At 57.6% G+C, this 56,756-nt stretch carries 56 protein-coding genes and 1 pseudogene (2 of these 57 cut by a window edge); 34 read left to right on the top strand and 23 right to left on the bottom strand.

The genetic code is table 11. The features are described from left to right. Positions 1–234 carry the start of a hypothetical protein gene (locus IEX10_RS00485; protein ID WP_188669868.1) on the bottom strand. Its footprint begins 543 nt before the window's first position, so only the first 234 of its 777 coding nucleotides appear in the window; the start codon lies at positions 232–234; the stop codon falls past the left edge of the window. A 512-nt stretch (positions 235–746) separates the two neighbouring features. Between IEX10_RS00485 and IEX10_RS00490 the strand changes: the two genes are divergently transcribed. Next, entirely contained in the window at positions 747–1,751 is a 1,005-nt protein-coding gene (locus IEX10_RS00490) for a hypothetical protein (RefSeq protein WP_188669869.1), read from the top strand. 10 nt (positions 1,752–1,761) lie between these two features. On the opposite strand, the gene IEX10_RS00495 is transcribed toward IEX10_RS00490, so the two are convergent. From IEX10_RS00495 to IEX10_RS00510, 4 genes are read right to left on the bottom strand one after another with little or no spacing between them, the layout of a single operon-like run. Continuing rightward, positions 1,762–4,452 carry a sensor histidine kinase gene (locus IEX10_RS00495; protein ID WP_188669871.1) on the bottom strand — a complete coding sequence of 897 codons (2,691 nt, stop codon included), beginning with the start codon at positions 4,450–4,452 and terminating at the stop codon, positions 1,762–1,764. Then, positions 4,449–4,697, bottom strand: a complete 249-nt coding sequence (locus IEX10_RS00500) for a hypothetical protein (protein ID WP_229678380.1) — start codon at positions 4,695–4,697, stop codon at positions 4,449–4,451. The genes IEX10_RS00495 and IEX10_RS00500 overlap by 4 nt, the downstream gene beginning before the upstream one ends. A gap of 9 nt (positions 4,698–4,706) precedes the next feature. Beyond that, positions 4,707–5,072 (bottom strand): response regulator, encoded by a 366-nt coding sequence (locus IEX10_RS00505; protein WP_188669873.1) that lies wholly within the window; start codon positions 5,070–5,072, stop codon positions 4,707–4,709. A gap of 49 nt (positions 5,073–5,121) precedes the next feature. Then, on the bottom strand, positions 5,122–6,381 hold the full coding sequence (locus IEX10_RS00510) for a short-chain fatty acyl-CoA regulator family protein (protein WP_308420681.1): 1,260 nt from the start codon (positions 6,379–6,381) through the stop codon (positions 5,122–5,124). Between the two features lie 233 nt (positions 6,382–6,614). Between IEX10_RS00510 and IEX10_RS00515 the strand changes: the two genes are divergently transcribed. The 5 genes from IEX10_RS00515 to IEX10_RS00535 all read left to right on the top strand — a co-directional run bounded on the left by IEX10_RS00515 (position 6,615) and on the right by IEX10_RS00535 (position 11,822). Further along, positions 6,615–7,973: a substrate-binding protein gene (locus IEX10_RS00515; protein ID WP_188669877.1), complete on the top strand. Its 1,359-nt coding sequence runs from the start codon at positions 6,615–6,617 to the stop codon at positions 7,971–7,973. Positions 7,974–8,061: 88 nt separating this feature from the next. After that, positions 8,062–9,108, top strand: a complete 1,047-nt coding sequence (locus IEX10_RS00520) for a branched-chain amino acid ABC transporter permease (RefSeq protein ID WP_188669879.1) — start codon at positions 8,062–8,064, stop codon at positions 9,106–9,108. 3 nt (positions 9,109–9,111) lie between these two features. Continuing rightward, positions 9,112–10,299, top strand: coding sequence for a branched-chain amino acid ABC transporter permease (locus tag IEX10_RS00525; RefSeq protein WP_188669881.1), 1,188 nt, complete (start codon positions 9,112–9,114; stop codon positions 10,297–10,299). A gap of 14 nt (positions 10,300–10,313) precedes the next feature. After that, the gene (locus IEX10_RS00530) at positions 10,314–11,069 is read left to right on the top strand and encodes an ABC transporter ATP-binding protein (RefSeq protein WP_188669883.1); all 756 of its coding nucleotides are present in this window, start codon (positions 10,314–10,316) and stop codon (positions 11,067–11,069) included. 12 nt (positions 11,070–11,081) lie between these two features. Beyond that, positions 11,082–11,822: an ABC transporter ATP-binding protein gene (locus IEX10_RS00535; RefSeq protein ID WP_188669885.1), complete on the top strand. Its 741-nt coding sequence runs from the start codon at positions 11,082–11,084 to the stop codon at positions 11,820–11,822. Between the two features lie 81 nt (positions 11,823–11,903). Here IEX10_RS00535 and IEX10_RS00540 read toward each other — a convergent pair whose 3' ends face one another. The 14 genes from IEX10_RS00540 to IEX10_RS00605 all read right to left on the bottom strand — a co-directional run bounded on the left by IEX10_RS00540 (position 11,904) and on the right by IEX10_RS00605 (position 25,016). Then, positions 11,904–12,263 (bottom strand): hypothetical protein, encoded by a 360-nt coding sequence (locus IEX10_RS00540; protein WP_188669887.1) that lies wholly within the window; start codon positions 12,261–12,263, stop codon positions 11,904–11,906. Positions 12,264–12,330: 67 nt separating this feature from the next. Continuing rightward, positions 12,331–12,765: a universal stress protein gene (locus IEX10_RS00545; RefSeq protein ID WP_188669889.1), complete on the bottom strand. Its 435-nt coding sequence runs from the start codon at positions 12,763–12,765 to the stop codon at positions 12,331–12,333. Between the two features lie 151 nt (positions 12,766–12,916). After that, positions 12,917–13,318: a RidA family protein gene (locus IEX10_RS00550; RefSeq protein ID WP_188669891.1), complete on the bottom strand. Its 402-nt coding sequence runs from the start codon at positions 13,316–13,318 to the stop codon at positions 12,917–12,919. A gap of 27 nt (positions 13,319–13,345) precedes the next feature. Next, positions 13,346–14,035: an ABC transporter ATP-binding protein gene (locus tag IEX10_RS00555; RefSeq protein WP_188669893.1), complete on the bottom strand. Its 690-nt coding sequence runs from the start codon at positions 14,033–14,035 to the stop codon at positions 13,346–13,348. After that, complete coding sequence (locus IEX10_RS00560) at positions 14,032–14,790, bottom strand: ABC transporter ATP-binding protein (RefSeq protein ID WP_188669895.1); 759 nt, start codon at positions 14,788–14,790, stop codon at positions 14,032–14,034. The genes IEX10_RS00555 and IEX10_RS00560 overlap by 4 nt, the downstream gene beginning before the upstream one ends. Then, positions 14,783–15,766: a branched-chain amino acid ABC transporter permease gene (locus IEX10_RS00565; RefSeq protein ID WP_188669897.1), complete on the bottom strand. Its 984-nt coding sequence runs from the start codon at positions 15,764–15,766 to the stop codon at positions 14,783–14,785. The genes IEX10_RS00560 and IEX10_RS00565 overlap by 8 nt, the downstream gene beginning before the upstream one ends. Next, a complete protein-coding gene (locus IEX10_RS00570; RefSeq protein ID WP_188669898.1) occupies positions 15,763–16,683 on the bottom strand; it encodes a branched-chain amino acid ABC transporter permease in 921 nt (306 codons plus the stop codon). Before IEX10_RS00570 ends, IEX10_RS00565 begins: the two co-directional genes overlap by 4 nt. Before the next feature lie 57 nt (positions 16,684–16,740). Continuing rightward, positions 16,741–17,877 carry an ABC transporter substrate-binding protein gene (locus IEX10_RS00575; RefSeq protein WP_188669900.1) on the bottom strand — a complete coding sequence of 379 codons (1,137 nt, stop codon included), beginning with the start codon at positions 17,875–17,877 and terminating at the stop codon, positions 16,741–16,743. Between the two features lie 46 nt (positions 17,878–17,923). Continuing rightward, the gene (locus IEX10_RS00580; protein ID WP_188669902.1) at positions 17,924–19,546 is read right to left on the bottom strand and encodes an AMP-binding protein; all 1,623 of its coding nucleotides are present in this window, start codon (positions 19,544–19,546) and stop codon (positions 17,924–17,926) included. A gap of 14 nt (positions 19,547–19,560) precedes the next feature. After that, the gene (locus IEX10_RS00585) at positions 19,561–20,712 is read right to left on the bottom strand and encodes an acyl-CoA dehydrogenase family protein (RefSeq protein WP_188669904.1); all 1,152 of its coding nucleotides are present in this window, start codon (positions 20,710–20,712) and stop codon (positions 19,561–19,563) included. Further along, positions 20,712–21,512 (bottom strand): enoyl-CoA hydratase family protein, encoded by an 801-nt coding sequence (locus tag IEX10_RS00590; RefSeq protein ID WP_373287416.1) that lies wholly within the window; start codon positions 21,510–21,512, stop codon positions 20,712–20,714. The genes IEX10_RS00585 and IEX10_RS00590 overlap by 1 nt, the downstream gene beginning before the upstream one ends. 2 nt (positions 21,513–21,514) lie before the next feature. Continuing rightward, complete coding sequence (locus IEX10_RS00595) at positions 21,515–21,991, bottom strand: MarR family winged helix-turn-helix transcriptional regulator (protein WP_188669909.1); 477 nt, start codon at positions 21,989–21,991, stop codon at positions 21,515–21,517. Beyond that, entirely contained in the window at positions 21,988–22,725 is a 738-nt protein-coding gene (locus IEX10_RS00600; RefSeq protein WP_188669910.1) for an SDR family NAD(P)-dependent oxidoreductase, read from the bottom strand. The genes IEX10_RS00595 and IEX10_RS00600 overlap by 4 nt, the downstream gene beginning before the upstream one ends. After that, positions 22,722–25,016: a bifunctional salicylyl-CoA 5-hydroxylase/oxidoreductase gene (locus IEX10_RS00605; RefSeq protein WP_188669912.1), complete on the bottom strand. Its 2,295-nt coding sequence runs from the start codon at positions 25,014–25,016 to the stop codon at positions 22,722–22,724. The genes IEX10_RS00600 and IEX10_RS00605 overlap by 4 nt, the downstream gene beginning before the upstream one ends. Before the next feature lie 147 nt (positions 25,017–25,163). On the opposite strand from IEX10_RS00605, the gene IEX10_RS00610 reads away from it, so the two are divergent. Then, a complete protein-coding gene (locus IEX10_RS00610; RefSeq protein WP_188671538.1) occupies positions 25,164–25,682 on the top strand; it encodes an REP-associated tyrosine transposase in 519 nt (172 codons plus the stop codon). A 62-nt stretch (positions 25,683–25,744) separates the two neighbouring features. Here IEX10_RS00610 and ettA read toward each other — a convergent pair whose 3' ends face one another. Then, positions 25,745–27,400, bottom strand: a complete 1,656-nt coding sequence (gene ettA / locus IEX10_RS00615; RefSeq protein WP_188669914.1) for an energy-dependent translational throttle protein EttA — start codon at positions 27,398–27,400, stop codon at positions 25,745–25,747. Between the two features lie 190 nt (positions 27,401–27,590). Between ettA and IEX10_RS00620 the strand changes: the two genes are divergently transcribed. The 3 genes from IEX10_RS00620 to dacB all read left to right on the top strand — a co-directional run bounded on the left by IEX10_RS00620 (position 27,591) and on the right by dacB (position 30,238). After that, on the top strand, positions 27,591–28,013 hold the full coding sequence (locus IEX10_RS00620) for a hypothetical protein (protein ID WP_188669916.1): 423 nt from the start codon (positions 27,591–27,593) through the stop codon (positions 28,011–28,013). Continuing rightward, positions 27,974–28,663: a nicotinate-nucleotide adenylyltransferase gene (locus IEX10_RS00625; protein ID WP_188669918.1), complete on the top strand. Its 690-nt coding sequence runs from the start codon at positions 27,974–27,976 to the stop codon at positions 28,661–28,663. Before IEX10_RS00620 ends, IEX10_RS00625 begins: the two co-directional genes overlap by 40 nt. A 75-nt stretch (positions 28,664–28,738) precedes the next feature. Next, positions 28,739–30,238, top strand: a complete 1,500-nt coding sequence (dacB, locus tag IEX10_RS00630) for a D-alanyl-D-alanine carboxypeptidase/D-alanyl-D-alanine endopeptidase (RefSeq protein WP_188669921.1) — start codon at positions 28,739–28,741, stop codon at positions 30,236–30,238. A gap of 15 nt (positions 30,239–30,253) precedes the next feature. Here the strand turns inward: dacB and rsgA are convergent, their stop codons facing one another. After that, positions 30,254–31,306, bottom strand: coding sequence for a ribosome small subunit-dependent GTPase A (rsgA, locus tag IEX10_RS00635; RefSeq protein WP_188669923.1), 1,053 nt, complete (start codon positions 31,304–31,306; stop codon positions 30,254–30,256). A gap of 283 nt (positions 31,307–31,589) precedes the next feature. Between rsgA and hisD (IEX10_RS00640) the strand changes: the two genes are divergently transcribed. The 3 genes from hisD (IEX10_RS00640) to IEX10_RS00650 all read left to right on the top strand — a co-directional run bounded on the left by hisD (IEX10_RS00640) (position 31,590) and on the right by IEX10_RS00650 (position 34,184). Then, positions 31,590–32,897 carry a histidinol dehydrogenase gene (hisD, locus tag IEX10_RS00640; RefSeq protein WP_188669925.1) on the top strand — a complete coding sequence of 436 codons (1,308 nt, stop codon included), beginning with the start codon at positions 31,590–31,592 and terminating at the stop codon, positions 32,895–32,897. 2 nt (positions 32,898–32,899) lie between these two features. Further along, a complete protein-coding gene (locus IEX10_RS00645) occupies positions 32,900–33,886 on the top strand; it encodes a zinc-dependent alcohol dehydrogenase (RefSeq protein WP_188669927.1) in 987 nt (328 codons plus the stop codon). Positions 33,887–33,950: 64 nt separating this feature from the next. Next, complete coding sequence (locus IEX10_RS00650; RefSeq protein WP_188669929.1) at positions 33,951–34,184, top strand: hypothetical protein; 234 nt, start codon at positions 33,951–33,953, stop codon at positions 34,182–34,184. Between the two features lie 12 nt (positions 34,185–34,196). On the opposite strand, the gene IEX10_RS00655 is transcribed toward IEX10_RS00650, so the two are convergent. Next, positions 34,197–34,958, bottom strand: coding sequence for an IclR family transcriptional regulator (locus IEX10_RS00655; protein WP_188669931.1), 762 nt, complete (start codon positions 34,956–34,958; stop codon positions 34,197–34,199). 93 nt (positions 34,959–35,051) lie between these two features. On the opposite strand from IEX10_RS00655, the gene IEX10_RS00660 reads away from it, so the two are divergent. The 8 genes from IEX10_RS00660 (at position 35,052) to IEX10_RS00695 (ending at position 43,766) form a co-directional block, all read left to right on the top strand. Then, entirely contained in the window at positions 35,052–36,653 is a 1,602-nt protein-coding gene (locus IEX10_RS00660; RefSeq protein ID WP_188669933.1) for a GMC family oxidoreductase, read from the top strand. Next, positions 36,650–37,318, top strand: a complete 669-nt coding sequence (locus IEX10_RS00665) for a TerC family protein (protein WP_188669935.1) — start codon at positions 36,650–36,652, stop codon at positions 37,316–37,318. Before IEX10_RS00660 ends, IEX10_RS00665 begins: the two co-directional genes overlap by 4 nt. Positions 37,319–37,445: 127 nt before the next feature. Continuing rightward, entirely contained in the window at positions 37,446–38,552 is a 1,107-nt protein-coding gene (locus IEX10_RS00670; protein ID WP_188669937.1) for a TRAP transporter substrate-binding protein, read from the top strand. A gap of 96 nt (positions 38,553–38,648) precedes the next feature. After that, positions 38,649–40,904, top strand: coding sequence for a TRAP transporter large permease subunit (locus tag IEX10_RS00675; protein ID WP_188669939.1), 2,256 nt, complete (start codon positions 38,649–38,651; stop codon positions 40,902–40,904). A gap of 71 nt (positions 40,905–40,975) precedes the next feature. Further along, a complete protein-coding gene (locus tag IEX10_RS00680; protein ID WP_188669941.1) occupies positions 40,976–42,235 on the top strand; it encodes an aminotransferase class V-fold PLP-dependent enzyme in 1,260 nt (419 codons plus the stop codon). A 79-nt stretch (positions 42,236–42,314) separates the two neighbouring features. Then, positions 42,315–42,857, top strand: coding sequence for a VOC family protein (locus tag IEX10_RS00685; RefSeq protein ID WP_188669943.1), 543 nt, complete (start codon positions 42,315–42,317; stop codon positions 42,855–42,857). A 115-nt stretch (positions 42,858–42,972) separates the two neighbouring features. Further along, positions 42,973–43,257: a hypothetical protein gene (locus IEX10_RS00690; RefSeq protein WP_188669945.1), complete on the top strand. Its 285-nt coding sequence runs from the start codon at positions 42,973–42,975 to the stop codon at positions 43,255–43,257. A gap of 149 nt (positions 43,258–43,406) precedes the next feature. Then, on the top strand, positions 43,407–43,766 hold the full coding sequence (locus tag IEX10_RS00695; RefSeq protein WP_188669947.1) for a hypothetical protein: 360 nt from the start codon (positions 43,407–43,409) through the stop codon (positions 43,764–43,766). 58 nt (positions 43,767–43,824) lie between these two features. Here the strand turns inward: IEX10_RS00695 and IEX10_RS00700 are convergent, their stop codons facing one another. Further along, a complete protein-coding gene (locus IEX10_RS00700; protein ID WP_188669949.1) occupies positions 43,825–44,841 on the bottom strand; it encodes a LacI family DNA-binding transcriptional regulator in 1,017 nt (338 codons plus the stop codon). Positions 44,842–44,977: 136 nt separating this feature from the next. Between IEX10_RS00700 and IEX10_RS00705 the strand changes: the two genes are divergently transcribed. The 13 genes and pseudogenes from IEX10_RS00705 to argE all read left to right on the top strand — a co-directional run. Next, the gene (locus IEX10_RS00705; RefSeq protein WP_188669951.1) at positions 44,978–45,166 is read left to right on the top strand and encodes a hypothetical protein; all 189 of its coding nucleotides are present in this window, start codon (positions 44,978–44,980) and stop codon (positions 45,164–45,166) included. Between the two features lie 21 nt (positions 45,167–45,187). Further along, positions 45,188–46,339, top strand: coding sequence for a TRAP transporter substrate-binding protein (locus IEX10_RS00710; RefSeq protein WP_188669953.1), 1,152 nt, complete (start codon positions 45,188–45,190; stop codon positions 46,337–46,339). 110 nt (positions 46,340–46,449) lie between these two features. Beyond that, positions 46,450–46,962 carry a TRAP transporter small permease gene (locus IEX10_RS00715; RefSeq protein WP_188669955.1) on the top strand — a complete coding sequence of 171 codons (513 nt, stop codon included), beginning with the start codon at positions 46,450–46,452 and terminating at the stop codon, positions 46,960–46,962. A gap of 11 nt (positions 46,963–46,973) precedes the next feature. Beyond that, on the top strand, positions 46,974–48,302 hold the full coding sequence (locus IEX10_RS00720) for a TRAP transporter large permease (protein WP_188669957.1): 1,329 nt from the start codon (positions 46,974–46,976) through the stop codon (positions 48,300–48,302). A 12-nt stretch (positions 48,303–48,314) separates the two neighbouring features. Continuing rightward, the gene (hisD, locus tag IEX10_RS00725; RefSeq protein WP_188669959.1) at positions 48,315–49,622 is read left to right on the top strand and encodes a histidinol dehydrogenase; all 1,308 of its coding nucleotides are present in this window, start codon (positions 48,315–48,317) and stop codon (positions 49,620–49,622) included. 4 nt (positions 49,623–49,626) lie between these two features. After that, entirely contained in the window at positions 49,627–50,388 is a 762-nt protein-coding gene (locus tag IEX10_RS00730; protein WP_188669961.1) for an SDR family NAD(P)-dependent oxidoreductase, read from the top strand. Further along, on the top strand, positions 50,385–51,365 hold the full coding sequence (locus IEX10_RS00735; protein ID WP_188669963.1) for an alcohol dehydrogenase catalytic domain-containing protein: 981 nt from the start codon (positions 50,385–50,387) through the stop codon (positions 51,363–51,365). Before IEX10_RS00730 ends, IEX10_RS00735 begins: the two co-directional genes overlap by 4 nt. A 28-nt stretch (positions 51,366–51,393) precedes the next feature. After that, entirely contained in the window at positions 51,394–51,804 is a 411-nt protein-coding gene (locus IEX10_RS00740) for a universal stress protein (protein ID WP_188669965.1), read from the top strand. A gap of 48 nt (positions 51,805–51,852) precedes the next feature. Continuing rightward, positions 51,853–52,359, top strand: coding sequence for a sulfopyruvate decarboxylase subunit alpha (comD, locus tag IEX10_RS00745; protein WP_188669967.1), 507 nt, complete (start codon positions 51,853–51,855; stop codon positions 52,357–52,359). Further along, positions 52,356–52,910 (top strand): sulfopyruvate decarboxylase subunit beta, encoded by a 555-nt coding sequence (comE, locus tag IEX10_RS00750; RefSeq protein WP_188669969.1) that lies wholly within the window; start codon positions 52,356–52,358, stop codon positions 52,908–52,910. The genes comD and comE overlap by 4 nt, the downstream gene beginning before the upstream one ends. After that, positions 52,910–54,037, top strand: a complete 1,128-nt coding sequence (locus IEX10_RS00755) for an alpha-hydroxy acid oxidase (protein ID WP_188669971.1) — start codon at positions 52,910–52,912, stop codon at positions 54,035–54,037. Before comE ends, IEX10_RS00755 begins: the two co-directional genes overlap by 1 nt. 432 nt (positions 54,038–54,469) lie before the next feature. Beyond that, positions 54,470–55,503 (top strand): annotated as a pseudogene (locus IEX10_RS20145) (pyridoxal phosphate-dependent decarboxylase family protein). A 467-nt stretch (positions 55,504–55,970) separates the two neighbouring features. Continuing rightward, positions 55,971–56,756 carry the 5' portion of an acetylornithine deacetylase gene (gene argE, locus IEX10_RS00775; RefSeq protein WP_188669979.1) on the top strand. The gene runs 369 nt beyond the window's last position, so only the first 786 of its 1,155 coding nucleotides appear in the window; it begins with the start codon at positions 55,971–55,973; the stop codon falls past the right edge of the window.

Genomic DNA, 56,756 nt, shown 5'->3' on the forward strand with positions numbered 1-56,756 from the left:
CGGTCCCACCAGTGCCAGTGCCGCCTGTGCCGGTCCCGCCAGTACCCGTGCCACCTGTTCCGGTCCCACCAGTGCCAGTGCCGCCTGTACCGGTCCCACCAGTGCCAGTGCCGCCTGTACCGGTCCCACCAGTACCCGTGCCACCTGTACCGGTCCCACCAGTACCCGTGCCACCTGTACCGGTCCCACCAGTGCCCGTGCCACCTGTACCGGTCCCACCAGTACCCGTGCCACCTGTTCCGGTCCCGCCAGTACCCGTGCCGCCTGTTCCGGCAGTCGAATATGTGTCGTCTTTGGTTGCGTCCGTTACATCACTCATTACAAACTCCACTCATCATGCTGGTTCGACCGGTCCGTTTCCGGCGAAGAACGAAAATATCGATTAGAAGCAACGTATCCGAACAGATGGACTCTTGAGTTGCCGCAAATTCTCGTCCCCAGTTACACAGCACTTGGATCAAAACTCAAGGAAAACCGTCCAATTTTGCCCAATTTTGGACAAATTTTGCCATAATTCGATATTTTCTGCCTTTTTTGGGAACATTGCGGTTGAGGACGGTTCTTTGTCTCTCAATCGTGGACAATGGTTCTGATCCTCAAGCGCATAAGGCTATTGCAAAAAGCACACGTATGCTGCGATTCGCCGCTTTTGAGCCGCTTTGCATGCAAATGTGGCGGTATTTGCCACAATTTAGACTTAAACCGTCCCCATACAGCGCGGACAGAACTAATTCGACAGAGTCATTATGGTAGAGCAAATCTGGAACGGAGTTGACATCGCACAGCGGGCAGAACGCCTGTTTGAAAAGCGTGTCTTGAAGGTCATCGCGCCGGGGGGGCGCAAACGCGGGAGCATTCGGATCGTTTTCACCGATGAAACAATCATCGCCACGCGGCGCGACAGTCTGGAAGAAACCAAAGCCGAGGCGCATATTCTTGAGCAGCTGACGAAGCACACCACGTCCTGCGCAGGTTTCCTGGCGATGGACGGGGATGTGATGTTTCAGACGGATGTGGGTCAGCACCGCTTGGGGCAATACATACGTTTGCAGGATGTGTCCGATTGGGAAGATGTCGCGGTGAACAGCGTACGCTCTCTGTTTGATGTGCATGTGGCGGGCAATGCATCAACCCTGCCGCAGGATCTGAAATCGTGTTTCCTAAGCTCCAGATGGATCAAAATGTTTGTGAATGATCCGGCGCGGGTTGCGAAGAAACTGGGCCAGCCGATTCCTGAATATGATATGGATGCGCTGGCCGAGATCGTCAAAACACCAGAGCGGCGCTTTATCAAATGGGATTGCAGGGCAGGCAACGCGGCCACCGATGAAACCGGAAAAATCCGGTGGTTCGATTTTGAATATGCTGGCCTGCGTCATGGTGCCGAAGATTTCGCATGGCTGGTCGCGGATGAAAACTGGCCGCTTCAGGCGGATACGATGGTGTCGATCATAAAGCAGGAATACGGACGCGGTGAAGACCGCAGTTGGGAATCCTATCGTTCTTATCTAGAGGTCTTTGCAACGCTTCAGGCCATCAACCGTATTTTACAGGTTTTCCGCGGCGTGAAGCGCAAGGGCTGGATCAGCGAACAGCGGGCGCTGCATTATGATGACGTCGGAATTAACCCGCGCCTTGCGATCCACCTGTGTGAGAATGGCCGGATATTGGCAGACCGCAACACAGTGACACGCCCGATTGTTCCGGTGTTTGAAGCAGCGCGCAGGGCTTTTGCTGAGACGATGAACTAAGCTGGCAGCTTCAGGCGCTGACCGGCGTTTCTGCGGCCTGAAGCGGTAGGGTGATGCGAAACACTGCGCCCTTGCTGCTGCCTGCGTAAACCAGTGTTCCGCCAAGGTTTTTCACAATCTCGCGGCTGATGGGCAGGCCCAACCCTGCGCTGCCGGAGGTGAATTTCTTCGACAGCTTCGAGAACTTTTCGAATATCAGGTCGATGTCATCCTCGCTGATGCCCTTGCCGTTATCGGCCACGGTAATCACCAGCTTGCCCATGTGCAGCCCGCTTAGCACGCTGACTTCGGGCGGGGTTGTGCCGCAATGTTTCAGCGCGTTTGTCACCAGATTGATCAGCACTTGGGACAGCCGGTCGGGATCGGTGTAAAGCGTGACCTGTTCGGCTGTTGTATTGCGCCGGATCACAGCGCCCAGTTCGTTGGCCTGTGCTTGCGTGGTCGCAAGGGCGCGGTCGATGATGCTGTGCAAAGGGACGGTTTCAAGGTTCAACTGCACCCGCCCGTTTTCCATAAAGCTGAGGTCGAGAATATCGTCGAGCAACCGCGTCAACCGGATGCTCTCGCTGTGGATGATCGTTGCGAAATGGTTGAGCTGTTCGGGGTCCAGCGTATCGCCGTCCTGTAGGATTTCCGAAAATGTGCGGATCGAAGTCATCGGCGTGCGCAGTTCGTGGCTGACCTGACTGAGGAACGTATCCTTTTGCGCGCCAAGCTCTGTCAGTTTCGCATTGGCATTGCGCAGTTGAACGGCGGCTTGTTCCAGTTCTTTTGACTGGGTTTCAAGACGTGCGGAGTACTCCATGATCTGGGCGGTTTCATCAGCCACCGCAATCATGTCTTCAAAGGAAATCTCTGCCCCGCCTGTCACCTGCGCCATCATCGCATGGGCCGCCGCCGCCCCGACAGATCCTGCGATCTCGCGCTCCAGCGTGGCGATCAACTCGTTTGTGGCGTCCGGCAGGGGGGAGTCCTTTCCCTGATGCCGTGCCTGCGCTTTGAACAGGGTCATGGCTTCTTCGCGTCCCAAAATGCGCTGGGCGAGGACCAGCAGGTCTTCGATTGTGGTGTTGCGGGTGATGCCGCGCCGGGGGGAGACTTGCCCGAACACATTGATGAACTGGACCGATTGCAGCCGTTCTATGGCGCTGGGTGTGGTCAGCAGTGATACACTTATAAAGACCAGTGTGTTCAGCCCCAAGGACCAGAATACGGCGTGGACCAGTGGATCGGTTATGCCAACCCCCAGCAAGTTTTGCGGTGCCAGCCAGAGGATGCCGAAAGGGCCGCTTTGCAGCGTTTCCGGCCCCATCAGGGCTGCGCCGCCAAAGCTCGGGATGAACAGTGTATAGGCCCATATGAAAAAGCCGGTGCAAATGCTGGCGATGGCGGCGGGGCGGGTGGCGCTGTGCCAGAACAATCCGCCGAGCAGGGCGGGCAACACTTGCGCTACCCCCAGAAATGCGATCAAGCCGATAGAGGCCAGCGCCCCCGTTCCGCCGTTGAACTGAAAATAGACATAGCCGAGCGCCACAACCACCGCGATGCTGAGCCTGCGCGAGCGGAGCAGCAGATCACGCACGTCGTCACTCGCCGGATTGCGGCTGGCGTTCATCCGTAGCCAAAGCGGCAAGACGATATGGTTCGACATCATCGTAGACAACGCAATGGAGGCGACGATCACCATCGAAGTGGCAGAGGAAAACCCACCCAGAAACGCCAGTGTGGCCAGTGTTTGTTGGCCCTGATCCAAGGGCACTGTCAGAACAAACAGGTCGGGGTTGGCATCGGGGGCCAGAATGGACTGTCCGGCGATAGCGATGGGCAGAACGAACAGGCTCATTAAAAACAGATAAAGCGGGAAGGCCCAGCTTGCCGTGGCCAGATGCCGCTCGTTGGCGTTTTCCACGACGATCACCTGAAACATACGGGGCAGGCAGATGATGGCACAGGCGGACAGGAAATTCAGCGTTAACCAGCGGGTGTTAAAGACCTGACTGCTTTGCAACAATTCGGGGTCCATCCGTGCAAAAATATCCGCCGGACCGCTCGCCACGCCCCAAACGACGAAGATGCCCACCGAAAGCAGCGCTGCCAGCTTTACCACCGCTTCAACCGCGATGGCGGTGACAACGCCGTGGTGGCGCTCGTTCGCGTCCAGATTGCGGGTGCCAAAGATGATGGTGAAGACCGCAAGCCCCGCTGCCACATAAAATGCGGTCACCGTGGGGGAGGGCGCAGGCGCGCCGGTGGCTGTCGTGAACACCGCAAAGCTGAGCGTCATGGATTGCAGTTGCAGCGCGATATAGGGCGTGGTGCCCACCACCGCCAGCACCGTGACCAGCACCGCCAGCCCACCGCTTTTACCATAGCGGGAGGACAGTAGGTCGGCGATAGAGGTGATCCGCTGCACCCGCCCGATCCGCACCAGTTTATGCAACAGCCACCACCAGCCGACAAAAACCAGCGTTGGGCCAAGGTAGATCGCCACAAACTCCAGCCCGTTGCGCGCCGCCGAGCCGACAGCGCCGTAGAACGTCCATGCGGTGCAATAGACCGAAATCGACAGCGTGTAGATCAGCGGGGAACGCAGAATTGCAAACCGCCCCGTTTCGGCCCAGCGCTCCGCAGCATAGGCCACAGCGAACAGCCCAAGCACATAGAGCAGGCAGATTGAAACGAGAACATTAAAGCTGATCATTTGGAGACGTTGATCCGCAAGGCGCGCCGCCCCAAGAGTAGCGCCAGCAGGATCAGTCCGCCCCAGACGCTGAACACATAAACAAAGGGCGTAGGAAGGCCAAACAGACTGTCAGCGCGGGTGAAAACCGTCATGACCGGAGTAATCAGCAAAGCCACGCCGACCACGGGCAACAAGGTGGCGGCATCGCGGAACCGGCGGCCCGGTCGGCTGGGCAGAGTGGGGCGTTTGGAGGGGTCAGCCATCAGTCGGCATCACTCCAGCAGGGCTTTGATATTGGCGACGATCTCGCGGTTGGAGAAGGGTTTGGTCATAAACATCGACGCACCCGCTGCTTGCGCTGCGGCGCGGTCGCGGGACTGGCCCTTGGCGGTCAGCATCAAGACCGGCGTATCGGCCATGCCTTCGGTGCCGCGAATTTCATTGAGGATGTCAAAGCCGCTTTTGCCCGGCAGCATCACATCAAGAATTACCAGATCCGGCGTTAGCCGAGCGGCTGTTTCAGCGGCATTGCTACCATCCGCATGAGTGCTGACAGACAAGCCTTCCCGTGTGAGAAGAAAGCTCAGCGCCTCTACTATGTGGGGTTCGTCCTCGATCAATAACACCCGTTCGTGCATTACAGCCTCCCAACCGTTAGCTTGGTGAAACTACGGCAAGCGAGTGCTTTTACGCAAGGATGTAATCCACCCGCCGTGCATCGCAGTGTTTTCGCGGACAGACGCTGCAATGGAGCCCTGCCAGAACTGGCGCTGCCGGTGCTTGTGACATGACACGGTGGTCGGCGCTGAAAATCATGGTGGAGCGCAACAGTGCGGGTAGATCATAGCCTCCATTGCCAAGCGGTTCGGACAGTGCATAGGTCAACACACGGTCGCCCGAAGGCATTTCCAACGTAGCTCGCAAAACCTGTCCGGGTTGCGCAAAGGCGCGGTAGATCGGCCAAAGCGGACAAGCCGAGGAATAAAGTGGCAGCGCCAGTTCGGGGGTCGGTTTGCGCATCAAGACCGCGCCGGACATATCCACTTCGATCAGGCCGAACACCGGAAACCCCATGTCGGGGGGCATCTGCGCCATGCGAAACAGGATCGCCATGACGCTGGTATCATATTGCTGTGCAAGGGTGAGGGGATCAAACCCGTGTTTGGCGGCGGTGCTGGCAAAGGCTTCTGCGGGAAGGGCGCTTTGGATAGATTGGTAGCGCTCCAGCGTGCTGTGCAGAACCGGCGCATCATGGGGGCCGCATTTCAGTGCGGGTTGCGCATCGGGGGGTGGTACGTGGTCGTGGCTGGCCCAAAAATCATGCGCCACGGCGGTGGCTGGGCCGCTCGGGTCGGTCTCGCCGTCATGGTCAAAGAAATCCACCATCTTTTGCGCGGTTTCGGACAGGCGCTGGCTGTCACCGTGCAGATTGGCGAGAAAGCGGGCCTGCATATCCGCCGGAATATCCCCCGCAGTCGCCAGAATGCTGGCGGTGGAGCGGATCGCGGTGATGTTGGACAGGATTTGGTGCATGGTTTCGGACACAAACGGGTCATGGGCCATCTGGTCTGTCATCGCTGTCAACGTCTCGCGCTGTTCGCGGGAAACGCGGGACAGCTCGCTAAGCAGTTTTGCCCAGCCGGGGTAGCGCCCGACGAATTCTTCGATCCGGTCTACTTCGGGCTGGGCAGAACTGTGAGTTTTGGCCGTTTCGGTCAGCGCATTGATCAACGAGGCATCCGCCCCCTCAGTCAGTTCGGAGGGCTGCAATTCCAGTTCCCGCGCGATGGCCAACAAGGTGCGCCCCGCGATTCCCCGCCGGTTGTGTTCTATCAGGTTAAGGTAGCTCGCAGAGATCCCCACAGCACGGGCCAGCGCGGTTTGGGTCAGTTTGCGGGTCTGACGGCGTTCCCTGATACGGGTTCCGATAAGTGTGCGGGCCAGTATTTTTTTCCTTTGATTGCTTTACGTTGCGGGAAGTTTGGTCACTAAATTTACAAAATGCTGCGTTGCGTCGAGAAAAATTTTACAAAAAAATTCAACTAAAGCAACTGTTTATTGTATTTTTAACGGATCGAACGGAAAATGCCAGTGTCAATTATTTGACTAAGTGTCCGGGCGCGTGTCCATGGGAGGATGCACGGGTCGGTCAAAAAATTGAGTTCATTGGGAGGAAATCTATGACTCTGATTAAACCAACACGGCGTGGTGTCATTCAGGCTGGCGCTTTGGCGGGGGCCGGTATGGCAATGCCGACGATCCTGACAGCTGCAAGCCATGCAGGCTATCGCAATGCACCGCAGGGCGGTTCGGTAACGCTGGGCTTTAACGTGCCACAGTCCGGTCCTTATGCGGATGAAGGCGCGGACGAGCTGCGTGCCTATGAGCTGGCGGTCGAGCACCTGAATGGTGAAGGCGACGGCGGCATGATGAATACGTTCATGACCAACGGCAGCAAAGCTGCGCTGAAAGGCAACGGTATTCTGGGTAAGAAGGTGGAATTCGTCACCGGCGATACACAGACTAAATCCGATGCGGCGCGGGCTTCTGCGAAATCCATGATCGAAAAAGACGGCGCAATTATGATCACCGGCGGCTCGTCCTCTGGTGTTGCGATTGCGGTTCAAGGCCTGTGTCAGGAAGCTGGCGTGATCTTTATGGCGGGTCTGACCCACTCTAACGACACCACAGGTAAAGACAAAAAAGCCAACGGTTTCCGCCACTTCTTCAACGGTTACATGTCCGCCGCTGCGCTGGCACCTGTGCTTGAGAAAATGTACGGCAAAGACCGCAAGGCCTATCACCTGACAGCGGATTATACATGGGGCTGGACGCAACAGGAATCCATTGCTGCTGCAACCGAAGCCAAAGGCTGGGAAACGGTTAAAAACGTCCTGACACCGCTGGCGACGACCGACTTCTCGTCCTATGTGGCGCCTGTTCTGAACTCTGGCGCGGATGTGCTGGTTCTGAACCACTACGGCGGGAACATGGTGAACTCGCTGACCTCTGCTGTGCAGTTTGGTCTGCGCGACAAGCAGGTGAACGGCAAGAACTTTGAAATCGTCGTGCCTTTGTACTCTCGCCTGATGGCGCGTGGTGCGGGTGAAAACGTGAAAGGGATCTTCGGGTCTACAAACTGGCACTGGTCCCTTCAGGACGAAGCGTCCAAAGCGTTTGTTAAATCGTTCGGCACCAAATACGGCTTCCCGCCGTCCCAGGCAGCCCACACGGTTTACTGTCAGACCCTGCTTTATGCGAACGCCTGTGAAATGGCCGGCACGTTCAACCCGTGCGGCGTAGGCGAAGCCCTTGAGGGCTTGCAGTTTGACGGTCTGGGCAATGGCGCCACCGAATACCGCGCCGATGACCACCAGTGCTTCAAAGACGTTCTGGTTGTGAAGGGTAAAGACAACCCTACATCCGAGTTCGACCTTCTGGAAGTGGTTGAAGTCACCCCGCGTGCACAGGTGGAATACGCACCCGACCACGCCATGTTCGCCGGTGGCGATCTGGGCCAATGCAATCCGGGCGCGTAAGTGTAGCCTGATGCAAAACAGGACCACGGCAAGCCAATTGCCGTGGTTTTTCACGATACAACCCTCCATATAGAAGAAGGGCGGGACAATGGACGCAATCCTCCTGCAAATTCTGAACGGACTGGACAAAGGCTCCGCCTATGCGTTGATCGCCCTTGGCCTGACCTTGATTTTTGGTACTCTGGGCGTGGTCAACTTCGCTCACGGTGCCTTGTTCATGATCGGTGCGTTCTGCGCCGTCACCTTGCAAAAAATTCTCACGATCAGTTCCATTAGTATTGATCCGGAAAAGAAAGACTTTCTGGGCAATCCGATGGAGGTAAAGACCCCCTATGTGGAATCCTGGTTCGGAGAGGCCACCGGACAGTTGATTATCAACTGGTCCGTCCCGCTGGCCATTCTGTTCGCGATTCCGGTGATGCTGGCTGTCGGCTACATCATGGAGCGGGGTCTGATCAAACACTTCTACAAACGCCCCCATGCGGACCAGATTCTTGTGACCTTCGGTCTGGCGATCGTCATTCAGGAGATCGTGAAACACTATTATGGTGCCAACCCGATCCCGACGCCTGCACCCGACGCGCTGCGTGGTTCGTTTGATTTCGGCGTCTTGCTCGGCTTTGATCCAAATGCTGTGATCTATCCGCTGTGGCGTCTGGTCTATTTCGCCTTTTCCGCACTGGTGATCGGCGCTGTATTCGCCTTTTTGCAATTCACCACGTTTGGCATGGTGGTTCGGGCTGGCATGGCCGACCGCGAAACTGTGGGCTTGCTTGGCATCAACATCGACCGCCGCTTTACGCTGACCTTTGGTATTGCTGCGGCTGTGGCTGGTCTAGCGGGGGTGATGTACACGCCGATCAACAGTCCGAACTATCACATGGGTATGGACTTTCTGGTGCTGAGCTTTGTGGTTGTGGTCGTCGGCGGCATGGGCAGTCTGCCCGGTGCGGTGCTGGCAGGGTTCCTTCTGGGTATCCTCGAAAGCTTTGCCGCGATGAACGAGGTCAAAAGCTTCTTTGACGCGATCTACCTGCCGTCCATTGACCAGATCATCATCTACCTAGTTGCAATTATCGTTTTGTTGGCCCGCCCGCGCGGTCTGATGGGGCGCAAAGGCGTGATGGAGGAATAACCCATGCTCGGACTTACCAAAAGAGACACCGGCCTTTTCATCCTTGTGATCTGCGTTACAGCACTTGCGCCGTTTATCATGAACCCGTTTCCCGCAGACAGTGCGATGGCACAGTTCAACGCGGGCTATCCCGACCTGATGCAACGCTTTGTGATCTTTGGCATCTTTGCCATCGGATTTAACATCCTGTTCGGGTTGACCGGATACCTGTCCTTCGGCCACGCGGCCTTCCTGGGGGCGGGGTCCTATGCGGCGGTGTGGATGTTCAAACTGCTAAGCTACAATATTCTGCCAGCGATTGTGCTGTCGGTAATCGTGGCGGGGCTGTTCTCGGTCATCATCGGGTTTATCTCACTGCGCCGTTCGGGGATCTACTTTTCGATCCTCACACTGGCCTTTGCGCAGATGTCCTTTGCGATGGCCTATTCGGTGCTGACACCGCTGACAAACGGGGAAACCGGTTTGCAGGTCTATAACGACGATCCACAATGGCTGAAGGGCAATGGTCCGGATGCGACCCATTTCTTCGGGCTGGAGATGCGGTCTACCTTTGATCTGGACATCGGTGCATGGTCCTTTGCCTTTAACGTCGGCTATTATTTCTGTGCGGTGTTGATGCTGGTGGCGTTCTATCTGTCCATGCGCATCTTCCGTTCGCCTTTCGGGCTGATGCTGCGGGCGATCAAGACGAACCAGACACGGTTGAACTATACCGGATTGAATTCGCGCCCCTATACGCTCGCCGCTTTTGTGATCTCTGGCATGTATGCCGGTCTGGCGGGCGGGTTGATGGCCTCTATGGACCCTCTGGCCGGTGCTGAACGGATGCAATGGACCGCTTCGGGTGAGGTTGTGTTGATGACGATCCTTGGCGGAGCAGGCACGTTGCTTGGACCGCTGCTGGGTGCAGGTTTCATCAAGTACTTTGAAAACATCTTCTCCAAGATCAACGAGAGCGTGCTGCACGGTTGGTTCGGTTTCCTGCCGGACGGAATAGAAAACGGGCTGATCTGGGTGGCGGAACATTTCGTTGGCTCCGGCTGGCACCTGACACTCGGTCTGCTGTTCATGCTGATCGTGATCTTCCTGCCCGGTGGCCTGATGGAGGGCGCAACCCGCATCCGGAACCGCTTTGGCGGGGATAAGAACAAAAAAGACACCGAGGGCAAATACGCCCCGGCTGGCGAATAGGGAGGGGCGGTTTCATGGGAATTCTTGAAATCCAGAATGTGAACAAATCCTTTGGTGGTCTGAAAGCGTTGCAGAACGTCAATCTGAACATCGAGGAAGGCACAATCCACGCAATCATCGGCCCCAACGGTGCAGGCAAGTCTACGTTGCTGAACTGCTTTGTCGGCAAGCTGATGCCGGACACGGGCACTGTGACCTTCGACGGCCACTCTCTGCTGGGGAAAAAACCACATGAGATCAATCAGATCGGTGTAAGCCGTGTATTCCAGACGCCGGAAATCTTTTCTGACCTCAGCGTGTTCGAAAACGTGATGATCCCCTGTTTCGCCAAAAGGGACGGCGCGTTTGAATTGAACGCCCTGTCCCGCGTGCAAGGGCAAAGCGACATTCGTGACAAGGCTGAACAGATGTTGATCGACGTGAATATGATCGACAAGCGTGATATGATCGCTTCGTCCATGTCACGCGGGGACAAACGGCGGCTGGAGATGGCGATGTGTCTGGCGCAGGACCCAAAGCTGCTGCTGCTGGATGAACCCACAGCAGGCATGGCGCGGGCCGATACCAACAACACGATCGAGTTGCTGGCGCAAATACAGGACAAGCGGCATATCACGATGGCAGTAATTGAACACGACATGCATGTGGTCTTCTCGCTGGCGCAGAAGATTTCGGTGCTCGCACAGGGGACAGTGATTGTCGAAGACTTGCCCGAAAACATCAAAGGCCATCCGAAAGTTCAGGAAGCCTATCTTGGTACGGCGCATTAAGGGGTGCATGGAATGAACGAAAGAAACGCAAATCACGCTGCCACCGCGCCGGCTTATTTCTCGGCCTATGATATTCACGCCTATTACGGTGAAAGTTACATCGTGCAGGGGGTGTCGCTGAACATCCACGAGGGCGAAATCCTCGCACTTCTGGGGCGCAACGGGGCGGGGAAAACATCAACACTGCGCGCACTGGCACGGCTTGATGATCCGATGCTGACCCATGGGGAAATCTGGCTCGACCGCCAGCCGCTGCACCAGATGAAAGCATGGCAGGCGGCGCAGGCGGGGATCGGACTGGTCCCCGAGGACCGGCGGATTATCCAAGGGCTGACGGTGGAAGAGAACATCCAACTGGCCCAGATCGAAAAGCCGATTGGCTGGTCGATTGACCGCATCTACGATCTGTTTCCCCGTCTCGGAGAGCGGCGCAAGCAGGAAGGCACGACCCTGTCAGGGGGCGAGCAGCAGATGCTGGCAATCGGACGGGCGTTGGCGCGCGACATCAAGCTGTTGTTGCTGGATGAGCCCTATGAAGGGCTGGCGCCGGTGATTGTGCAAGAGATTGAAAAGACCCTGCATCACATCCGTGAACAGGGGATGACCACTGTTATCGTAGAGCAGAACGCGGTAGCCGCCCTCAACCTCGCGGATCGGGCGGTGATCCTTGATACGGGGCAGGTGGTGTTTGACGGCACCGCGAAAGAGGTGCTCGACAATGAACAACTGCGCCACGAATATCTGGCGATTTAAGCGGGGTGGTTTGGTTAACTTCAGAGGGCGGTCTATGTGGCCGCCCTATTTTTATGAGTATTTTGGGAACATTGAAGCGGTTTAGCGGCGCAATGCTGTGAAGAGAGTAGCACTGGTGAAAGCGCCCGTGGCGATCCAGCCGAAATACCATGCGGCCCCCGCAAATGCGTCTTCGCCGTAAGAGTTGGCAAAGGTGATCTGGCCGTATTTTGCAATGGCAAAGCTGAGGGCGAGCAGGATCAGGAAGGCGAAGATACCTTTGGTGCGCCTGTAGGGCAGCCAGCTTGCGCCGAACCCGAGTACCAGACCGATCGGGGCGCCGATCAGGATGGTTTGCACATCCCACCAGATGTGGGCTCCAAGCGCACGGGTGCCCCCAAGAAGTGCAAAGCCTACGGGAACGAGCACAGCAACAACAAGTGTAAGGATCAGGTTTTTCATTAGGTACAATTGCCGGAAGCCTGCGATCTGTCAGCAGGTTTCCGGCATTGTTACCGTGATTTGACAGTTATTTGACCGTCAGAACCGCGCAAGTGGCGTCATGGGTGATCTTGGAGGACGTGCTGCCAAGGAAGATGGCGGCAAGGTTTCCAAGGCCACGGCGGCCGCAGACGATCAGGTCGGCGTCTTTAGCGGTGGCGACAGACAGGACTTCGTCAGCGGGAATGCCGCTGCCGATATAAGTGCTTTTGGGTTCGGTGCCGTAGCTTTCACAGGCGGTCTTGGCCTCTGCCATAACGGTGCGGCCTGCCTCGGCGATCTGTTCGAAAGACGCTTCCAGCACGTAGGTTCCCGCCCCGACAGCAACAGCTGTGGTGTCCACTTGCGGGGTGTGGACAAGATGCAGTTCTGCGCCGTAGTGGCTGGCAATGTCACAAGCCGCTTTGATTGCGTGTTTGGATGGTTCGGACCCATCTACAGCAGCGACGATTGTGGTGAACATGGTTTTCTCCCGTTTTTGCGACGTGTCCATGATGCTATGAACGCGCAAAGGTTGCTTTGATACGGATCAATTTAAGCCGTTTTTTCCGAAATTCCACTGGGGCGTATTGACCGGAATTGAAATTAGCAGATGACAGGCGCGCCAGCAGCCGCTAGCGCGGCCCGAGATACGCCGTGGCTTCGATTTCCAGCAGGGCCTCGTCCTCGATCAAACCTGCCACGACCAGCATAGACATGGCCGGAAAATGCCGCCCGAGCACTTTGCGGTAGACCCCGCCGATTTCCGACTGGCGGGCCATATATTCTGTTTTGTCCAGAATGAACCACGTCAGGCGGGTGATGTCGCTGGACTTGCCGCCAGCTGCTTCGACCACATCAACGATGTTGCGCAGGGCCTGTTCCATCTGGCCGATAAAATCGTGGGTCTCGAACTTTTGGTCAGCCGTCCAGCCGATCTGGCCACCGATGTAAAGCGTGCCATCATCCCCGAGGATACCGTTGGCATACCCTTTGGCGGGGGCCCATCCTTCGGGTTGGATATTTGTCTGTGTCATTGTCTCTCTCCCTTCAGTGGGTCGTGTTCAGACGCCCAAGAATTGTTGTGTCACGTCTTCGTTCAGTTCTGCCATAGCGCCGGTCCAGACGGTTCTGCCCCTCTCAAGGATTGTTGCGCGATCAGCGACCTGAGACAGCTCTTTGAGCGATTTGTCCACCACCAGAATAGACAGGCCCGTGTCCCGCTTGAGGGTGGCGATGGCGTTCCAGATTTCCTGCCGGACCAGCGGGGCGAGCCCCTCTGTCGCTTCGTCAAGGATCAACAGGCGCGGGTTGGTCATCAGCGCGCGCCCGATCGCCAGCATTTGTTGTTCCCCCCCAGAAAGCGATGCCGCCGACTGGTCGCGGCGTTCCTCAAGGCGCGGGAACAGGGCTGCCACGCGGGCAAAGTCCCAGTGACCGGCACGCGCGGCAGCTGTCAGGTTTTCTTCAACGCTAAGGTTGGGGAAACAGCGGCGCCCTTCGGGGACCAGACCAAGTCCAAGGCGCGCGGCTTTAAACGCGGGCAAGCGGGTCAGGTCCGTTTCGTCAAAGGTGATCTGCCCTGCGCTGGTGGGCAGCAGACGGCAGATGGTTTTAACGGTGGTAGATTTCCCCATACCGTTGCGCCCCATCAGGGCCAGCACTTCACCCGGTGCAATCTCTAGCGAGACATCGAACAGGGCTTGGGTGGCACCATAAGAGGCGGCGATGTTGCGGATTGAAAGCAGGCTCATGCGTCTTCCCCCAAATAGGCGCGGCGGACTTCGGGGTGGGCGCGGATTTCAGCGACTGTTCCGGTGGCGATGATCTGGCCGTAGACCAGCACGCTGATCCGGTCGGCCAGTGCAAACACTGCGTCCATATCGTGTTCCACCATCAGGATCGGGGCCTGTTCGCGCAGACTGTCGAGAAAACCGGTAAGCGATTTGGACCCGCTCGCCCCGAGCCCCGCCATAGGTTCGTCCATCACAAAGGCTTTGGGATTAAGCGTGAGCGCCACGGCGACCTCTAGTTGGCGGCGTTGCCCGTGGGACAGTTCCGCCGTGCGGGTGCGGGCGTGGTCTTGCAGGCCCACACGTTCCAGCGCCTGTTCCGCGCTGTCCCGCAGGCTGGCATTGTTCAAAGCGGATTGGAACAGGCGGAACGGACGCCCCTGTGCGCCAAGTGCGCCAAGAACGGCGTTTTGCAAAACCGTATCCTCCATCGCAAGGGCAGAGACCTGAAAGGTCCGCCCAAGCCCCAACCGCGCCCGTTTCGCAGTGGGCAGGGCCGTCACATCTCGACCGTCCATATGGACCGAACCGCTGTCGGGTTTCAGACCTCCGGCGATCTGGGCGATCAGGGTAGATTTTCCCGCCCCGTTCGGACCGATCAGCGCGTGGATTTCCCCGGCCCGCAGGTTAAGCGTGATGTCCTGACTGGCCTTTAATGCGTTGAAGGATTTGCAGATGTTGCGTGTTTCCAGAACCGGCGTGTTGGGATCAGTCATGGGCTTGCTCCCGTCCGGCGAGTGTGCCGATCACTCCGCCCTTGGCGAACAGCACCACCAGTAGCAGCAGCAGACCGAGGTAGATGTGCCAGAACTCGCTCAGCCCGCCGAGGATGTGTTCAAGTATGATAAACAGCGCGGCCCCCGCGACAGGGCCGAACAGGCGCGCGGTGCCACCAAGGATGATGAATACCATGATCTCGCCGCTGGTTTGCCAGCTGAACATGGTGGGGCTGACAAAGCGATTCAGGTCGGCGAACAGCGCTCCGGCCAGTCCGGTAATCATGCCGGAAATCACAAAGGCCAGCAGGCGCAGGCGATAGGGTGACAGGCCGATGGTTTCCACCCGTTGGGGGGATTGTCGTGCGGCGTTCAGGGCAAGACCGAAGGGGGATTTTGCCAGACGCGCTGAAAACAGCAGGGCGGCGAGTAGCAGGACAAAGGTGATGGCGAAAAACTGGATCGGGTCGAGTGTATTTAGACCCGGAAACCCGTTGCGGACATAGACGGACAGGCCATCCTCGCCCCCGTAGGCGGCCCAGCTTATGGCAAAGTAATAAAGCATCTGACCGAATGCGAGTGTGATCATAATGAAGTAAACGCCAGAGGTTCGCAGACTGAGCGCGCCGATCAGCAGAGCGGCGATGCCCGACGCGACGACTGCCACCAGCCAGATTACCGGCATGGATTTGGTGCCTTCGATCAGCACGGGCCAGTCAGTGATGGCGGTATAGGTTTGGGCGTGGCTGGCGAGGATGCCCATCGCATAGCCGCCGATGCCAAAGAAGGCCGCGTGGCCAAGGCTGACCAACCCGCCAAGACCAAGGGCGATGTTCAGGCCGACCCCAGCCAGTGCAAGGATCGCGACTTTGGTGGCCAGTGTAATAATAAACGGCTCGTCCACAGCATAAGCCCACAGCGGTACGCCCAGCAGCGCCAGCGCCAGCGCGGTGTTTATCAGGGTTTCACGGCTCATGCTTTTGCTCCGTAGAGGCCCGAGGGTTTCACCACCAGAACGATGGCCATCAGGATGTAAATTGACATGGAAGCCAGCGCCGATCCGGTGGATGTGGCAGCGGCATTGTCCATGAACAGGCCGAAGAACAGGGGCAGCAGAAGCCCGCCCAACGTGTCTGTCAGCCCCACAAGGATCGCGCCCACCAGCGCGCCTTTGATGGAACCGATGCCACCGATGACGATGACAACGAAGGCAAGGATCAGGACCGGTTCGCCCATACCCACCTGTACCGATTGTATCGCACCGACCAGCGCGCCTGCCAGACCGGCAAGGGCAGCACCTAGGGCAAAGACGATGGTGTAAAGTTTGGAAATATCGACGCCAAGGGCGGCAATCATTTCCCGGTCGCTTTCGCCCGCACGGATCTGGATCCCCAGCCGCGTGCGTGAAATCAGTAGGAACAGGCCGAACGCAACAGCAAGTCCGATAGCGATCAGCGTTAGCCGATACAGCGAGTACTGGATTCCACCGGGCAGGGTGACAGGGCCGGAAAGCGCCTCGGGGATGTTCAGAAACAGCGGGAACGACCCAAACAGCCAGCGCGTACTTTCCGAGAAAATCAGGATCAGCGCGAATGTGGCGAGCACCTGATCCAGATGCTCACGGGCGTAAAGACGGCGGATCACAAGCACTTCGACCAGCGCACCTGCGGCAGCGGCTGCGGCGAGTGCAGCGATCAACGCCAGCACGAACGACCCGGTGGCGCCTGCCACGGCGGCGGCAGCGAAGGCACCGACCATAAATAACGACCCGTGTGCGAGGTTGATCAACCCCATCACGCCGAAGACGAGCGTCAGACCGGCAGCCATCAGGAATAGCATGATCCCGAACTGCAATCCGTTCAGAACCTGTTCAGCCAATAAAAGGAGGGACATAAAAAACGCCTTGCGCGAAGGGGCGGGCGCAGCCGGAACCGCGCCCGCCGGATTGGCTTACATTTTGCAGTCTTGGGCGTAGACGTCGCCGTGACCTTCAAGGGCGACACCAACGATTTTATTGGTGAAAACGTCGCCTTCTTTAATCACTTCACGCACATAGATGTCTTGAATCGGGTGGTTGTTGTTCCCGAATTTGAAGTCACCCCGCGTGCTGGCGAAATCAGCCTCTTTCAAGGCAGCGCGGAAGGCATCTGCGTCCTTAACGCTCGCCTTACCCATTGCGCTTAGCAGCAGGTTTGCGGTGTCAAAACCCTGACTGGCGTAAAGCGATGGCAGGCGGTCGTATTCGGCCTGAAAACTTTCTACGAACGCCTTGTTGGTGGCGTTGTCGATGTCCTTGCTCCACTGGGAGGTGTTGCGCACGCCGAGGGCGGCGTCGCCTACCGCTTGCAGGATGCCCTGATCAAAGCTGAAGGCAGGGCCGACCACGGGAAGGTCGATGCCACTGTCGGCGTATTGCTTCAGGAAGGAAATCCCCATGCCGCCCGGCAGAAAGAAGAACACGCTGTCTGCACCAGAAGCGCGGATTTGCGCAATCTCGGAGGCGTAATCGGTCTGGCCGAGTTTTGTCAGCAACTCACCGGAAAGTTCGCCTTTGTACTGGCCCTTAAAACCGGTCAGCGCATCGACACCAGCCGGATAGTTCGGCGCGAGGATGAAGGTGTTTTTGTAGCCTTCGGATGTTGCATGTGCGCCCGCAGCCTCGTGCAGGTTGTCGTTCTGCCATGCGACGTTGAAGTAGTTTTCGTGACAGCCCTTACCGGCCAGCGCGGATGGTCCCGCATTGGGCGACAGGTAAATTTTGCCTTGTGCGGTCGCGCTCGGGATCACGGCCATGGCGAGGTTGGACCAGATGATGCCAGTCATCACATCGACCTTTTCGGACTGGATCATTTTGTCGGCCAGCTGCACCGCAATATCCGGCTTGCGTTGGTCGTCTTCGATCACCACTTCGATGTCGGTGTTGCCGGACTGTTTCACAGCCAGCATAAAGCCGTCGCGCACGTCAATCCCGAGCCCTGCGCCGCCGCCGGACAGGGTTGTGATCATACCAACCTTAAGCGGTTCGGCCAGTCCGGCGGTGCCAAGTGCGGCCAGCGCGGTTGCGAGTGCCAGTGTTTTTATTTTCATTATAGTTCTCCCTTGTTGTCGGTTTTTTCTGTTGGTTGTCGATAGGTTATGAATCCACATCCTGCTTCAAAAGGAAACGCTGAATTTTCCCTGTCTGGGTTTTTGGCAAACCTTCTGTGAAGACAATTCGTCTGGGGTATTTGTAGGGCGCGATCTGCGCTTTGACGAAATCCTGTAAGGCTTTGGCGGTGGCGTCGTCTGCTGTGCCGGACTGCAAGACCACATGGGCCACTACGATTGTGCCCCGTTCGTCGTCCGGCGCGCCGATCACGGCACATTCCGCAACCTGTTCATGGGCGAGAAGTGCTGCCTCTACCTCGGGGCCGGCAATGTTATAGCCCGATGAAACGATCATGTCGTCGTTGCGGGCGGCAAAGTGTAATGCGCCGTTTTCATCCATGGAAAACGCATCGCCGGTGATGTTCCAGCCGTCTTTCACATATTTGGCCTGTCGGTCATCCGCGAGGTAACGGCACCCTGTTGGCCCCCGCACAGCGAGGCGGCCAACAGTGCCACGGGGCGCTTCGGCACCGGTCTCGTCGATGATCTTGGCTTCATAACCGCTGACCGGTTTGCCGGTGCAGGCGGGGGCGTGATCGTCAAAACGGTTGGTGACAAAAATATGCAGCATCTCCGTTGCGCCGATCCCGTCGAGCATGGGTTTGCCGGTTTTCTCCATCCACGCCTGATAGACCGGCGCGGGCAGGGTTTCCCCTGCAGATACGGCGGCCCGCAGGCTCGACAGATCGGCACCTTCATCCATCGCGGCCAGCATAGCGCGGTAAGCTGTCGGCGCGGTGAAACAGACGGTTGCGCGGTATTTCTCGATGATCTCGATCATATTGGGCGGGGAGGCTGTTTCCAGCAGGGTCGCTGCCGCACCGAACCGCAGCGGGAAAATCGCCAAACCGCCGAGCCCGAAAGTAAAGGCCAGCGGCGGGGAGCCGATGAACACATCTTCAGGCGTGACGTTCAGGACTTCTTTTGCATAACCGTCTGCGATGATCAGCAAATCGCGGTGAAAATGCATCGTTGCCTTTGGCGCGCCGGTTGTACCCGATGTGAAGCCAAGCAGCGCCACATCGTCCCGTCCGGTTTTCACAGCTTCAAATTGCACCGGTTTTTCCAGCGCCAACCTGTCCAGTTCGGCATCGTGGTTGGATGTGCCGTCAAAGCCGATGACATGGGTCAGGGTGGCGTTCCCCTTGGCGCAGGCGACCATTTCATCCATCAACCGCGTGTCGCACAGGGCGTGGGTGATCTCTGCCTTGTCTACGATCTTGACCAGCTCTGCGCTGCGCAGCATGGGCATGGTGTTAACCACCACCGCACCGGCCTTGGTTGCGGCCAGCCAGCAGGCCACCATCGCAGGATTATTGGCGGAACGGATCAGCACACGATTCCCCGGTTTGACGCCGAAATCTTCCACCAGAACATGGGCCAGACGGTTGGTCCAGTCGGTCAGTTCCTTATAGGTACGCCGCCGCCCGTTGCCGATCAGGGCCGTATGATCGCCGAACCCTTTGTCCACCATCGCATCAGTCAGCTCCACTGCGGCATTCAGGTGTTCGGGATAGTCAAACCCTTGCAGCAGGAAGTCGGGCCAAGTGTTCTTCGGGGGCAGATTGTCCCGTGTGAAACTGTCGGTATGTGCGCTTGGCCCTAGCATGTTTCCTGTCTCTCCTATGCGCCCAGAGTCTGGCGGGCGATGATGACTTTTTGAACGTCGGATGCACCTTCGTAGATCCGCAGTGCCCTGATTTCGCGGTAGAGCTTTTCCACCGTTTCACCGGAGCGAACCCCGTCGCCGCCATGAAGCTGCACCGCAGCGTCGATGACTTTTTGGGCCTGATCGGTGGAAAACAGCTTGGCCATCGCGGCTTCACGGGTGATGCGCGGGGCGCCGCTGTCCTTGGTCCATGCGGCGCGGTAGATCAGCAGGGCGCTGGCATCTACATCGACGGCCATATCCGCAATATGCCCCTGCACCAGTTGCAGATCGAACAGGGGCGCGCCCTGAACGTGTCGGCTGGTCACGCGAGCAAGGGATTCATCAAGCGCTCGGCGGGCAAACCCCAGTGCCGCCGCCGCCACGGTGGAGCGGAACACATCCAGCACCGACATGGCAATCTTAAAGCCCTCGCCGCTGTTGCCGATCATCGCTGACTTTGGAATCCGGCAATCGGTAAACCGCAGGGTGGCCAACGGATGGGGTGCGATGGTTTCCAACCGTTCAGCCACTTCAAATCCGGCGGTGTTGGCAGGTACGATGAACGCCGAAAGCCCCTTAGCACCCGGCGCATCGCCGGTGCGGGCGAACACTGTGTAGACATCCGCAATGCCGCCGTTGGAAATCCACGTTTTCTCGCCGTTCAAGACGTAGTCATCGCCGTCCAGCGTCGCCGTCATGCTGGAGCTGGCCACATCGGAGCCGGATTGGGGTTCGGTCAGGGCAAAGGCGGAGATCGCTTCGCCCTTGCGGGTTTTGCTTAGCCATTCGGATTTCTGAGCGTCAGACCCGAACAGGGAAATCGCGCCAGTGCCAAGCCCTTGCATCGCAAAGGCAAAATCCGCCAGCCCGTCATGGCGGGCAAGGGTTTCGCGGATCAGACAGAGCGTGCGGACGTCCAAAGGCGCATCCGTCTGCGGATCAACAGCCGAATGGGTCAGCCAGCCGCCTTTGCCCAGTGCCGCGACGATGGAACGACAGGCGTCGTCGGTGTCCGAATGATCAATAGCGGCCAGATGCTCTGTCGCCCATGCGTCCAGGTTGGCGGCCAAATTACGGTGGCGGTCTTCAAAGAAGGGCCAGTTCAAGAAGGTTTTGTCTGCCATCAGTTGCCCTCAAACACGGGTTTTTCCTTGGCAACAAAGGCGTTGAAGGCGCGTTCAAAATCGGCGGTCTGCATGCAGATGGCTTGCGCCTGTGCCTCGGCTTCAATCGCCTGTTCGATGGACATGGACCATTCCTGCGCCAGCATTGTTTTGGTCATCATGTTGCCGAAGTTCGGCCCCGCTGCGATCCGGCTCGCCATTTTTTCTGCGGCTGCGTCCAGTTCGTCAGCTGGAACAACCGAATTGTAAAAGCCCCAGTTGGCCCCTTCTTCCGCATTCATCGACCGCCCCGTGTAAAGCAGTTCTGCCGCTCGGCCCTGTCCAATAATGCGGGGCAGGATCGCACAAGCGCCCATGTCACACCCCGCCAGCCCAACACGGGTAAACAGGAAGGCGCATTTGGCTTCCGGTGTGGCAATCCGCAGGTCCGATGCCATGGCGATGATCGCACCAGCCCCTACGCAAACCCCGTCAATCGCCGCAATCACCGGCTTGCCGCAGTTCACAATCGCTTTGACCAGATCGCCGGTCATGCGGGTGAAAGCCAGCAGTTCCTTCATGCTCATCTTTGTCAGCGGGCCGATAATGTCATGCACATCACCACCGGACGAAAAATTACCGCCGTTCGAGGCAAAGACAACCGCGTTTACGTCATCCGCATAGACCAGATCGCGGAACCAGTCGCGCAGTTCGGCATAGCTGTCAAAGGTTAGCGGGTTCTTGCGTTCGGGCCGGTCCAGCGCGATTGTCGCGATACCATCCTCGATCTCGCATTTGAAATGTTTCACGTCAGTGCGCATGGTCATTGTTTCTTCTCCCGAAGGCTTGTTTCCAGTTGTTCCAGCCGGTTCCCGATATTGGCTGCGTCCTGCGCGCCAAATTCGCCAAGCATCTCGTTGATCCAGCTTTCATGAGCAGCGGCCTGTGCCGCAAATTCTTTTTCGCCGCGTTCTGTCAGGCGCACCTGCCACGCGCGGCGGTCGTTCGGTACGGCGACCCGCACCAGAAACCCGTCTTCTACCAGTCGATCCACGATGCCAGTGACGTTGCCGTTAGACACCCGCAAAACCTCGGAAAGCTGGCTCATCTTCAGCCCGTCGGAATAGCGCGACAGGGCGGCCATCACATCGAAACGGGGCAGGGTAGAGGCGAACTCTCGTCGCAGGTTGTCCCTGATCTGGCTTTCTATCGCGCGGCTGGCCTTAAGAAAGCGCAACCACAGGCGCAACCGTTCCTTAGAGGCCGGATCATCCGGTAAAATGGGGGAAGGCGCGCTCATATCTCGCCCCCCGACAGGCTGAGCGTGTGGCCATTTACGGAACGCGCCCCGTCCGAGCACAACCAAAGCGCCGTGCTCGCCACCTCATCGGTTTGGATAAAACGGCGTTGCGGATTGGTCTTTTGCAGAGATTTTATTGCTTGCTCGCGGGGCATTCCGGTTGTCTCCACGATGTTCTCTACGGAACGCTCCAGCAGCGGGGTTTCCACGAAACCGGGGCAGATCGCATTCACCGTGATCCCCGTTGCTGCCAGTTCCAGCGAAAGCGCGCGGGTCAGCCCCACCACCGCGTGTTTTGCAGCACAATAGCCCGCCACATAAGGATAGCCTTTCAACCCCGCCGTCGATGCAATGGCGATCATGCGCCCTTCGCCCGCGGCTTTCATATCGGGCAGAACCGCCTGCCACAGGTGAAACACGCCTGCCAGATTAACATCGGTCATGGCGTGTAAATCTGCGCTGGTCATCTTTGCAAAGGGTTTGCTGAGCGCGGCACCCGCATTGGCAATCGCAACCGTAACGGGGCCGTTTTCTTTGCGGGCGGCATTGATAGCGTCTTCTACCGAAGCAACGTCGGTCACATCGCAAATCTGATAGGGCAGGCCTTGCGCTTTTAACGGCGCTTCGCTGCGCCCGAGGATGGTGACTTTTGCACCCTTACTGGCAAAGGCTTGCGCGATTTCCGCGCCAACGCCCGTGCCGCCACCGGATATAACAACGTGCTGCTGGGTCATACCTTGCCCACCATTTCCGCCTGCCGGTCCGCCAGACGCCAGTGCTGGTCACGTCCTGCGTCATAGGGCTGTGGCCAGTTTTCCTGACGATCACCGATGTCTGTCGCAGCATGTAGCGTCCAGTAAGGGTCCGCGAGATGGGGCCGCGCGAGGCACACCAGATCGGCCCGTCCTGCCATCAGGATGGAATTGACGTGGTCGGGTTCATAAATGTTGCCCACGGCCATCGTTTTGATCCCCGCTTCGTTGCGGATGCGATCGGAAAACGGGGTCTGGAACATACGGCCATAGACCGGTTGCGCCTCGGTCGAGGTCTGACCGGCGGAGACGTCAATAATATCGGCGCCAGCGCCTTCAAACATCTGCGCGATCTGCACAGCCTCGTCAGGGGTGACGCCATCATCGCCTGCCCAATCGTTCGCCGAAATCCGCACCGCCATCGGTTTTTCCGCAGGCCAGACGGCCCGCATCGCCGCAAACACCTCAAGCGGGTAGCGCATCCGGTTTTCCAGCGACCCGCCGTATTCATCGGTTCGGATGTTGGACAGGGGCGAGATATAGGAAGAGATCAGATACCCGTGGGCCGCGTGCAGTTCGATCATGTCAAACCCCGCAGCCTGCGCCATTTCTGCCGCGGCAACGAACTGGTCCCGCACCATATCCATGTCTGCGCGGGTCATCGCCTGCGGCGTTGCATTTCCATCGGACCACGGAATGTCTGACGCGGACAGGACCGGCCAGTTGTCGCTTTCAAGCGGCTGATCCATGCCTTCCCAGCCCACGCGGGTCGATCCCTTGCGCCCCGAATGGCCGATCTGACAGCAGGTCTTCGCATCGGTCTCGCCGTGGATGAAATCATTCAGCCGTTGCCACGCGGCCTGATGCTCCGGCGCATAAAGACCTGGACAGCCCGGTGTAATCCGGCCCTCGGGCGACACGCAGGTCATCTCCGTATAAACCAGCCCCGCGCCGCCCTTGGCGCGTTCGCTGTAATGGATCAGGTGCCAGTCGGTCGGGCAGCCGTCCACGGCCTTATATTGCGCCATCGGTGACACAACGATGCGGTTTTTCAAGTGCATATCGCGCAGTTGGAACGGCGCGAACATCGGTGCACGGGGCGGGGTGGTCTCTGCGCCGCCTGCCTGTTTTTGGAACCATGCCTCGGCAGAGGCCAGCCAGTTTGGGTCCCGCTCGCGCAGGTTTTCATGGCTGATCCGTTGGGATCGGGTCAGCAAGGAATAGTTCAGCTGCACAGGGTCCAGATGCAGATAACGTTCCACATCCTCAAACCACTCAACCGAATTGCGGGCCGCAGATTGCAGGCGCAGCACTTCCAGCCTGCGCTGATCCTGATATTTATCAAAAGCGGCGTCGAGATCAAGTTCTCCGGTGATATATTCCGCCAGTTCTATCGCGCTTTCCAAGGCCAGCTTGGTGCCCGACCCGATGGAAAAATGCGCCGTGGCAGAGGCATCGCCCAGCAGGACGACATTCTCATGGCTCCAGTTTTCGCAGAGCACGCGGGGGAAGCGTATCCACGCCGAGCCGCGAATGTGGTTGGCGTTGGTCATCAACGCATGGCCGCCCAGATGGTCCTTGAAAATGTCCTCGCAGATTTTGATGCTGGCCTGCTGGTCGATGTCGCCAAACCCGTAGGCATCAAAAGTGTCCTGAGAACATTCAACGATAAAAGTCGCGGTGTCGTCGTTGAATTGATAGGCATGGGCCCAGACCCAGCCTTTGTCCGTTTCCTCAAAAATAAAGGTAAAGGCATCATCGAATTTCTGGTGAGTGCCGAGCCAGACAAACTGGCAGGTGCGCAGGTCGATATCTGGCTTGAACGTATCGGCAAACTCCATCCGCGTTTTGGAATTCAGCCCGTCAGCAGCCACAACCACATCATATTCGGACTGATAGGCGGCGGCGGATTTCACCTCGGTTTCAAATCGCAGGTCAACGCCAAGTGCGCGAGCCCGTTCCTGAAGGATCAGCAGCAGCCGCTGCCGCCCGATGCCGCAAAACCCGTGGCCGGTGGACAGCATCTTCTGCCCCTGATGGTGCACTGCGATATCGTCCCAATAGGCGAAATGCTTGCGAATTTCAGCGGCGGAATCCGGATCGTTCGCGTGCAGATTGTCGAGCGTTTCGTCCGACAAAACCACGCCCCAGCCGAAAGTGTCATCCAGCTTGTTGCGCTCCATCAGCACCACCTCTGCCAAAGGCTGGCGCAGCTTCATGGAAATCGCAAAATAGAGACCGGCGGGTCCACCACCCAAAACAGCTATACGCATCCGATATGTCGTCCTCTCTGAGGGTCAGCACCGAGGCGCTGGATACAGGAAGGCTAGGATGAGTCGCGATTTCGTTCAAGTAAAAATATTTTAAGGTTGAAGTAAGTGGGTGATAGGATGTTAACCATTTTGCGGTTTTGTATTCGCATGGTGAACTACCGAAGGCCTAAAATTGCCGGTGCGACTGTGTTTGTAACCGTTGTGCTCGCTCATCGTGGCGAGGATATTCTGGTGCGATACATTGATGTTTTGCGCGGTGCGGTTCGGCAGACACTCAGAGCGCAACCTTTTGGTATGGATGCCTTTGTTGTGCTACCGGATCACTTCCACTGTGTGATAACCCTGCCTGACGGAGATGCGGATTATGCGCGGCGGATTGGTGCGATTAAGGCGCGGTTTGTTATGGGGATTCGCAAGGTTGGGTATGTTCCGCCGCTGGATGTGCCGGTTGTATCGCGGGGGCGGTTTGCCGGGCTGAAGCCCGGTCTACGGCTTGAAAAGCGGGAGGTTGGGGTTTGGCAGCGGCGATTTTGGGAACATCACATCCGCGACGAGCGGGATTATCGTAACCACTTGCGGTATTGCTGGAACAATCCGGTCAAGCACGGGTACGTTACGCGGGCCAAGGATTGGCCGTCTTCGTCATACCACCGCGACAATGGGTAGGTCGGGCTTCAGCCCGACCAATAAACGCAAAATAGTGTCGGGCTGAAGCCCGACCTACGGTATTACCGTGTGAACTTCTTGTATTTCACGCGGGTTGGTTCCAGCGCATTTGGTCCCAAGCGGCGGATTTTGTCTTCTTCGTAATCCGCAAAGTTGCCTTCAAACCATTCCACGTGGGCCTCGCCCTCGAATGCCAGAATATGCGTACAGATCCGGTCAAGGAAGAAACGGTCGTGGGAAATCACCACCGCGCAGCCTGCGAAATCCACCAGCGCGTCTTCAAGGGCGCGCAGGGTTTCCACGTCAAGGTCGTTGGTCGGTTCGTCAAGCAGCAGCACGTTGCCGCCTTCGCGTAGCAGTTTGGCCAGATGCACGCGGTTGCGTTCCCCGCCTGACAGCAGGTTCATGGTCTTTTGCTGGTCGCCGCCTTTGAAGTTGAATGCCGAGCAATAGGCCCGCGCGTTCATTTCCGCGTCACCCAGTTTGATGATGTCCTGAGAATCCGAAATCTCGGCCCAGACGGTTTTTGTGTCGTCCAGATTGTCGCGGGACTGGTCAACGTAGGACAGTTTCACGGTGTCGCCGTAAGTGACCTCGCCGCTGTCGGGTTGTTCCTGACCAGTCAACATTTTGAACAGTGTGGATTTACCTGCACCGTTGGGGCCGATCACGCCCACAATGCCACCCGGTGGCAGGGAGAACGACAGGTTCTCTACAAGGAGTTTATCGCCGTAGGCTTTGGAGAGGTTCTCCACCTCGATCACTTTGCCACCCAAGCGCGGGCCGTTTGGAATGACAATCTGTGCGCGGCTGATTTTTTCGCGTTCTGACTGGTTCGCCAGATCGTTATAGGCGTTGATCCGTGCTTTTTGTTTGGCCTGACGCGCCTTGGCGCCTTGGCGAATCCACTCAAGTTCCCGCTCCAGTGTTTTCTGGCGGGTCTTGTCGTCTTTTGCTTCATGGGCCAGACGTTTGGCTTTTTGTTCCAACCAAGAGGAATAGTTGCCCTCATAGGGGATGCCGCGACCACGGTCGAGTTCGAGAATCCAGGAGGTAATATCGTCGAGGAAGTAGCGGTCGTGGGTGACGATCAGGATGGTGCCCTTGTAATCCATCAGGTGCTTTTGCAGCCAAGCGATTGTTTCGGCATCAAGGTGGTTGGTCGGTTCGTCAAGCAGCAGCATGTCTGGCGCTTCGAGCAGCAGTTTACACAAGGCCACGCGACGGGCTTCACCACCGGACAGGGAAGACACAGCAGCGTCATCAGGCGGACAGCGCAAGGCCTCCATCGCGATGTCGATGCTGGCGTCCAGATTCCACAGGTCCTGGGCGTCGATCTGGTCTTGCAACTCGCCCATACGCTCGGCTGTTTCATCCGAGTAGTTCATCGCCAGATCGTTGTATTCGTCCAGAATGGCCTTTTTGTCGGCCACTGCCAGCATCACGTTTTCACGCACGTTCAGGCTCTCGTCCAGCTTGGGTTCCTGTGGCAGATAGCCGACTTTGGCGCCTTCTGCGGACCAAGCCTCGCCGGTGAAATCCTTGTCGAGTCCGGCCATGATCTTCATCAGCGTGGATTTACCCGAGCCGTTGACGCCAACCACACCGATTTTTACACCGGGGAGGAAGGACAGGCGGATGTTCTCAAAGCATTTCTTGCCGCCCGGATAGGTTTTGGACACGCCGTCCATGTGGTAAACGTATTGGTAAGAAGCCATCTGATCGCCCTTGCTACTGGTATCTGTCGTTTCGGTGTTCTTATCGAAGCGGGGCTTAGGGGGCAATGGGCGGGGTCGTGCTTTGTGGGTGTCGTGCTTTGTGGTTGTCGCGTTTAAAGGGGGCGGCTTTGTCCGGCTTGCGTGCAGTTTCGCTGGAAACGGGCGGCGTTATCCCGTAACCACGCGGGCAATGTATATATTACAGCATCATATCGCGCGATCTGCGCTGGTTCTATTGGCGCTTTGTCTGTTGTCAGCGGCGGCGCAGGCACAAGAGCCGCGCCGCGTGGAAACGGCGATTTGGGATCGGGTGAACACAAAGGCAATTACGGGGGGCCGGATATTGTTTAAAGGGCAGGAGATGCTGTTGGAAAACCTGACGTGTCCGGATGTGGATAAAACCGCCGGTCGGGATGCCAAGGCTTTGATGAACACCTTCCTGCGCCGCGCGGGACATTTTGAATGCGACGTTGTGGAGTTGCCGGACAGCCGCCTGCGGGGGCGCTGCACGGTGGCAGAACGGCGCGGGCTGAAGGGCAGGAACCTTTCAACCGGTATGGTGCAAAGCGGGTTATGTCACGCAGGCGACCGCACGAAAGGTCAGAACACGTGACGAAACAGGCGCATTTTCCTTTGGCGACTGCTGGCCAGCGTATCGGGCTTCTTGGCGGTTCCTTTGATCCGCCCCATCAGGGACATTTGCACATCTCGCGCTGGGCGCTGAAGTCTTTCGGGCTGGACCGGGTGTGGTGGATGGTCAGTCCGGGCAATCCGTTAAAGGCGCGCGGCCCTGCGTCAATGGGGCGGCGGCTGGAAGCCTGTCGCGCCCTCGCGGATGATCCGCGCATGGTTGTCACGGATATAGAATCGCACCTTGGGACCCGCTACACGGCGGCCACGTTGCAAGCCCTGCTGCCCCGCTATCGCGGTGCGCGGTTTGTCTGGTTGATGGGCGCGGATAATCTGGCAGAGTTTCATCGCTGGAAGGATTGGGACTGGATCATGGAGGCCCTGCCCATTGGTGTGTTGGGTCGTCCCGGAGAGCAACTGGCCGCGGGGTGTTCTCCGGCTGCAAGGCGCTATCGCAATTACCGCCTGCAGGCCCGCCGCGCCGAAGCACTGCCGTTTCGGGAGGCGCCGTGTTGGTCCTTGCTGACCGGACCAATGGTGCGCCTGTCGAGCACGCAGATCCGTGCGCAGGGGGACTGGCCCACATCTGCAGGGGGCGTGCCAAGCTCTGGCAAAACATCGCCGGAAACCTAGGCCTCCACCTTGTCGGGGCGTGCCTGACGCCCTAAGCTTTGGGGTGAACAAGCCCAGATTAATGTGACCCCTTATATGTTGACCCGTCGTTTCTTTATTACTGCCATGCTGGCCTCCGCTGCGGTTCCTGCACTGGCCTCCGCTCCGCTGACATCTCCGCGTCCCCACCATCGCCCTTTGCGCGGTGCGCAAAAGGTTAAGGCGGCCAGCCCACGCGCTTCGATCGCCGATATTGTGCAAGGGGCCGGTCTGTCTGGCGAAGTCAGCATTTTAGTGTCTGACAGTCAGGGGCGGGTGCTCGAATCCTATACACCGGACAGGGACTTGCCACCGGCCAGTGTTACCAAATCTGTCACCGCCCTTTACGCCCTGCAACATCTGGGAGCAAACCACCGCTTTGCCACCAGCCTGATCACCACCGGTCCGGTGTCCGGTGGTATCGTTCAAGGGGATGTGATCCTTGCAGGGGGCGGTGATCCTCATCTTGATACGGACGGGCTGGCCAGTCTTGCGGACAAGTTGCGTGCGGCGGGTATTACCGGCGTGACGGGGCGCTTTCGCGTTTACAGTGGTGCTTTGCCCTATCAGCAGAGCATCGATCCACAGCAGCCCGATCACGTGGGATATAATCCGGCCGTGTCGGGGCTGAACCTGAACTTCAATCGCGTGTATTTCGAATGGAAACGGCAGGGCAACGGTTATGCCACCACGATGGATGCGCGCACCAACAAGTACCGCCCTGCGGTGCGCGGCATCCGTGTTGGGATTGTGAACCGGCAGGGGCCACTGTTTACCTATAAGAAGTCCACCAAGAACGAGGATTGGACCGTCATGCGCGGTGCTCTTGGCAAAGGCGGCGGGCGCTGGCTGCCTGTGCGGGAGATCGACGCCTATGTGGGTGAAGTGTTCCGCGGTCTGGCGGCGCAAAAAGGCGTGCGCCTTCCCGAAGCCACCTCGACCAACCGGCTGCAAAACGGCACTGTTGTCGCACAGGAAGTCAGCGCGCCGTTGCAGGCTCAGGTAAAGGGGATGCTGAAATATTCCACCAACCTCACCGCCGAGGTCACAGGTCTGGCCACCACACGCAAACGGGGGAGTGCCGTGCGCAATCTGGCCGGTTCCGCGCGGGAGATGAGTAGTTGGGTTGAGAAGGCCTACGGGGTGAATGGGGTGAAGTTTGTGGATCACTCCGGTTTGGGGGATGATTCACGGGTGAACGCACAACAGATGGTGCAAATTTTGGCTCGGTCGGGCTGGAACGGGCCGCTGCGTCCGTTGCTTAAGGAAATAAAACTGGTGAACTCCAAAGGTCGTTCCGCGCCGATTGACGGGGTCACGGTGCTGGCCAAAACCGGTACGCTGAACTTCGCCAGTGCGCTAGCTGGTTTCATTGATGCCCCCAACGGTCAAAAGCTGACCTTTGCGATCTTTACGGCGGATATGAAGCGGCGGTCCCAGATCAGCCGCGCCAATCGGGAACGGCCGGAGGGCGGACGGGCATGGCGTAAGCGGTCTAAGGGGATGCAGCAGAAACTGCTGCGGCACTGGGCGCTGGAATACGGGGTCGGATCGTAGGGGCAGGCGCGCGCGCTACTTGCGCTGTTTTTTCAGTTTTTTGGCCTGACGGATCACTTTGGCGAGTGCCTTGTCCGACGCATTGCGCTGGGCGAGCGCGGCCGTGTTGATCTGATCTTCTGTATGTAGCTTGCGCCAGCGGTCCAGTCGCGGGGCGTCGATTTCGCCGGTTTCAAGGGCGGCGCGAATGGCGCACCCCGGTTCGGTTTCATGGGCACAATCGCGGAATTTGCATTGCTGGGTCAGCGCGTGGATATCCGCAAATAAATCTGCGACACCCGAAGCAGCCTCGGTCAGTTGCAGCTCTCTCATGCCGGGCGTATCCAGCACCGCGCAGCCGTTGGGGATAAAATGTAGCTGCCGCTTGGTGGTGGTGTGACGTCCCTTCGCATCGTCTTCGCGGATCTCTTGCGTCTCAATGCGTAGCGTGCTCGACAGGGCATTCGTCAGGGTGGATTTTCCCACACCGGAAGAACCCAGAAACGCCACCGTTTGTCCCGCCTTACACCACGGCGCCAGCAATTGCGCCGGTTCTTCGCCCCGCGCATCAAGGGTCAGGACCGGCACCAGATCAGAAATGGCCCTGGCGCTGTCCACATATGTTTCCGGCGTGTCGCACAGGTCTGCTTTGGTCAGCACCAGCACCGGCGCAACCCCCGCTTCAAGGGTCAGCGCGATATAGCGTTCCAGCCGCGCCACGTTGAAATCCTGATTGCAAGACGTGACGATAAACGCCGTATCCAGATTGGCCGCAATCAACTGGGCAGAGCGGTCGTGCCCCGCTGCACGGCGCTTCACAAGGCTTTTACGGTCGAGAACCACGCTCGCGGTGGGCAGTTCGCTGTCAAACAACAGCCAGTCCCCGACGGTGGCTTCCGGTCCGGGCGGGATCAGCGCATCGATAGTTTCACCGCGCACCCGCAGCCCGTTGCGGTGGACTTCTGTGACGCGCACCGGCGGCGTCTTTTCCATTTCGTCGGTGTCGGTCTGCTGGGCAAAAAAGTTCTGCCAGCCGAGCCTCGTCAGGGTTAGGGTATCTAAAGTGTTCAGGGGATTATCCGGTGTCATTGGATGTGTTTCATGGTCTGGACCTGTTCGGAACTGCGCGGCAGCAGGGGCGGCGTCAGGTTCCCCATCTGGCAGAACATGAAATCTCCGTTGTTTGCTGGCTGGATTTTAGAAGGCCGCCACAGTTTAGGCAAGCCTGTTACAGTGGGGCCTTCTATGGAGGGATTGTGATGCGCCAAGGGAGGGGAAAGCCAGTTTCGGATTTCCCCAAACTCCGGCAAATTTCTTGATTTAATGTGGTGACTTGGTCAGACCTCTTAAAAAACATCAAGGGAGCCGGAACATGGCGCGTGTTTATTTGAAGAAAGCCGAAAAGACTGCTAAAACGGACAGTGCCTCTGTGCAGCACACGGTGCAAACGATCCTTGATGATATTGAACAGGGCGGCGAGGCAGCGGCCAAAAGCTATGCGCTGAAGTTCGACAAATATGACGGCCCGATGGTTCTGGATGCAGCGGCCATTGCCGCAGCGGCGGATAAAGTTCCGCAAAAGCTGAAAGCCGACATCGCCTTCGCCCATGAAAACATCCGCAAGTTTGCCGAAGCGCAAAGAGGTTCGATGCAGGATTTCGAAATGGAAGTGCGTCCCGGCCTGATCGAAGGCCAGCGGACGATTCCGGTTCGTGCGGCAGGCTGCTATGTGCCGGGCGGGCGTTACTCTCATATTGCCAGCGCGATGATGACTGTGACCACCGCCAAAGTGGCAGGGGTGCAGAATATTAGCGTGTGTTCGCCACCGCAGGGGGATGCAGGGATCGCGCCGGCGATTATCTATGCGGCCCATTTGTGCGGCGCTGATAATATCCTGTCTATGGGCGGCGTGCAGGGTGTTGCCGCCATGACCTTTGGTCTGTTCGATTTGCCCAAGGCGGATATTATCGTCGGGCCGGGGAACCAGTTCGTAGCCGAGGCAAAGCGCATTTTGTTCGGGCGTGTGGGCATCGACATGATCGCAGGACCAACGGACAGCCTAATCCTTGCTGATGGTGCGGCGGATGCGGAAATCGTGGCGGTGGATTTGGTCAGTCAGGCGGAGCACGGCTATAACTCTCCGGTCTGGCTGGTGACGGATGATGAAACACTGGCGAAAACCGTGATGGACCGCGTTCCAGAGCTGATCGCGAATTTGCCGGAACTCAACCGCGAAAACGCAACCGCTGCGTGGCGCGACTATGCCGAGGTGATCATCTGCGCCGACCGTGAAGAAATGGCGGCCACGTCGGATGACTATGCGCCGGAACATCTGACCGTGCAGGCGGCGGATCTTGATTGGTGGCTGGAGCGGTTGCAGTGTTATGGATCGCTGTTTCTGGGGGAGGAGACAACCGTGTCTTACGGGGATAAAGCGTCCGGTACAAACCACGTGCTGCCCACTTCGGGATCGGCGCGCTATACCGGCGGGCTTAGCGTCCACAAGTATATGAAAGTGGTCACATGGCAGCGCGCCACGCGGGACGGGGCCAAGCAGGTCGCCGAGGCCACAGCACGGATTTCACGGTTGGAAGGTATGGAAGGCCACGCCCGCGCCGCCGATGTGCGGTTGCACAAATACTACCCCGACGAGTCCTTTGATCTGAGCGGAACTGCCTGATCATGCGCGCCCTTGTCTATACCGGTCCTCAAACGCTGGAAATGCAGGACAGGACGGATTTGACTGCTACGGGCGATGACAACCTGATCCGCGTGGATGCGGTGGGGATTTGCGGCTCTGACATGCACGCCTATCTTGGCCACGATGAACGCCGTCCCGCGCCGCTGATCCTTGGGCATGAGGCCGCTGGATTGGTGCTTGAAGGGCCAATGGCCGGGCAAAGGGTTACAGTGAATCCGCTGGTCACTTGTGGGACCTGCGGGTTGTGCCAACAGCAGCGCGAGAACCTTTGCACCCACCGACAGATCATTTCTATGGCGCCGCGACAGGGGGCCTTTGCCCAGCAGCTTGTGATGCCGAGCCGGAACCTTGTGCCCGTGCCGGATGCCGTGTCCATCGATTACGCCGCCTTGGCGGAACCGCTGGCGGTGTGCTGGCACGGGGCGCGTTTGGGACAGGAGGCGCTGTTTGGCCCGCTTGATCAGGCACGCTGTCTCGTGCAGGGCGGCGGGGCAATCGGTGTCGGAACTGCCCTTGCGCTGCGGGCGATGGGCGCGAAGGACGTTACCATTGTCGAACCGAACCTGAAGCGCCACACTGTGTTGCAAAGTATCGGGGACTTCGCCGTGCTTGATCCTGCCGGTGTTTCTGGCGCGTTCGATCTGGTGGTGGATTGCGTCGGGATCAGCCACACCCGCCGCGCGGCCAGTGCACTGGTGCAGGCTGGAGGGGTGATCGTGCATATCGGTCTTGGCGATTCAGAACAGGGGCTCGACACCCGCCGCCTGACCTTGCAGGAGATTACCTTTATCGGCACCTACACCTATACCGCGCAGGATTTTCGCGACACGGCGCAGGGGATATACGACGGTATATTCGGTGCGTTGGACTGGGCCGAGCATCGCGCCTTGAAAGATGGCGCTGCGGCCTTTGCAGAGATACTGGACGGCAAGGTCGCCGCCCCCAAAGTCATCCTGCATCCCTATTAATATTGCGCAGCAGGAGCCTGACGGTTAAGCCTGCGGGTCTGACCGCAACCACAGGACATCCGCGATGAGCAAGCAACACTGGATCACGATTTTTGAAGTTGGCGGTTCGGTTCTGGCGATGGTTTATGCGCTGCTGATCGCCTCCAACACCGGAAACGAACTGCTCGGCTTTTCGCTTTTGCTGGTCTCGGCGCTGTTGTTTGCGGCGTGGGGCTATATTGATCGGCGCTGGGCGTTCTTTGCCTTGCAGTTCTTCTACGCCGCTTCGGCAATCATCGGTTTGGTCCGCTGGGCGTGACGCGCGGTTCGGTCATTCAAACAGGCTGTCGCGCAGTTTTTCCGCCCCGTCTTGAATAATCGTTTTCTGCGCAATCGCCTGTGCCACGGTCAACCGCTGGGACGGGCCGTGAAACGCCAGAGACGCAAGGTAACGCCCGGACGGGTCTGTCACGGGAACGGCCAGTGCGACCATGCCTTCCATGAATTCTCCATTGTCGATGGCAAAGCCCTGTTTGCGGATCTGGGCAAGCTCTTCCAGCAGGGCGGCGGGAGTCAAAATGGTCGCTTCGGTCAGGGGCTTCAGGTCCAGCGCCGCCACAAAGGCCCGCCGCGCAGCCGGAGCCATCGAGGCCATATAAGCCTTACCACTGGCAGTGCAGTGGAACGGCACATGAGAGCCGACAGGAAGCTGGATGCGAAGAGGCCAGTCAGTATCGACGCGGTCGAGATAATGCATCCCGCTTTCTTGTGGCACCACATAATTAACCGCTTCGTTTACCCGCTGCGCAATCTGTTCCAAAATCTGGTGACGGCTGTGAAAGTCTCGCGCCGAATGAATTAAACCTGCGCCAAGGTCCATCAGTCGCCGCGCCGGTTTCATCCGTTTGCCATCTGCGCATCGGGTAAGGAACCCTTCCTGTTCAAGCGTAGTGCACAACCGGTGCACTGTCTGTTTTGGCAGGTCAAGATGTTCGTTAATCTGGGTCGGTGTAAGTGGTTCGTCCGCGCGGCCGAGGATCTCTAGGATCAACAAGGTGCGCAAATTTGTGGGGATGCGATCTGCGTCGGTCATGTTTTTCCTTTGCAATAGCTTTTGATCTCTGTTTAGCTCATTTTTGAGTTGAAACAAGACTATAAGTCTCATTTTTTGCAAATTGGAGTGCTTTTGGAGTTTGACTACCTTGTCATAGGGGCTGGTTCCGCAGGATGTGCTGCCGCAGCGCGTCTGTCCGAAGATGGACGGCATTCGGTTGCGCTGGTCGAGGCTGGTGGCAAGGACACCAACCCGTGGATTCATATTCCGGTGGGCTATTTCAAGACGATGGGCAATCCGGCGACCGACTGGATGTATCGCACCGCCCCTGATCCGGGGTTGAACGGACGGGATATTCCGTGGCCACGGGGTAAGGTTTTGGGTGGATCATCTTCTATCAATGGATTGTTGTATGTTCGCGGACAGGCCGAGGACTTTGACGGCTGGCGCCAGCTTGGCAACGAGGGCTGGGGCTGGGATGATGTTCTGCCCTATTTCACCAAGGCCGAAACTTGGAAAGGTGAGCCGAAATCGCAGGATCGCGGGACGGCTGGTCCGCTGTCCGTTTCGCCCACACGTCTGAAGCGGGATGTGGTGGATTACTGGATGGATGCGGCAGAGGCAGCGGGCTACAGGCGCAATTCCGATTACAACAGCGGCGATCAGGAAGGTGTTGGCTATTTCCAGTTAACGCTGGATGGCGGACGGCGGTGCTCCTCGGCGCGTGCCTATCTGAAACCGGCGCGGGGTCGCAAAAACCTGCACATTCTGACTCATGCACAGACCGAACGTGTTGTGATCGCTGATGGTCGGGCAACCGGTGTGGTGGTGAACCGCAACGGCCAGAGCGAAACCCTGAAGGCGCGGCGTGAAGTGATCTTGTGTGCAGGGGCAATCGGCTCGCCGCAGATCCTGATGCTGTCAGGGGTCGGCAACGGCGCGGATCTGGCGGAGCAGGGGATCGAAACCGTTTGCCATCTGCCCGGTGTGGGCCGGAACTTGCAAGACCACTTGCAAGCGCGCCCTGTGTTCAAAACCTCGCTCGGGACCATCAACGTCGAAATTAACAACCTGTTCAAGCAGGGGCTTATCGGGCTGCGCTATTTGCTGACCCAGTCCGGTCCGATGACAATGGCAGCCAGTCTTGGGACCGGATTTCTGAAAACCGATCCGCGCATGGCGACGCCCGATATCCAGTTTCACATTCAACCGTGGAGCGCGGATAAACCGGCGGACGGACCGCATAAGTTTTCCGGTTTCACCGCGTCCGTGCTGCAAATGCGCCCAGAAAGCACGGGGCATCTTAAACTGGCCAGCAAGGATTTCCGCGACCATCCCGAAATCCATCCGAACTATCTGGCGACAGAAACGGACCAGCGCACGTTGGTCGCTGGGATCGAGATTGCCCGCAAAATCGCGCGGACCAGTCCGCTGGCGGATTATATTTCAGAGGAACACGCGCCGGGGGCGGGGGTAGCCTTGGGCGATTACGCAGCGACGCTGGATTGGGCGCGGGACACGTCTGTGACGATCTATCACCCGACCGGCACCTGCAAAATGGGCCGCGACAGTCAGGCGGTCGTCGATCCGCAACTGCGGGTTCACGGGGTGGACGGATTGCGGGTGGCAGATGCCTCTATCATGCCTGTGATCACAAGCGGCAACACCAATGCCCCGTGCATCATGATCGGGGAAAAACTGGCGGCAATGGTTCTGGAGGATGCAGGCAAATGATGGATATGGTGCTTGATTTTGGCAAGATTATCATCGCGGATTTGATCCTATCCGGTGACAATGCGCTGATCATCGGTATGGCGGCGGCGGGGCTGGCGCCGGAGTTGCGCAAGAAGGCAATTCTGTATGGGATGGTCATCGCGGCGGTGTTGCGGATTGTTTTTGCGGTGGTAGCGACCAAACTTCTGGGAATTCCGGGCATTTTGTTTGTCGGCTCGCTGCTGCTGGTCTGGGTGTGTTGGCGGCTTTATCAGGAAATCCGCGAGAATGTGGACGAACAGGCGGAACATGCCCTGATGGATGCCGAGGACCCGACCAAGGGCTACACCGGCGCACCCACGCGCACGCTGTTTTCCGCGCTGGTGTCGATCACGATAGCTGACGTGTCTATGTCGCTCGACAATGTTTTGGCGGTGGCAGCGATTGCTGACGGGGATACCAATATGTTGATCTTCGGTCTGGCGCTGGCGATCATCCTGATGGCCTTTGCCGCAACGATGATCATGCACCTGTTAACGATGTACCCGTGGATTTCATGGCTCGGCCTGATCGTGCTGGTCTATGTGGCCGGTGAAATGATGTATCGCGGATTTTTTGATGCCAGCAGTGGCGTGGGGCCGATGCTGGGGCTGATAGAAGGGTATAATTTAAGCAAGGGGCACTAGCCCCCTCTGCCACAGATAATTCAGCGGATTGGGGAGGATCGAGCGATCGTATCCGTATGAATAAGCCGAACCAAACGCCTTCGTGGTTTGGCAATATACTAAGAAGGCTACATTTTGGGAGGACGTAATGTTCAATTTGAAGACGATTGCCAAGGGGGCCGCAGCATCCGTTGTCGGCGCATCCTTGTTTGTATCTTCTGCATTTGGGGAAACAGTGATCCGCATTCAGACGGTGATCTCGGCCAAGGCAGATGAAGTTGTCATGCTTAAGGACTTCGGGGAAGATGTGACCGCTTTGACCAATGGCGAGGTGCGTTTTGAAATCCTGCCTGCCGGTTCTGTGGTCGGCGTTGCCGAAACGCTGGATGCTGTGGATGCGGGTCTGATTGACGGTGGCTTTGCCTGGACACACTATTGGTCCGGTAAGCACCCTGCGGCCATGCTGTTCGGGTCTCCGGTGGCGGGCGCGGGTGTTGGAATCGACAACATCGCCTTTGTGTCGTGGTTTCAGTTCGGTGGCGGCAAGGAACTCTATGACCAGCTTTGGGACGAGATGGGTATGAACGTGAAGGGTTTCATGCTGCAACCTGTCGGACCCGAAGCGCTCGGCTGGTTCAAAGAGCCGATCACTTCTATGGATGATTTCCGCAAATACCGCTTCCGCACGCCTCCGGGTATTCCAGGCCAGACCTATAAAGACATCGGCGTGGCCTCTGTCGCGATGGGCGGCGGGGATATTCTGCCTGCGCTTGAAAAGGGGACGATTGATGCGGCTGAATGGTGCTGCCCCAAGCCTGACTCTGTCTTCGGCTTTCAGAAAGTCCTGAAGCATTACTACCTGCAAGGGTTGCATCAGGTTGTTGTGAACGCGGATCTTTACCTTAACAAGGATGTCTATGACAGCCTGACACCGCTGCAACAAAAAGCCATCGAAGTGGCGGCGAATGCGTCCCTGTCCAAAGCCATGTCCTACCGGATTTACGAAAACGGCAAGGCGCTGAAGGATCTGACGGAAAACCACGGCGTGATCCTGCACGACACGCCTGCGGATTATTTCCCGGCCTATATGAACGCGGCCAAAGCCTCGCTCGAAAAGAATGCGGCAGAGAACGAGTTCTTTGCCAAGGTCTGGCAGTCTCAAAAGGATTTCGCAGCGATTGCTGTGCCGTACTGGGCTGGTTCGCAAGCCTCTAATGCGGCGCTCGGCAAGGCGTTTGCTGACTCTGTAAAATAAACTGCGCGGGGCGCGGCTGCGGCTGCGCCCCGAACCGTCTATTTGCAAGCGCCTTTCTGAGGGGGCGTTTTCATATAAACACGGGGAGAGTGTCGCATGGCAGAAGAAGTGGAACCGGGCAAACTGGAAATCACGGACGAGCTGATCGCAGAGCGGAATGATTTTATTCCGGGCCAGACGCCAGCGGATATGACGCCCTGGATGCGCCCGATTGTTGCGGTCATCGATGTGCTGAACCTCTGGGTCGGGCGGTTGGCCTGCCTGCTGGTTATTCCGATCATCGCGGTGATGGTGATAGAGGTGGTCAGCCGCAAGTTGTTCCTTGCGCCCACCGATTATTCCTTTGAATACAGCCGGATGCTGGCGGGGGCCATGTTCATGCTTGGCGCCGGATACGCCCTGATGCGCGGGGTGCACATCCGTGCCGATTTCATTTACCGGAACTGGAGCAAGGAAACCCAGATGACGGTGGACGGGCTGTTGTATCTGGCCTTCTACTTTCCGGCGATGGTGTTCTTTCTCTGGGTGTCGTTTGAATATACCTCAAAGGCCTGGGTGACGTGGGAGCGCAGCATGGACACGGCGATGATGGCGCCCCTTGCGCCTGCGCGTACGGCCATGCCGCTCTGTGCGTTATTGCTGCTGTTGCAGGGCATTTCAGAGCTGCTGAAAACCCTTTACGAGATGAGCGCCGCGCGCCGCCGTCTGTTTCTGATTGCCTTGCCGTTCTATCTGGTAGGGCTGACGATCGTCTTTCTGGCGACGGTTTATCCAAATATGATCCCGCTGGGCGACTGGTGGCGCAGCCTTGTTGGCGGACTTGGTGGCAGTGGTGTGTCGCAGGAAACCATCGGCCTGATCATGATCGCAGTGATGCTGTTCTCGATCTTCGTCGGCTTTCCGATTTCCTTTACCCTGATCTTCCTTGCCTTCGTTTTCGGGGCTTGGGGGTTCAAGGCGAAGATGGCGTTCTATCTACAAACCTTTCAGTTCAATTCGACCATGCTGGATGAACAACTGGTGGCGGTTCCGCTGTTTGTGTTCATGGGTATCCTGATGGAAAAGGCCGGTCTGATGGAACGGCTGTTTACGGCGATCCAATTGATGTTTTCGCGCACCCGCGGGGCGTTGTTCGTGGCGGTCCTGTTCGTGTCGATGATCTTTGCCGCCGCGACAGGCATTGTGGGCGCATCGGTGACGATCCTTGGCATTATGGCAGCCCGCACGATGAATAAATCGGGCTATGACGTACGTCTTGCAGCGGGCACGATCACGGCGGGGGGGACGCTGGGTATTCTGATCCCGCCCTCGATCATGCTGGTGGTGATGGGGCCGGTGCTGGAGGTTCCGGTGACAGAGCTGTTTCAGGCCGCGATCATTCCGGGGATCATGCTGGCGGTGCTTTATATGGTCTACGCGCTTGTGCGGTGCTGGATCAATCCCGACCTTGGCCCGATCCTGCCTGTGGATGAACAGCCTGAAACCTCGCCCTATTACGCGCTGGAGTTCACGTCGGTTTTTGCCTCCCTTGTGGTGATGATCTGGCTGATTACGCTGGGCATCAACGGCAGCCTTTCGGGCCTGTTTCCGTTCGCTGGCCTGATCGTGCCGCTGGCTTGGGTCGCGGTGATGTGGGCCGTTTACACTTGGGCGCGCAAAGTCCGGCCGGGCGGATTTTATTATTCCGATCTGTGGTATGAATTCTTCATGGGGCTGGTGCCACCCACAACGCTTATCGCCTTTGCACTCGGCTCTATTCTTGCAGGCTGGGCCACACCGGCCGAGGCTGCGGCCTGCGGGGCCTTTGGCGCGTTGCTGCTGTCGCTCGCCTACAACAAACTGACTTGGGCGAGTTTTTATGATGCGATGATCAAGACGCTGGAAATCACCGTTCTGATCATGTTCCTCGTAGCCGCCTCCAACTTCTTTGGCGCAGTGTTCAGCCGCCTTGGCACACCGACCATGCTGACCGAACTGCTGCTGGCATGGGAGCTGGCGCCGACCATGATCCTGATCATCATCATGGCGCTGATCTTCCTGTTGGGCTGGCCGCTAGAATGGGTGCCGATCGTCCTGATCATCGTGCCGATCCTTGTGCCAACGCTAGAGGCTTTGCAGATCAATCTGACGTGGTTTGCCATTCTGGTGGCGGTGAACCTGCAAACGGCGTGGCTGTCGCCGCCCGTGGCGCTGTCGGCCTACTTCCTCAAAGGCGTGGTGCCTGAGTGGGACCTGAAGGACATTTACCTTGGTATGATGCAGTTCATGCTGATCCAGTTGCTCGGGCTGATCCTGATCTTTTCCTTCCCGCAAATCGCGCTTTGGTTGCCGGCTTATTTCGCAGGGCAGTAGCCGGGAGAAACCGCTTGCACATGGTCGGCTGATCCGGTTTGAAATGGCCGACCATAAAAAGGAGCGGCGCAATGTTTGCCAAAGAAGGTTTGATTGACGAAATCCGTGGACGGTTCGCCCATGTGGACAACTGCCCGTTTCAGGGGCCGCGGGTGTTCTTTGAAAACGCGGGCGGCGCGTTGACGCTGAAGTCGGCGGTAGAGACGACAACCTTTTACGCCTCCATCCCAGATAATCAGGGCCGCGATAACGTGGCCAGCGCCGAATTGATGCGGGTCATCGCCAAGGCCAAAGACGACATGCGCGTGTTCTTCAACGCGCCAAAGGGTCAGTTCTTTGTGGGCGAAAGCGGCACCGAATTGTTGTTCCGCATGATCCGCACGGCGGTGATCGAAAGTGGTGCGGGCAAGGTTCTGGGCAGCACGCTGGAACATCCCGCCAGCCGCTCTGCCGCGCTGCGCTGGGCGGGGATTGCGGGCAAGGACTATATTTCGGTGCCCCACGACGATGAAACCGGCTCTGTCAGTGCGGATGACTATGCGCCTCATGTGACGTCTGATACGGTTGTGGCCACCATCCTGCACACCTCTCCGGTCACGGGGATGGCCGTGGATGTGGAGGGGATCGTCAAGGTGATCCGCGCCACCGCACCTGACTGTCTGATCATTGTGGACGGTATCCAGCACGCAGCCCACGGGCGGCTCGATATTGCTGCTTACGGCGTGGACGGTTATGCAGTGTCCCCTTACAAAGTGTTCTCCCGTCACGGCTATGGTGTTGCTTGGGTCTCGGACCGTTTGGGCGCGATGAACCACGATATGCTGATCAACGGACCTGCTGACAATTGGGAGTTTGGCACACGGGACACAGGCGCTTATGCGACGTTTTCCGATGTGGTGGAGTACTTTGACTGGCTCGGCGGGCAGCTTACAGACAGCTCCGACCGGCGTGAACGGATAGAGGCAGCAGGCGCAGCGATCCATGCCCATGAGAAAAACCTCACCGATGCGATGCTGCACGGGGTTGGCAACCTCAAGGGCGTTGCCGAACTGGATGGCGTGTCCGTGATCGGCGGCATCGACAATCCCCTGCGCGAAGGTCTGGTGTCCCTGACAGTTGAAGGCATGACAGCGGCGGACGTAGTGACTGCGCTGAACGCCCAGAACATCCGCACCCACCTGCGCAAGGCGGACCATTACTCGGGCAACGTACTTGATCCGCTCGGACTCGACAGTTGCGTGCGCGTATCCATGTGCCACTACAACACCGAACAGGAAGTTTCGCAGTTTCTGACAGCCATGCAGGGGATTGTGGACAGCCGTTCCACTTAAACGAACAGTGAAATTCGTTACTGCCAGATGACACATCGGGTGCCCCGTTCTACATTCAGGTAACAGAACGGAGGCACCCATGACCCACGTACCAGTCCAAGTCCAAGGCATTCACCACATCACCCTGAACGGCGCAGACCGCCAGACCTCGGTCGATTTCTGGGAAGGCGTGCTGGGCATGCCGCTGATTTTCGAGCAACCCAATCTGGACGCGCCAGAGATCAACCACCTGTATTTTGACACCGGCGACGGGCGCACCCTGACCGTTTTCACCGAAGAGGGCCGCCAACCGCCGAGCCAGAAGCTCGCCCAGCAACCCGGCTCCCTGCACCACATCGCCTTTTGGGTGTCCCAAGCCACCATACGGCTGGCCGAGGACCGTCTCAAGGCGCAAGGATACGGGTCCAGCGGGATCAAGGATCGGGGCTTCATGGATAGCCTCTACTTTCGTGATCCGATGGGCCTGCTGGTGGAACTGGCCAGCTACAAATTCGATCCGCCCCAAGGCAAAACCCACGGGGATGTCCTGAACCTCGCCCATAAAATCCGGCTGGAACGGGATGGTCTGGCGATAGAAACAGCGGATGTCGCAGATGCGCTGGCACGGCTGTCAGAGCGGTGAAGCCCGCGTGGGCCGTGGAGCTTCCCAACCCTTCGCGGCGAAGAAAACCCACTTTATCCCGTAAGGATTGAACCATTCCTTCTGCGAGGCGTTGGGCCTGCAAAGGAGATTTACCATGGCCGATAAAACCACCGACAGCACACAACCTGAATCGACAGCTGAAACAGAAGGTCTGACAGTTGTAACCCCCGGCGAAGAGCGCAACATCCGCAAGGAAGCCGTAGACCGCGACGACACACCAGTCGCAGACCTCGCCCGCGAACTGCCCCCCGAAATAAAAGAGGCCGTACGCAGCGAAGGCACCTGGGACGGCGACGCAGGCCGCCACGACGGCGACGACGCACAAGAAACGTCCGGTGCACTTAGCGGCATTAGGTCTGATCGCAGTAGGGAGGAATGAAGGGGGGATCGCGGCCCCGTGGGAACCTCGTGGGGTGCGGGTGGCCGAGCAGTGAGGGGGTAGAGCCGCTGTCAGGGAGGAGTGGATGTGAAAATTCGCCATGTTGGGCGGGAAGCGGACGTTGGCTGCGGTCTGAACAGATAGCCGCGATGCGGACTTTTCAGACCTTGGATATTCAGCCCTCGCTGGTGCAGCATCGCTTCGCATCTTCATCACGCTTGTTTTTGCATTGCGGCACAAATCGCCAATCCGGTCATTCAAGGGAATCGATTTCGCCCGCACATAAACCACACTTTCGTTGTAATCCGGTCAGACCAGTCTGGCGCGGGACAAGCGCCGCCTTGCGCCGCCGTGGCTACGGTTGGCGCTCCATTTCCTCGCATGTGCAGCAGGTCCATTGGGGTGATCCGGCTTTGCCGCCCCAGGGGATGTTAAAAAACCTTTTCAAAGGCCGCACCGCATTCGACTTATCCGCCGAGGGCTTCCAAGCCGTGGAAATTTTCCGTTAAGTCCGCGAAAGGAACGACCCAGTGGACTTTTTCCATCTTTTTGCAGTTTTGTACTTTCTTATAACCTTTGCAAAGAAGCGCGCATCTCAATAGATATGTCCAGCTGATGAGACACTTTTTCCACTCGGTTTTCGATCAAGTCGATCAAACTTTCAGCGGCAACGCGACCCATTTGGCGGTGCGGAACATGCACTGTGGTGAGGGCTGGAAAAACGTGCTTGGCCAGCTCAATATCGTCAAATCCGGTGACTGAAATATCATCTGGAACATTGAAACCCAAGTCGCGTGCCTTTGAGATTACCCCAGCTGCGAGAACATCGTTTCCGCACATGATTACTGTCGGTTTAACGTCAGCCTGAACCAGCTGTTCAAAGGCCGCAGCGCCGCTTTCTGTTTCATAGGGTGTCTGAATGATGGGGAGGTCATTTAGATGAAAGCCATGTGCCTGCCAGCTGTCCTGAATGCCAGCCAGTCGTTCCGCTGCGCGATCATTGCCGTCAAGAATGCCGGAAATGACAGCAATCTGTCTGTGACCCATATCGATGACCTTGTCCGCTAACAGCCGCATTGCGGCACGGTTGTCAAATCCCACAGAGGCGTGTTCCGAATCTGGTATCGAGGCCCATGCCAACACTGTTGGAATCCCACGTCGGGCCAGATACTCATACACCGCTTCGTCTCGTTCATAGCCGATCAGCAGCAGGCCATCTGCGCCACGCGCCACAAGTTCGCGAATTTGCTGAGCTTCCAGTTTCGGCTGATAGGCGCTGCTTGAGACCAGCAAATTGTATCCTTTTTCAAGAAGTTTTTCCTGAAAAGCCTGCAAGCCGCGGGCAAAAATAGCGTTCTCCATCGTGGGAATTATCGCGCCGATTGTATGGGATTGTTTGGCCGCCATCGCCCGCGCGTTGAAATTCGGCGTGTAGCCAAGTGATTCTACCGCTTCCATCACTTTCGCCAGCGTTTTGGGCGACACTTTTTGTTTTTCGTTCAGGCAACGCGACACCGTAGCCGTCGAAACACCAGCGGCGTTTGCGACATCATCCAATGTAGGAATGCTAGGTGAAACATGCATTTGCGGGCAGATCCTCGGCCGTTCTGTGTTGGTCTAACGTAAAATAAATAATTTGCAGATTAAAGATGTAAGCGCTTGCAATTTTTTTATGTAAGCGTTTACACTGGGCTCGAACCAGACAGCAGGGAGGCTCGTCATGTTTCTCATCGGTGCAGCTATTGTATTTACAGCGTTCTTTTTGAACGTAGCGTTGGGCGCTTTTGCCGACGCTGCGGTCCTCGGGGACGTCGGTGAAATGTTGGTTCTGTCTTGTGCGTCGGTTTTGTTTGTCGTCGCCATTTTAAGAAAAGAAGCTGATCGCTCGGAGAACGACGACAGCAGATAAGCCTAATGGGAGGAGATCCAGATGGATCAGCAAGATCGTAAAGAGATTGCGTCAGTAGAACGCCGGAATTTTCTAAAAGTAGCATCAAGCGCAGGTTTCACGGCCGCACTTGTGGCAGGTGCCGCAGGCACGCTTTGGTCGACTGAGGCCGCAGCGCAATCTGCCACTGAAGAGCGCGATCGCGAAGCCGCGGCCGAGCACACGATGACAGTCGCCACAGCCTATGTTCTGGGTGCATCGCGCAGCTATCCTATCATGCAGCTGGACCTCAAAGAGAACATCCAGAACGCCACAAACGGCAAGGTCTACGTCAAGCTGGCCCCGGGTGGTCAGTTGGGTGCAGGCGGTGCGTTGGTGCAGGCCGTTCAGGGTGGCACAATCCAGGCCGCGCAGCATTCGCTGTCCAACTTTGCGCCTTTCGCCTCCACTGTTGACCTGATCAACATGCCTTACTTGTGTGGTTCCAACCAGCGTTTCACAAACCTTGTGAACTCCGATTTTTGGAACACCAACGTCACGCCCAAAATCGAACAAAACGGCTTTAAGCCTTTGTTCTACGTCAACATCGACCCGCGGGTTGTTGCGGTTCGTAAGGGCGGCAACGGTGCTGTTCTGACGCCGGGCGATTTGGACGGGGTGAAATTCCGCGTGCCGGGGTCTGCGATGTTGCAGCAGTATTACCGCATGGTTGGCGCCAACCCGACGCCTGTTGCATGGGGTGAAACGCCTTCCGCGATCCAGCAGGGTGTGGCTGATGCGCTTGACCCGTCGGTCGGCGCGCTCTTCGTGTTCGGCTTCAAGGACATGCTGTCCCACGTGACGTTCACGCAAGCGGTACCAGACTCACAGGTCTATTCGTGTAACCTCGAATGGTTCAACTCCATGCCTGCCGACATCCAAGAAGGCATCATGTGGGCCTCCGAGATGACTGGGCACCAGAATCTTGCCAAAGTGCCATCCGCACGTGCGCATGCCATGGCCGAGCTGGCCAAAGCCGGCGTTGAATTCCACAGCCTCAGCGATGACCAGCTGGCCGAGTGGAAAGACGCAGGCGGTTATCAGCGTTCCGAGTGGGACGAGTTCAAGGTCGAGCTTGCTGGTTCCATGGATGCCTTTGCGCAGATGGAAGAAGCGGCCTCGACACAAGGTAAGTACTACGTGCACGACGCGTAAACGAACCCGTCGGACGCCGCCACGGCGTCCGACACTCTTTTTCTTCTACATGCAAACGGTTCGCGCACAGGATGTGCGGTCTGTTTGCATGGCAACCGAAGGGACGCATTGTGGAATTCCTGCGCAAATTTGATCAAAATGCGGAGCGCTGGCTACTTTTGATCTTCTACGTGATGCTGGTCATCACCATGGCCGTTGAAGTGCTGCGCCGCGAAATATTCGCCTATTCGTCCATCTGGGGCGAAGAAATTGTGCGGTATTCCTTTATTTATCTCGCGTGGATCGGGGCCTCGGCGGCCATAAGAGAACGCGCGCACATCCGCATTGATGTGGTCATGCACTATCTCGGTCAACGGCCCAAAGCGCTCCTGTATATGTTTGGTGATATCGTCATGATGGTTGTCGCTTTGATCGCGCTTTATTGGTCGTTTGAAGCTGTACACGTGTCATGGAAGTTCGGTTCTGTGACGGACGGTTTGCGGATCTCCAAGGTGTGGTTCCTCATGGCTGTTCCCACAGGTTTTGGCCTGATGATCTGGCGTCTGCTGCAATCGCTGCGCCGCGACTTCATTTCCCTCAAGACTGGCAAGCCGGTCTATGAGGGCGACACTCTGTTTGATTGAGGAGCAGCGCTATGCTTTGGAACACTGTCGCGCAGACTGTTGAGCTTGGCTGGGACTTTTATGTGCCTGTCATCTTATTCGTAGCTCTTATCGCAATGGCCGTGCCCGTGTGGGCGGCGATTGGATCCTCTGCCATTTTGATGTTGCTCATGTCAGGCGACCTGCCGCTCAGCCTTGTGGGCGAGCGGTTGTTCACCGGCATTGACGCCTTTGCACTGACCGCGATCCCGCTGTTCATCCTGACCGGCGACGTGTTGGTCCGAACGGGGCTCAGTCGTAAGTTCCTCGACGTGGCCGAAGCACTCACCTGCTTCACCAAAGGCGGTTTCGGCTCTGCCACGGTGCTGGTCTGCGGCATGTTTGCTGCGATCTCAGGCTCAGACGCGGCTGGTGCTGCTGCGGTGGGTCGTATGACGATCGCTCGTCTGGTCGAGGCTGGATACCCCCGCCCCTATGCCTGCGCTCTGGTGGCCGCGGGTGCTTGTACAGGTATCCTGATCCCACCTTCTATCGCTTACATCATCATCGGCCTTGTGCTGGGTGTTTCCGCCTCCACCTTGTTCCTCGCGGCCTTGATCCCCGGTCTGTGCATCCTGTTTGCGATCCTGATCACCAACCTCGTTGTGAACCGGGTCTATGCCTATGAGGGCGGCGGCAATCTGACATTCTCCGAATGGCTGGCTAATCTGGGCCGTGCGCTCAAATCTGGCTGGTATGCGTTCATCGTGCCCGGCATCATCTTTTATGGCATCTTTTCTGGGCGTCTGACGCCAACAGAAGCCGGTGCAACTGCTGTTGTTGTTACGATCTTGATGGGGTTTCTCCTCAGAACACTTAGCTTTGCTGATTTCCCTGCGATGTTGGTCAGCTCGGCCAAGGTCAACGGCGTGATCCTTCCTATCATCGCCTTTTCTGCCCCACTGGCCGAAGCCCTTGCGATCATGGGTGTGCCACAAGGCTTTGTCACCTCAGCCACAAGCCTTACCAATGAGCCGTGGATCCTGATCCTGTTGATGATCGGCATCCTGATCGCGGCGGGCTGTGTGATGGAAACCACGCCCAATATCGTGATCTTGGCCCCGATCCTTCAGCCTTTGGCCGAAAACATCGGCATGAACGAGATCCAGTTTTGCATCATGATGATCACCGCGCTTGGTGTGGGATTCATCACGCCACCGCTGGGCCTTAACCTCTTTGTTGTCTCTGGCATCACGGGTGAATCAATCCTGAAGATCGCCGCGCGCGCCGTGCCATTTGTATTGTGCATGTTTGTCGTGGTCTTGTTCATCGCCTATGTGCCAGCCGTTTCAACAACTTTGCTTCCAGATATCTACAAGTAGGACCCCAAAACAATGACACGCGAATACCTCAAGAAAGCGACCCTCACATCGGCGTCTGGCGCATCGGACGTCCACGATACGGTTGTCACTATTCTGGATGACATCAAGGCAGGCGGCGACGCCAAAGCGATGGAATATGCTGCCAGATTCGACCAGTACGAAGGCAATGTTCTGTTGACCCAGGCCGAGATTGAAGCCGCCAGCGCCTTGGTTCCCGAAAAGCTCAAGGCGGATATCCAGTTCGCCCACGACAACGTCAAACGCTTTGCCGAGCTGCAGAAGAGCACTGTCGCCGACGTCGAGATGGAGATCGAGCCGGGCTATGTGGCCGGTCAGAAGGCGATCCCTGTGGATGCCGCAGGCTGCTACGTGCCCGGCGGCCGCTACAGCCACATCGCCAGCGCCATCATGACCGTCACCACTGCTAAAGTGGCGGGTTGCAAGCACATCACCGCCTGTTCACCACCGCGCCCCGGCGTCGGTGTGGCCCCCGCCATCATCTATGCCGCGCACATTTGTGGCGCTGACAAAATCTTGGCCATGGGCGGCGTGCAGGGCGTGGCCGCAATGACCTACGGCCTGTTCGGGTTGCCCAAGGCCAACATTCTCGTCGGTCCGGGCAACCAGTTTGTTGCCGAAGCCAAGCGCATCTTGTTCGGCAGTGTCGGCATCGACATGATCGCTGGCCCCACCGACAGCTTGGTCCTTGCAGACAAGCACGCCGACCCGCACATCGTTGCGACCGACTTGGTCAGCCAAGCCGAACATGGCTACAACTCTCCGGTGTGGCTGGTCACTGACGACCGCGCATTGGCCGAAGACGTCATGGCGCGCGTGCCGGGCTTGATCGAGGACCTGCCACAGCTGAACCGCGACAACGCATTTGCCGCATGGCGCGACTATGCCGAAGTCATCGTGTGTGCCGACCGCGTCGATATGGCCAAATGCAGCGACGAATACGCACCCGAGCATTTGACTGTGATGGCCGAAGACCTCGATTGGTGGCTGGAAAACCTGACCTGCTACGGGTCGCTGTTCTTGGGTGAAGAAACGACAGTTTCCTACGGCGACAAAGCGTCGGGCACCAACCACGTTCTGCCGACTTCTGGCGCGGCGGGCTACACGGGCGGTCTGTCGGTGCACAAGTACATGAAGATCGTCACATGGCAGCGCGCAACGCAAGAAGCCTCCAAGGATGTGGCGATTGCAACTGCCCGTATCTCGCGGCTTGAGGGGATGGAAGGGCACGCGCGCGCCGCAGATGTGCGCCTTGCCAAATACTTCCCCGGCGAAAATTTTGACCTGACAGCCGAAGGTTGAACACGTGACCCACACTGCCCCCCTTTTTGACCTGTCTGGCAAGGTTGCTTGTATCACAGGTGCCAGTTCCGGCCTTGGCCGTCGCGCAGCGATCACGCTCGCCGCGGCGGGGGCGTCGGTTGTGGTTATTGCAAGACGTGCGGAGGCTTTGGATAGCCTTTGCGCTGAAATCGGCCCTAAGGCTGCGCGGGTCGTGGCCGATGTGGCAGACCGCGAAAGCCATGCGCAATTGGTCAGCGATGTTTCTGCCCCGTTTGGCGCGCCGGACATTCTGATCCATGCGGCGGGCGTCAACACGCGGCAAGTGGCGGATGACGTGACGCCGGAGGGATGGGATCAAACGATTGCCCTGAACCTGAATGCGCCATTCTTTTTGTCTCAGGCCTTTGTGCCTGCCATGCGTGACAAGGGCTGGGGGCGCATCGTGAACTTTGCCTCATTGCAAAGCAAACGGGCCTTCCCCGGCGGCATTGCATATGGCGCGACCAAAGGCGGCATCAGCCAGTTGACCCGCGCCATGGCTGAGGCTTGGTCCCCCCACGGGATCAACACCAATTCCATCGGGCCGGGGTTTTTCCCCACGGAATTGACCGCGGCGGTTTTTGACGACCCAGCGCGTGCCGACCGCAATGCCGCGCAAACCTGTGTCGGTCGCAACGGGACATTGGAAGATATAGACGGCCCGATTTTGTTTTTGTGCTCGGATGCGTCTGCATTTGTCACAGGTCAGGTTCTGATGGTTGACGGAGGGTTCACTGCAAAATGAAAGCACTGGTTTATCAAGGCGTTGAGACATTGGATTTTACCGATGTGCCGGATGCGACCCCGCAAGCCGGAGAGCACCTGATTAAGGTTGAGGCCGTTGGCATCTGCGGATCTGACATGCATGCTTATCTTGGCCATGACGAACGCCGTCCTGCGCCGCTTATTTTGGGACACGAGGCGGCTGGCAAGATCGTGGGCGGCACACATGATGGGATGCGCGTCACTGTAAACCCGCTGGTGACTTGCGGTGTCTGCCCTGCTTGCAAGGCAGGCCGCGAGAACCTGTGCCCTGAGCGGCAGATCATCTCAATGATGCCACGCGAAGGCGCGTTTGCGCAATATGTGGCGATGCCGATGTCCAATCTGGTCGAAGTGCCGGATCATGTGCCACTGGAAAAGGCCGCATTGGCGGAACCATTGGCCGTCAGTTGGCACGCCGCGCGACTGGTGCTTGAGGCGCTGCACCCCGCGATGGATCGTCGTGCGTTAGTGATCGGTGGTGGGGCCATCGGTTTGGCCGCGTCGCTTGCGCTGAAAGCGATGGGGCTGGACGACGTGACTATCGTGGAACCTGATCCCGCCAGATGTGCCTTTTTGTGTGACCAAACGGGTCAAACTGCGGTTGCGGAGACTGACCAAAGTTATCCTGTGGTGATCGACGCGGTCGGGTTCGGGGTGACGCGCGCCTCTGCCACTCGCCTTGTGCAGCCGGGCGGTGTCATCGCGCACGTGGGTTTGGGCGATGATGGCCTCGGCCTAGACGTGCGCCGCATTACCCTGCAAGAGATCGCGTTTATCGGTACCTACACCTACACTGCCGTCGATTTTCGCGAAACGGCCGCTGCTCTGTTCGATGGGCGTCTCGGCCCGTTGGACTGGACCCAAACCCGCGCCTTGGCCGAAGGGGCAAATGCCTTTGCCGAACTGCGTGCAGGCGAGGTTGCGACACCGAAAATCATTCTTGCCCCCTGGTCTTAACAACGACGGCCCAACCGGAGATCTACCCGTGTATCAAAAAATCCTTGTTCCCATGGCGCTTGACCACGGTGTGTCCAAAGGCACCCTGGAGATTGCCAAAGCTCTGACCGGCGGCACCGGTGAGATTATCGCCCTGCATGTCTATGAAGCGCCACAAGGGTCTATTCAGTCGTATGTAGATGATGCAGCCAAAGAAGAAGGGCTTGCGCGGGCGCGGGCCGAACTACAGGCAAAAACCGAACACCTGAGCGGCGTGAAGGCCAAGATGGTGATTGGACATACCTACCGCTCCATCATTGACTATGCCGTGACGCACAGCATTGATTGCATCGTCATGGGATCACACAAACCGGGGTTCAGCGACTATTTTCTGGGCTCGACTGCTGCGCGTGTTGTGCGGCATGCGCCCTGCGCTGTGCACGTTTATCGCAGCACATAACGCTGACTTGCTCAAAAGAATTCTATCCAATCAGAAAGGCTTTTTCTTATGAATATCGACAAGAAGATCGTGGATGATCTTGTCGCAAACGACGTCTCTTTCGTCACCACCGTGCCGTGCAAACAGCTCGCTGGTGTGATCGAAGAGGTCGACGTACGCGAAGACATTTTCCATATCCCGTCAAACAAAGAAGACGAAGGCATGGGGCTGTGCGCCGGTGCCTTTATGGGCGGCAAACGCCCCGCCATCATCATGCAGAACACCGCGATTGGTGTGACGATCAATACGTTGGCAACGCTGACGCAATTCTACCGCATGCCGCTGCCGATGATTATCTCCTACCGGGGTGAATTGCGCGAGCCTGTGGCCTGTCAGGTCGAAATGGCAGTACACACCAAAGCGCTGCTGGCACAGTTGAACATCCCGACCTACCACTTCCACTGGAAGGACGATGTCAAGGAATTCGACAACATCCTGAAATACACCTTCATGTGCAACAAACCCGTGGCGATCCTGACCGACGCCAACTTCTGGGGAGGCTATGGCGACCAATGATCCGTTCTGAAATTCTCAAAGAAATCGCCCCGATCCTTAATCCGCACCTTGTTGTTTGCAACATCGGTCTGCCCAGCCAAGAGCTGCACATGATCGATGACAACGAGCGTAACTTTTATATGCTTGGTACAATGGGTCTGTCGTCTTCCATCGGCTTTGGTCTGGCACTTGCGCAAGACAAGCCAGTGATCTCCATCGACGGGGACGGCTCGGTTTTGACCAACCTTGGCACATTGCCCACCATCGCCAACAATGCGACGGGCAACTTCACGCTGTTGATCATCGACAACGGGTCCTATGGCTCCACCGGGGATCAGCCGACATACGCAGGCATGAAAACCAACCTGACGAATGTGGCGCGTGCATGTGGTTGCGAAAACGTCGTGGAAGTGCAAGACAAGGACCTTGGCACCGTCTTGCAAGCCGCCATCGACAGCGAAGAGATGACCATAATCGTATGCAAGTGTGACAGCGGGAACATCAAACTGCCTGTCATCACGATGGACCCGGTTGTGATCCGTCACCGCTTTATGGAAGCTGTGAAAGGCTGATGTCCGTCAATGCCATCCATAGTGCCGAGGATGCACGACGTGTTGCAAAGCGGCGCCTTCCATGGATGGTGTTTGACTACATTGACGGCGCCGCAGGGTGCGAAACAGGGGCGGCGCGCAATCGGGCCACCCTTGATGCCGTTACATTACGGCCACGTATTCTGCGCGACGTTGCTACCCGCGATCTAAGAGTGCCTCTGTTCGGTACACAAGCCGCGCGCCCGTTTGGCATTGCACCGATGGGCATGTGCAATCTTAGCGCGCCGGGGGCGGACCTGATGCTGGCCCGTTTGGCCGCGCAATACAAAGTGCCCCATGGTGTGTCGACCGTGGCCTCGACACCGCTTGAGAAGATTATCGAAGTCGCCGAAGGGCACGCTTGGTTTCAACTGTATTTCACCGGAGACGGGACCGGCACGTTCCAACTGGTCGAACGAGCCAAGGCAGCGGGTTATACGACCCTCGTGTTGACAGTCGATGTGCCAGAGGTTGGTCGCCGCCCTCGCGAATTGCGGCACGGTTTCAAAATGCCGTTCTCGATCGGGCCGCGCCAATTTATTGATTTTGCTCTGCACCCTCGTTGGTCACTGACGCAGCTTGCAGCCGGCAAACCCCAAATGGCCAACTTTGAGATGGACGGCTATGATTTTGATCGCACGGAAAGCCGCGCCAAAGCCACATGGGACACGTTGGCCAGATTGCGTGACATGTGGCGCGGGAAATTGGTGGTCAAGGGGGTGCTAGACGTAGTTGACGCGGCAGACCTAAAGAAAGCTGGCGTTGATGCCATCCAAGTCTCCAGCCACGGTGCGCGCCAATTGGAAAGTGCGCCAGCCCCGATTGAAGTACTGCCGCGCATACGTGCCGAAGTCGGCCCCGATTATCCATTGTTTTTTGATAGTGGCATAAGGTCTGGCGAAGATGTTATGCGTGCCATGCAGCAAGGCGCAGATTTTGTGTTTCTTGGGCGTATTTTGCAGTTCGCTATCGCAGCTGGAGGGGAGGCCGGACTACATCGGCTTTGGGATGTCATCAGCGACGAAATGAGCATCGCTATGGCGCAGACTGGGCAAGCGCTGCTTTCTACCAATCCTGAGCCTTCTTCGAGTCAAGCAATCAACCTATGACTAAGTTTCACAGACGTCCGCGGTCTCAAAAAAAGAGACATAAATTCACGGAAATCCCTTAGTGTGCAAACGTTTGGCTTGCGTTTGATAGCAGAGCGGGAAAACTCCTTGAGGTCAGCTGCAGGTATCAAATGGGCCACCCATTTAAACGGCTTGTACTTCTGGCATCCGATGCCCTTAAGCCGTGCAAAACCGTCAATCACAAAGGGCTTTGTCGTGACTTCAGAAGGCACGCATCTGGATCCGGAAGACTGGGACGATTTTGGCCGCGACATGCACAAGTTGATGGATCAATGCCTTGCTCGATTGAAGAATGCTAGGGACTTGCCCTGGCAACCTAAGCCCGATGACCTTGTGGATAGGGTGTCCCTCACGCACGGGACCATTGGCGTTGGCGCAGAACAGGTGTTTGCTCGGTAGGCCGATGACATTATGCCTTACGCGACCGGCAATACGCATCCACGGTTTTTTGGTTGGGTTCATGGGGCGGGGCTCCCGGTTTCTGTTGGGGCTGAATTGGTTGCCGCGACGATGAATAGCAACTGCGGCGGCCGCGACCATGGTGCTATCGAAGTCGAACGGGCCGTTCTGGATTGGCTGCTTGCTGTTTCGGGGTTGCCCGATAGTGCATCTGCCATTCTGACTACTGGCACATCGCAAGCCACAATTCTGGCGTTGACCGCTGCGCGCAACAAGCAATTTGGTTGTGACGTTAGAGAGACAGGTATCCAAGCGCTGCCACGCATCGCCGTTTATGTGCGCCGTGGTACGCATTCGTGCATCGGTAAGGCCCTTGAAGCGATGGGCTACGGGACCGAGGCAATCCACGTCGTCGAGACGGACGATGAAATGAGGATGGTGTCGCGTCATTGAAGCGCGCTGTTATAGAAGACCAAGCTGCTGATCGCCTTCCTTTGGCTGTGGTTAGCACCGTGGGTTCGGTTAACACTGGTTCGTTCGACAATCTAAACGAGTTGGCTGATTTCTGTCAGGGTCAAGATATCTAGCTCCATGTGGATGCCGCCTTTGGGTTTTGGGCCCGCCTCGCGGATGATCCATGGGCGCGGCTTGTTGACGGGATGGAACGGGTAAACTCGATTTCCTGCGATTTTCACAAATGGATGTCTATCCCTTATGATTGCGGTGGCTGCATGATCTACGATCGCAGCTTGCATCTTGACACGTTCACATCGCGCCCAAACTATCTTGAACAACAACAAGAAGGGCTTGGCGGAGGCGATTTATGGTTTTGTGACTATGGGCTGGAACTGTCGCGTGGATTTCGCGCCCTTAAAGTCTGGACCGCGATAAAATCGATCGGAACCCAAGCCTTCTCTGCGTCCATTACTGACAACTGCAAGCAGACTGCTTTGATGGCTATGTTGGTCGAAGCATCCGATGTTTTGGACCTTTCCTTTCCAGTTTCTTCTAATATTTGCTGCTTCTACGCGCATACGGCAACGTGAACGAAATCGCGGCCGAGTTTCAGCTCTCCAGCGATGCCGTATTCTCGACGACTGTTATCAAAGGCAAGGCGTGTCTACGAGCAGCCTTAGTCAATCACCGCACGACATCCGAGGATATCCGTCAGTCGATCCGTGCCGTTGAGGCTGCGGTTAGACGTCACATGTAGCCTGTGGCACCGTTCAGTGGAGTTTCAAGTGTTGATCTATGCTGCGACCTGCACGAATGACCGCATCGCCCGCTAAGAGGCAGCAACAAATCTTATGCTGATGAAGCATTTTCCACGCTGCGAACGCACGCAGCGCGAAATTCGAATGCACAGGTTGGGCTCGTTGTCACCGTTCGCTGCAATCTGCGTCAAGTTCCGCTCTGGCCCGGTCGCGTGACTTCGCAAAGCTCACTCCCCCCCATTCCCCCGCTTTTCATTCCTTACCTTTCCGCGTAGCGTCCCGTCAGAAAGGGGCCTTTTATGGAACGCATGGACAAGACATTGGAGATACTGGAGCGGCTGATTGCTTTTCCAAGTATTTCAAGCGAGAGCAACCGTGATCTGATTGACTGGATTGCGGCCTATCTGGAACCTTATGGTGCGCGGTGTCAGATCACCTCGGACACGGACGGCAAGGCCAATATCTTTGCGACAATCGGGCCGGATGTGGATGGCGGGTTAATCCTGTCGGGGCATACGGATGTGGTTCCGGTGGCGGGGCAGGACTGGTCTGCCGATCCGTTTACCATGCGCGAGGAGGGCGGTTTGCTTTACGGGCGCGGCACCTGTGACATGAAGGGGTTTATTGCGGCGGCGCTGGCGCTGGCGCCGGAATTTGCCGCCGCCGATCTTGCGCGGCCTGTGCATTACGCCTTTACCTATGACGAGGAAATTGGCTGTCTCGGCGCGCGCGTATTGGTGGATGAAATGGTGAAGGCGGGGCTGAAACCTTCGGCTGCGATCATCGGGGAGCCGACCTCTATGCGGATCATCGAAGGGCATAAGGGCTGCTGCGAATACACCACGGAATTTACCGGCGTTGAGGGCCATTCGAGCCTGCCGGATCTGGGTGTTAACGCGCTGGAATACGCCACGCGGTATGTCAGCAAGCTGATGGAAATCCGGCAGGACCTGCCCGCCCGCGCGCCCGAAGGCTCCCGTTTTGACCCGCCTCATACGACCTTGCAAATTTGCGAGCTGCATTCAGGTGTGGCCCATAACGTGATCCCGAACAAGGCGGCGGTGGGCTGGGAAATGCGCCCGATC

This window comes from Neptunicoccus cionae (assembly GCF_014643735.1).
Taxonomy (GTDB): domain Bacteria; phylum Pseudomonadota; class Alphaproteobacteria; order Rhodobacterales; family Rhodobacteraceae; genus Amylibacter; species Amylibacter cionae.

Excerpts from the sequence above, each read along its gene's own strand:
- IEX10_RS00490 (WP_188669869.1), top strand. The coding sequence starts at position 747 with ATGGTAGAGCAAATCTGGAACGGAGTTGACATCGCACAGCGGGCAGAA.
- IEX10_RS00655 (WP_188669931.1), bottom strand. The coding sequence starts at position 34,958 with ATGACCGACGCAGATCGCATCCCCACAAATTTGCGCACCTTGTTGATC.
- IEX10_RS00495 (WP_188669871.1), bottom strand. The coding sequence starts at position 4,452 with ATGATCAGCTTTAATGTTCTCGTTTCAATCTGCCTGCTCTATGTGCTT.
- IEX10_RS00595 (WP_188669909.1), bottom strand. The coding sequence starts at position 21,991 with ATGAGCGCGCCTTCCCCCATTTTACCGGATGATCCGGCCTCTAAGGAA.
- IEX10_RS00690 (WP_188669945.1), top strand. The coding sequence starts at position 42,973 with ATGGCCGATAAAACCACCGACAGCACACAACCTGAATCGACAGCTGAA.
- IEX10_RS00540 (WP_188669887.1), bottom strand. The coding sequence starts at position 12,263 with ATGAAAAACCTGATCCTTACACTTGTTGTTGCTGTGCTCGTTCCCGTA.
- IEX10_RS00610 (WP_188671538.1), top strand. The coding sequence starts at position 25,164 with ATGGTGAACTACCGAAGGCCTAAAATTGCCGGTGCGACTGTGTTTGTA.
- ettA (WP_188669914.1), bottom strand. The coding sequence starts at position 27,400 with ATGGCTTCTTACCAATACGTTTACCACATGGACGGCGTGTCCAAAACC.
- IEX10_RS00705 (WP_188669951.1), top strand. The coding sequence starts at position 44,978 with ATGTTTCTCATCGGTGCAGCTATTGTATTTACAGCGTTCTTTTTGAAC.
- IEX10_RS00675 (WP_188669939.1), top strand. The coding sequence starts at position 38,649 with ATGGCAGAAGAAGTGGAACCGGGCAAACTGGAAATCACGGACGAGCTG.
- IEX10_RS00575 (WP_188669900.1), bottom strand. The coding sequence starts at position 17,877 with ATGAAAATAAAAACACTGGCACTCGCAACCGCGCTGGCCGCACTTGGC.
- IEX10_RS00555 (WP_188669893.1), bottom strand. The coding sequence starts at position 14,035 with ATGAGCCTGCTTTCAATCCGCAACATCGCCGCCTCTTATGGTGCCACC.
- IEX10_RS00580 (WP_188669902.1), bottom strand. The coding sequence starts at position 19,546 with ATGCTAGGGCCAAGCGCACATACCGACAGTTTCACACGGGACAATCTG.
- IEX10_RS00755 (WP_188669971.1), top strand. The coding sequence starts at position 52,910 with ATGTCCGTCAATGCCATCCATAGTGCCGAGGATGCACGACGTGTTGCA.
- IEX10_RS00535 (WP_188669885.1), top strand. The coding sequence starts at position 11,082 with ATGAACGAAAGAAACGCAAATCACGCTGCCACCGCGCCGGCTTATTTC.
- IEX10_RS00645 (WP_188669927.1), top strand. The coding sequence starts at position 32,900 with ATGCGCGCCCTTGTCTATACCGGTCCTCAAACGCTGGAAATGCAGGAC.
- IEX10_RS00685 (WP_188669943.1), top strand. The coding sequence starts at position 42,315 with ATGACCCACGTACCAGTCCAAGTCCAAGGCATTCACCACATCACCCTG.
- IEX10_RS00700 (WP_188669949.1), bottom strand. The coding sequence starts at position 44,841 with ATGCATGTTTCACCTAGCATTCCTACATTGGATGATGTCGCAAACGCC.
- IEX10_RS00520 (WP_188669879.1), top strand. The coding sequence starts at position 8,062 with ATGGACGCAATCCTCCTGCAAATTCTGAACGGACTGGACAAAGGCTCC.
- IEX10_RS00680 (WP_188669941.1), top strand. The coding sequence starts at position 40,976 with ATGTTTGCCAAAGAAGGTTTGATTGACGAAATCCGTGGACGGTTCGCC.
- IEX10_RS00600 (WP_188669910.1), bottom strand. The coding sequence starts at position 22,725 with ATGACCCAGCAGCACGTTGTTATATCCGGTGGCGGCACGGGCGTTGGC.
- IEX10_RS00605 (WP_188669912.1), bottom strand. The coding sequence starts at position 25,016 with ATGCGTATAGCTGTTTTGGGTGGTGGACCCGCCGGTCTCTATTTTGCG.
- hisD (WP_188669925.1), top strand. The coding sequence starts at position 31,590 with ATGGCGCGTGTTTATTTGAAGAAAGCCGAAAAGACTGCTAAAACGGAC.
- IEX10_RS00565 (WP_188669897.1), bottom strand. The coding sequence starts at position 15,766 with ATGAGCCGTGAAACCCTGATAAACACCGCGCTGGCGCTGGCGCTGCTG.
- IEX10_RS00530 (WP_188669883.1), top strand. The coding sequence starts at position 10,314 with ATGGGAATTCTTGAAATCCAGAATGTGAACAAATCCTTTGGTGGTCTG.
- rsgA (WP_188669923.1), bottom strand. The coding sequence starts at position 31,306 with ATGACACCGGATAATCCCCTGAACACTTTAGATACCCTAACCCTGACG.
- IEX10_RS00710 (WP_188669953.1), top strand. The coding sequence starts at position 45,188 with ATGGATCAGCAAGATCGTAAAGAGATTGCGTCAGTAGAACGCCGGAAT.
- IEX10_RS00515 (WP_188669877.1), top strand. The coding sequence starts at position 6,615 with ATGACTCTGATTAAACCAACACGGCGTGGTGTCATTCAGGCTGGCGCT.
- IEX10_RS00720 (WP_188669957.1), top strand. The coding sequence starts at position 46,974 with ATGCTTTGGAACACTGTCGCGCAGACTGTTGAGCTTGGCTGGGACTTT.
- IEX10_RS00625 (WP_188669918.1), top strand. The coding sequence starts at position 27,974 with ATGTCACGCAGGCGACCGCACGAAAGGTCAGAACACGTGACGAAACAG.
- IEX10_RS00545 (WP_188669889.1), bottom strand. The coding sequence starts at position 12,765 with ATGTTCACCACAATCGTCGCTGCTGTAGATGGGTCCGAACCATCCAAA.
- IEX10_RS00505 (WP_188669873.1), bottom strand. The coding sequence starts at position 5,072 with ATGCACGAACGGGTGTTATTGATCGAGGACGAACCCCACATAGTAGAG.
- IEX10_RS00670 (WP_188669937.1), top strand. The coding sequence starts at position 37,446 with ATGTTCAATTTGAAGACGATTGCCAAGGGGGCCGCAGCATCCGTTGTC.
- IEX10_RS00590 (WP_373287416.1), bottom strand. The coding sequence starts at position 21,512 with ATGCGCACTGACGTGAAACATTTCAAATGCGAGATCGAGGATGGTATC.
- hisD (WP_188669959.1), top strand. The coding sequence starts at position 48,315 with ATGACACGCGAATACCTCAAGAAAGCGACCCTCACATCGGCGTCTGGC.
- IEX10_RS00620 (WP_188669916.1), top strand. The coding sequence starts at position 27,591 with ATGTATATATTACAGCATCATATCGCGCGATCTGCGCTGGTTCTATTG.
- comE (WP_188669969.1), top strand. The coding sequence starts at position 52,356 with ATGATCCGTTCTGAAATTCTCAAAGAAATCGCCCCGATCCTTAATCCG.
- IEX10_RS00585 (WP_188669904.1), bottom strand. The coding sequence starts at position 20,712 with ATGGCAGACAAAACCTTCTTGAACTGGCCCTTCTTTGAAGACCGCCAC.
- IEX10_RS00550 (WP_188669891.1), bottom strand. The coding sequence starts at position 13,318 with ATGACACAGACAAATATCCAACCCGAAGGATGGGCCCCCGCCAAAGGG.
- IEX10_RS00570 (WP_188669898.1), bottom strand. The coding sequence starts at position 16,683 with ATGTCCCTCCTTTTATTGGCTGAACAGGTTCTGAACGGATTGCAGTTC.
- IEX10_RS00695 (WP_188669947.1), top strand. The coding sequence starts at position 43,407 with ATGCGGACTTTTCAGACCTTGGATATTCAGCCCTCGCTGGTGCAGCAT.
- IEX10_RS00735 (WP_188669963.1), top strand. The coding sequence starts at position 50,385 with ATGAAAGCACTGGTTTATCAAGGCGTTGAGACATTGGATTTTACCGAT.
- IEX10_RS00560 (WP_188669895.1), bottom strand. The coding sequence starts at position 14,790 with ATGACTGATCCCAACACGCCGGTTCTGGAAACACGCAACATCTGCAAA.
- comD (WP_188669967.1), top strand. The coding sequence starts at position 51,853 with ATGAATATCGACAAGAAGATCGTGGATGATCTTGTCGCAAACGACGTC.
- IEX10_RS00665 (WP_188669935.1), top strand. The coding sequence starts at position 36,650 with ATGATGGATATGGTGCTTGATTTTGGCAAGATTATCATCGCGGATTTG.
- IEX10_RS00525 (WP_188669881.1), top strand. The coding sequence starts at position 9,112 with ATGCTCGGACTTACCAAAAGAGACACCGGCCTTTTCATCCTTGTGATC.
- IEX10_RS00500 (WP_229678380.1), bottom strand. The coding sequence starts at position 4,697 with ATGGCTGACCCCTCCAAACGCCCCACTCTGCCCAGCCGACCGGGCCGC.
- dacB (WP_188669921.1), top strand. The coding sequence starts at position 28,739 with ATGTTGACCCGTCGTTTCTTTATTACTGCCATGCTGGCCTCCGCTGCG.
- IEX10_RS00650 (WP_188669929.1), top strand. The coding sequence starts at position 33,951 with ATGAGCAAGCAACACTGGATCACGATTTTTGAAGTTGGCGGTTCGGTT.